Source organism: Streptomyces sp. NPDC026062 (assembly GCF_055568375.1).
The window spans coordinates 1-57,671 of sequence record NZ_JBVHOQ010000045.1; the positions used below are offsets into that span (position 1 = coordinate 1).

Sequence of the window (57,671 nt, forward strand, 5' to 3'; positions counted from 1 at the left end):
GCGGCGTCTATGCCTCGGCGCCCGCGGCGCCGCGGGGCCCCAAACCACACCTATTCCAACCTAGGGGGGGGGCGTGCTCCACGTCCCCCCCGCCCCGGGGGGGGGGGGGGGGGCGGGCCCCCCCCCCCCCCCCGCGGACGTCGATCGACGGGCTGTCAGACGGATGCCGAGTCCATGACGAGCACCGGCTCACCGGCCTTCTTCGGCGCGCCCCCCTTGTCGGCGCTCTTCTTCCGCTGTCGCAGTCGTCGCTCCAGCCAGCTCGCGAACGTGGTGAGGGCGAAGTTCACCGCGATGTAGATCACGGCGATGATCGTGAAGCACGCGATGGTGTTCGCGCCGTAGTTCGCGGCCATCGGCCGGACGGACGCCAGCAGTTCGGGGAACGTCATCACCGCGCCACCGAGGGCGGTGTCCTTCACGATGACCACGAGCTGGCTGACGATCGCGGGGAGCATGACGGTGACCGCCTGCGGCAGCAGCACGAAGACCATGGTCTGGCCCTTGCGCATGCCGATGGCCTTGGCCGCGTCGGTCTGTCCCCGGGGAAGGGACTCGATGCCGGCGCGCACGATCTCGGCGAGCACCGAGGCGTTGTAGAGCACCAGGCCGGTGACCACCGCGTACAGCGGGCGGGTGTCGGTGCTGATGTTCGTGTACTCCGAGTACACCGCATTCGCGATGATCATCAGGATCAGCACCGGAATGGCGCGGAAGAACTCCACGACCACACCGGACGGCGCCCGCATCCACCGGTGGTCCGAGAGCCGGCCGATTCCGAACAGGGCACCCAGCGGCAGCGCGATGATCAGCGCGAAGAACGCCGCCTTGAGCGTGTTCTGGAGTCCGGGCCAGATGTACGTCTCCCACGGCTGGGAGCTGGTGAAGAAGGGCTTCCACTTGATCCAGTCGAGCTGGTGCTTGGAGGCGAGACCGTCGTACACCCACCACACCACGGCTGCCGCGCCCAGCACGAACAGGACGGTGTAGAGGATGTTCCGCCGCTTGGCACGCGGCCCCTGGGCGTCGTAGAGGACCGAGCTCATCGCTTCACCGCCACCTTCTTGCTCACCCAGCCGAGGATGAGGCCGGTCGGGAGGGTCAGAACGATGAACCCGAACGCGAAGACGCACGAGATCAGGAGCAGCTGCGCCTCGTTCTCGATCATGCCCTTCATCAGGTACGAGGCCTCCGCCACCCCGATCGCGGAAGCGACGGTGGTGTTCTTCGTCAGCGCGATCAGCACGTTGGAGAGCGGGTTGACCACCGAGCGGAACGCCTGCGGCAGGATGATCAGCCGCAGTACCTGGGTGAAGCTCAGGCCGAGGGCGCGTGCGGCTTCGGCCTGGCCGACCGGCACCGTGTTGATGCCGGACCGCAGGGCCTCGCACACGAAGGCGGCGGTGTAGGCGCTCAGGGCGAGCACCGCGAGCCGGAAGTTGATGCTCGTGAAGCCGTCGCCGCCGAGCTTGACGCTGAGTGTCGAGAACAGGCCCAGCGACGAGAAGAGAATGATCACGGTCAACGGAATGTTCCGGATCACGTTCACATAGCCGGTCGCGAAACCGCGCATCAGGGGGACCGGACTGACCTTCATGCCGGCCAGGAGTGTTCCCCATATGAGGGAGCCGAGGGCGGAGTAGACGGTGAGCTGCACCGTCACCCAGAAGGCCCCCAACAGGTCGTAACCATCAAGAAAGTCGAACACGATCTCCCGCGCTTCCGCGTGTAGGAGGGCACGGCGCGCCGCCCTCAGTGGCGGCGCGCCCGGTCAACCCTGCTTCACTTGACGACGTTGCCGATCTTCGGGGCGTCCTCGTTCTTGTAGCCCGCCGGACCGAAGTTGGCGTCCACGGCCTTCTTCCACGAACCGTCCGAGACCATCTTGGTGAGAGCGTCGTTGATCTTCTTCTTCAGGTCGGCGTCTCCCTTCTTCAGGCCGATGCCGTAGTTCTCGTTGGTCATCTTGAAACCGGCCAGCTTGAACTTGCCCTTGTTGGCGTCCTGCGAGGCGTAGCCGGCCAGGATGCTGTCATCGGTGGTCAGCGCGTCGACAGCCTTGTTCTCCAGGCCGGTCAGGCACTCCGAGTAGCCGCCGTACTCCTGGAGCTCGGCCTTCGGGGCCAGCTTGTCGTGGACGTTCTGCGCCGAGGTCGAGCCGGTGACGGAACAGAGGTTCTTGTTGTTCAGGTCCTCGGGCGACTTGATGGAGTTGTCGTCCGCGCGGATCAGGATGTCCTGGTGGGCGAGGAGGTACGGGCCCGCGAAGTCGACCTTGGCCAGCCGCTCGTCGTTGATCGAGTACGAGGCGGCGATGAACTTCACGTCACCGCGCTCGATCGACGTCTCACGGTCGGCGCTCTTGGTCTCCTTGAAGTTGATGTCCTTGGCGTCGTAGCCCAGTTCCTTGGCCACGTACGTGGCGACATCGACGTCGAAACCGGTGTACTTGCCGTCCGGGGTCTTCAGGCCGATACCCGGCTGGTCGATCTTGATACCGATCGTGATCTTCTTGCCGCCGCCCGAACCGGACGCGTCGTCCTTGTCGTCGGAACCACAGGCGGTGGCGGTCAGGGCGAGGGCGAGCACGGCGGCCGAGGCGGCGGTGACCTTACGAAGCTGCATGGTGATATTCCCTAGAGTTGACGCGATGTGAGTGATCGGCCGGTCCGGTGACCGGCGTCGAAGGCTCCATCAGTGGTGAAGGATCTTCGACAGGAAGTCCTTGGCCCGGTCACTGCGCGGGTTGCTGAAGAACTGGTCGGGCGTGGCCTCTTCGACGATCTTCCCGTCCGCCATGAAGACGACGCGGTTGGCCGCGGAGCGGGCGAATCCCATCTCGTGCGTGACGACGACCATGGTCATGCCGTCGCGGGCGAGCTGCTGCATGACTTCCAGCACCTCGTTGATCATCTCCGGGTCGAGCGCGGAGGTCGGCTCGTCGAAGAGCATGACCTTCGGGTCCATCGCCAACGCCCGTGCGATCGCGACACGTTGCTGCTGGCCGCCGGAGAGCTGGGAGGGGTACTTGTCGGCCTGGGTCCCGACCCCCACCCGGTCGAGCAGTGAACGCGCCTTGTCCTCGGCGGCCTTCTTGTCCGCCTTGCGGACCTTGAGCTGGCCGAGCGTCACGTTCTCCAGCACCGTCTTGTGCGCGAAGAGATTGAACGACTGGAAGACCATGCCGACATCGGCACGCAGCCTCGCCAGCTCCTTGCCCTCCGCGGGCAGCGGCTTTCCGTCGATCGAGATCGCGCCCGAGTCGATCGTCTCCAAGCGGTTGATCGTGCGGCACAGCGTGGACTTCCCGGACCCCGAGGGCCCGATGACGACCACGACCTCGCCACGGGCGATCGTCAGGTCGATGTCCTGGAGCACATGCAGCGCGCCGAAGTGCTTGTTGACGTTGCTCAGCACGACCAGGTCGTCGCCGGCCGCGGGCGCGGCGTCCTCGACACCCTTGGTCACTGAAACTCCGCTCATCGGCTTCTTGCTCCGTCCTCCTCGGTTGGGAAGGACCTTAGTGACGCAGTGCGACCAGCGTCATTACATCTGAGCGGAAATTGAGCATAACGATCCGGCTGCAACCGGACACTCCGTGTGAACGGGACGCCCTGCCGGACCCCCGGGGCGTACCGGGTGCATAACGGAAACCTCGATGCAACGGAAGGGGCCTTGACTGGTCCACCCGTCATCGGAGTGGATGCCCTGGTACACCCTGACGTGAAACGCCCCGGTACGGGGAAGTAACCGGAGGTGTACGTGACCGTACAGACATCGCACATCGGGAGAGGGGGGCCATGAGACTGCTGCTCGTCGAGGACGACAACCACGTCGCCGCCGCACTGTCCGCGATCCTCGCCCGGCACGGCTTCAAGGTGGTGCACGCCCGCAGCGGCGAGGAGGCCCTCCAGGCGCTCCTTCCCACCGAAACGGAACCCTTCGGCGTCGTGCTCCTCGACCTCGGTCTGCCCGACCAGGACGGATACGAGGTCTGCGGGAAGATCCGCAAGCGCAGCTCCGTGCCCGTGATCATGGTGACGGCACGGGCCGACGTCCGCTCACGGATCCATGGACTCAACCTCGGCGCCGACGACTACGTGACCAAGCCGTACGACACCGGCGAACTCCTCGCCCGTATCCATGCCGTCAGCAGGCGCAAGTCCGGCACCGAGGACACCGCTCCCACGTCCGTCGCGGCCCTGCGCCTGGGGCATGTGCACATCGAGCTGCCGACCCGCCGGGTCAGCGTCGACGGAAGCGAAGTCCAGCTCACCCGCAAGGAGTTCGACCTTCTCGCCCTCCTCGCCCAGCGCCCCGGTGTGGTGTTCCGCCGGGAACAGATCATCAGCGAGGTGTGGCGTACGAGCTGGGAGGGGACGGGACGCACGCTGGAGGTGCACGTCGCCTCCCTGCGCTCCAAGCTGCGGCTGCCCGCCCTGATCGAGACCGTGCGCGGGGTCGGGTACCGCCTCGTCGCCCCGTCCGCGTAGAAGGCGTACGTTCCCCTTGCGCACCAGGCTGCTTCCGCTGCTCATCGTCCTCATGGCGGGCGTCCTGCTCGCGCTCGGCTTCCCGCTGGCCGTCAGCGTGGCGGCGGCCCGGCAGCAGGGCGTCGTGATCGACCGCATCGACGACACGGCGCGCTTCGCGGCACTCGCCCAGTTCATCACCGAACGCACCAGCGGCCACGACGAGCGGCGCCGTACGCTGCAGGGCGAGCTGGAGACGTACGACGCCGTCTACGGCATCCGGGCCGGGGTCTTCTACCGTGACGACTCCGCGATGGCCAAGGCGCCGGGCTCCTGGCGGCTGCCCGTCGAGGGCGAGGGCCGAGAGGCCTTCAACGAGGCGCTCCTCGGACGCCGCAGCCACGATCCGCCCCAGGTCTGGCCCTGGCAGGACGGCCGTGTGGTCGTCGCCTCGCCCGTCGTGCGGGACGGTGATGTGATCGCCGTCGTCGTCATCGACTCGCCCACCGACCAGATGCGGGCCGCCACGCTCCGCGGCTGGCTGCTGATCGCCGCGGGTGAGGTGATCGCGATGCTGGTGGCCGTCGGTGCCGCGAACCGGCTCACCGGCTGGGTGCTGCTCCCCGTACGGACGCTGGACGCCGTCGCCCACGACATCGCCAGCGGCCGGATGCGCTCCCGGGTCGCGGCGTCGGGCGGCCCGCCGGAACTCAGGCGCCTGGCCCGTTCGTTCAACGAGATGGCCGACAACGTCGAGGACGTGCTGGAGCAGCAGCGCGCCTTTGTCGCGGACGCCTCGCACCAGTTGCGCAATCCGCTGGCGGCGCTGCTGCTGCGGATCGAGCTGCTCGCCCTCGAACTCCCCGAGGGAAACGAGGAGATCGCCTCCGTGCGTACCGAGGGCAAACGCCTCGGCCAGGTGCTCGACGACCTCCTCGACCTGGCGCTGGCCGAGCACGCCGGTACCGAACTGCAGCTCACGGACATCGGAGCCCTCAGCGCCGAACGGGTCGCCTCCTGGCGGCCGGTGGCGGAAGAGAAGGGCGTACGGCTGCGTGCGGCCGGCATGGGGGCCGTCACCGCCTGGGCGGATCCCATCGCCCTGTCCAGCGCGCTCGACGCCATCATCGACAACGCCCTCAAGTTCACCCCCGCGGGCGAGGAGGTCCGGGTCACCGTCGCCGCCAAGAGCTCCTGCGTGACCGTGGTGGTGGCGGACGGCGGACCGGGGCTCACCGAGCAGGAGCTGGAGCGCGTCGGAGACCGGTTCTGGCGCAGTTCCCAGCATCAGAACATACGGGGCTCCGGCCTCGGCCTCTCCATCTCCAAGGCACTCCTCGCCGCGAGCGCCGGCTCCCTCGCCTGCGAGCGCAACGAACCGCACGGGCTGCGCGTGACGGTCTCGGTGCCGCGCAACGGGCCGCAGGGCTGAGGCGGCTGAGCGGGGATCCGACGGGGTGGGCAGGCGGAGCGGGGTTTCGCCGGGCTGAGCAGGCTGCCGCCGGGCTGAAGCGGGCTTCCGCCGGTGTGGGACGGCTCAGGGGGCCTAGGGCTTGACCGAGCGGTAGTAGCGCTTGGCCCCCTCGTGCAGCGGCAGCGGATCCGTGTAGATCGCGGTCCGGAGATCCACCAGCTGCGCGGCGTGCACCTCCCGCCCGATCCGGTCCCGGCTGTCGATCACCGTCCTGGTGAACGCCTCCGTCAACACCGGGTCCGTGCGGTCCGTGGTCACCAGCACGTTGGCGACCGCCACCGTGGGCACGGCCTGGCCCTGCTGCGCGCTGCGGTAGGCGTCCGCGGGCATCACGGCCGAACGGTAGTAGCGCGTGGCCCCACCCGCCCCCTGGAGCTCCCTGATGAGCGGGTCCTCCAAGGGGATGAGCCGGATCGAGAACCGGTCCGCGAGATCCGCCACCGCGGTCGTCGGCAGCCCGCCCGACCAGAAGAACGCATCGAGCCGGCCCTCCTCCAGCAGCTTCGGCATCGTGTCGATCCCGGCCGGCACGGCCGTCACATCGTCGACGGGGTTCAGGCCGGCGGCCGTCATCAGCCGGTCGGCGACCAGCCGCACACCCGAACCGGGCTGCCCGACCGCGACCCTCTTGCCGCGCAGATCCGCGACCTTGCGGATGTCCGAGCTCCGGTTCACGACCAGCTGGATGTAGTCGTCGTACAGCCGGACACAGCCGCGCAGCCGGTCGGCACCCTGCTTGTGTCCGCGGATGTAGGCGGCGAGGGCATCGGTGGTGGCGATGGTGAAATCGGCCTTGCCCGTCGCGACCCGGGCGATGTTCTGCTGCGAGCCCTCGCTCGTCTGCAGCCGTATCGACACCTTGGGGAGGTCCTTGGCGAGCGCACCCTTGAGCCGCTCTCCGTAGCGCTCGTAGACGCCGCTGCGCACCCCGGTACTGAACGTCAGGGTCCCGGTCGGCGCCGGGGAGCCGATGGGGAGCAGCCACCAGAGCAGCAGTCCGAGCACGACGACGAGGGCGGCGCCCGTCCGAAGGGGGCGACGCCGGGCGATTCGGGACAGTCCTGCCGGGAGCATGGCGGCGATCCTGCCAGGTGGTTCCCCGCCCTGGCCAGGGGCGCCGGCGGATCCGCCCGCCGGGGGAGGGGCGCCGGTGCGCGGTCCGGAAGCCGCCCGCGGCGGGAGGTGTCCGGGCAGCGCCTACCCTTGTCGCATGAGCAGCGGCAACCGGAGCGAAGCAGTGGACGTCAGAAAAAGCTATGAGGTGCGCACCTACGGGTGCCAGATGAACGTCCACGACTCCGAGCGGCTGTCGGGGCTGCTGGAGGACGCCGGCTATGTGCGGGCGCCCGAGGGCTGCGACGGTGACGCCGATGTCGTCGTCTTCAACACCTGCGCGGTGCGGGAGAACGCCGACAACAAGCTCTACGGCAACCTCGGCCGGCTCGCCCCGATGAAGACGAAGCGTCCCGGGATGCAGATCGCGGTCGGCGGCTGCCTCGCGCAGAAGGACCGCGACACCATCGTCGAGCGCGCGCCCTGGGTCGATGTCGTCTTCGGCACGCACAACATCGGCAAGCTGCCCGTGCTCCTGGAGCGCGCCCGCGTCCAGGAGGAGGCGCAGATCGAGATCGCCGAGTCCCTGGAGGCGTTCCCCTCGACGCTGCCCACCCGCCGTGAGTCCGCGTACGCCGCCTGGGTCTCGATCTCCGTCGGCTGCAACAACACCTGCACCTTCTGCATCGTCCCGGCGCTGCGCGGCAAGGAGAAGGACCGGCGTACCGGCGACATCCTGGCCGAGATCGAGGCCCTGGTCGCCGAGGGCGTCTCCGAGATCACGCTGCTCGGCCAGAACGTCAACGCGTACGGCTCCGACATCGGCGACCGGGAGGCCTTCTCCAAGCTGCTGCGGGCCTGCGGGAGGATCGATGGCCTGGAGCGGGTCCGCTTCACCTCGCCGCACCCGCGTGACTTCACGGACGACGTGATCGCGGCCATGGCCGAGACGCCGAACGTGATGCCGCAGCTGCACATGCCGATGCAGTCGGGCTCGGACACGATCCTGAAGGCGATGCGGCGCTCGTACCGGCAGGAACGCTTCCTCGGCATCATCGACAAGGTGCGGGCCGCGATGCCGGACGCCGCGATCTCCACCGACATCATCGTCGGCTTCCCCGGTGAGACCGAGGAGGACTTCGAGCAGACCATGCACGCGGTCCGCGAGGCGCGTTTCGCCAACGCCTTCACCTTCCAGTACTCCAAGCGCCCCGGTACCCCGGCCGCCGACATGGACGGGCAGATCCCCAAGGAGGTCGTCCAGGAGCGGTACATGCGCCTGTCCGCCCTCCAGGAACAGATCTCCTGGGACGAGAACAAGAAGCAGGTCGGCCGCACCCTGGACGTCATGGTCGCGGAGGGCGAGGGCCGCAAGGACGGCGCGACCCACCGTCTGTCCGGCCGCGCGCCCGACAACCGCCTGGTCCACTTCACCAAGCCGGACGAGGACGTACGGCCCGGCGACGTGGTGACCGTCGAGATCAGCTACGCGGCCCCGCACCACCTCCTCGCCGAGGGCGCGCCCCTCGGGGTCCGGCGGACCCGGTCGGGGGACGCCTGGGAGAAGCGCACCGCCGCTGCTGCCGCCAAGCCGGCAGGCGTCATGCTGGGCCTGCCCGGGATCGGCGCCCCGGCACCGCTGCCCGCGGCCTCGGCGCCGGGCTGCGGCTGCGACTGACGGACGTACCGCCTGGCTGACGGGCGTACCGCTCCCGGAGCGGACGTGCCCGGACAGTACGCTGCCCAGCATGCTTGTAGCCGCCGCTGTCTGCCCCTGTCCGCCCCTGCTGGTCCCCGCTGTCGCCGCCGGTGCCGCGCCCGAGCTCGATGGAGCGAGGGCCGCGTGCACCGACGCCCTGGGCGTGCTCGCGGCCTCCCGGCCCGATCTGCTGGTCGTGGTCGGGCCGGCGGACCTCGCGGGCAGGGGCCCTCATCCCGAGGGCGCCGCCGGTGGCTTCCAGGAGTTCGGCGTGGACCTCGACGTACGGCTGGGGCGGGACCTGGGCGCGGTCGTCGAGCGCCCGCTCCCGCCGTCGCTCGCGGTCGGTGCGTGGCTGCTGGCGCGCACCGGATGGGCGGGCACCCCGGTCGAGGCGCTCGGGGTGGGTGAGCAGCTGGAGACCGGCCGCTGCACGGAGGCGGGGCGCGGGCTGGCCGCGCGCGCGGACCGGGTCGCGCTGCTGGTGATGGGCGACGGCAGTGCCTGCCGCACCCTGAAGGCGCCCGGCTACCTCGACGAGCGCGCCGCGGGCTTCGACGCGACGGCCTCGCGCGCGCTGGGGACGGCGGACACGGGCGCGCTGATCGCGCTGGACGAGGCGTCGGCGTACGAACTCAAGGCCGCGGGCCGCGCGCCCTGGCAGGTGCTGGCGGGGGCGGCCGAGGGTGCCGGGATGGACGGCAGGCTGCTGTACGACGACGCACCGTACGGCGTCGGCTACATGGTCGCTGCCTGGTCCTGACCCCCTCGCACAGCCGGAAGGCGGGACGGCCGCGGAACGAGAGCGTTCCGCGGCCGTCCCGCGTTCCGCGGCCCGGTGTCAGGAAGCGGGCGGCGGCGGAGTGCTGCCCGGTGCGGGCGGAGTGCCGCCCCCGTCCTTCTGGGCGAGCCGGTCCACGGCACCCTTGGCCTTCTGCGTGCCGGACACGATCTTGTCGCTGTACTTGCCCTTGGTCTTCGCGTCCACTGTCCGCGCGGCTTTGTCGAGCCCCTGGTCGATCTTGTCCCCGTGCTGCTGCGCAAGGTCGCTCACCTTGTCCTTCGCCGGGCTCAGCTTCGCCTTCAAATTGTCCATGAAGCCCATCGGACACCTTCTCTGCTGGGGGCTGCGTGCGCGTGTTCTCTCCGGTCCCCGTACCCGCCCTGCGCTTCCGTACTCTCCGGCCACGGCATCGGCGCTGTGAGAGGACAGGCGGCGGAACCATGAGAAACCACCCGTATGTGGACACCATTTTACTCGGAGGTGCGCGCCGAGGGGCCGGCCGCACGGCGCGCACCTCGCCCATTCGGGAACGGCCCCGAGGTTTGCGAGACTGGGGCGGTGAGAAGTCCAGTTCCCGCACCGCGGGTCATCGCCGTCGTCGGTCCCACCGCAGCCGGAAAGTCCGACCTGGGGGTGTTCCTCGCCCAGCAGCTCGGGGGCGAGGTGGTCAATGCCGACTCCATGCAGCTCTACCGGGGGATGGACATCGGCACCGCCAAGCTGACGCTCGACGAGCGCGGGTCCGTCCCTCACCGGCTGCTGGACATCTGGGACGTCACCGAGACCGCCAGCGTCGCGGAGTACCAGCGCCTGGCCCGCACCGAGATCGACCGGCTGCTCGCCGAGGGGCGTACGCCCGTCCTGGTGGGCGGTTCCGGTCTGTATGTGAAGGGCGCGATCGACGCCCTGGAGTTCCCCGGGACGGACCCGGAGGTCCGCGCCACGCTGGAGGCGGAGCTGGCCGAGCAGGGCTCCGGAGCCCTGCATGAGCGGCTGTCCGCGGCCGACCCCGAGGCGGGCCGCGCCATCCTTCCGAGCAACGGCCGGCGCATCGTGCGGGCCCTGGAGGTCATCGAGATCACCGGCAAGCCCTTCACCGCCAACCTTCCGGGCGACGACGCGGTCTACGACGCCGTCCAGATCGGTGTCGACGTGGCGCGCCCGGAGCTGGACGAGCGCATCGCGGTACGGGTCGACCGGATGTGGGAGGCCGGACTCGTGGACGAGGTGCGCGCGCTGGAGGCACTGGGACTGCGGGAGGGGCGCACCGCCTCCCGGGCACTCGGCTATCAGCAGGTGCTCACAGCCCTGGCGGGGGAGTGCACGGAGGAGGAGGCGCGCATCGAGACCGTGCGCGCCACCAAACGCTTCGCGCGCCGCCAGGACTCCTGGTTCCGCCGCGACCCGCGCGTCCACTGGCTCAGCGGTGCCGCGGAGGACCGCGGACAGCTCCCGGGGCTGGCGCTGGCGTTGGTGGAACAAGCGGTGACGGCCTGACGCTCGGGCCGGGAGATCGCTGACGTACAGGAACCGTCTCTGCCGGGTGGTGCCTCATGAGTGGCTGCGGGACGGTTCCGGTGCGGGCTGCGACGTCCGGTCCTGTCGGGGAAGCAGGAGCGGTGTGGTCAGGATGAGCAGTCCCGCGAACGCGAGCGCGGTGCGTGGGCCGGTGACGTCGGCGAGCAGCCCGGCGAGCGCGGTGAGGGCGGCGACGGACGCCTGCTGGCCGATCGACCAGGCCGACAGGGTGCGGGCGACCAGATGCCTGGGAGTGTTCTCGAGCCGGTAGGTGGCGAGGACCGGGCTGTACAGGCTCATGTTGATGATGATGGCCAGCTCGACGGCCATCACGGTGACGAGGCCGACGGTGCCGGGGCGGACGAAGGCCAGGCCGATCAGCCAGACGGCGCGCAGGGTGCCGACGGTCCGGAACACCCGGTGCCGGCCGAAGCGGGCCACGACCCGTCGGGCCAGCCGGGAGCCGATGAGTCCGCCCAGGCAGGGGACGGCGAAGACGAGGGCGTACTGCCAGGGCGGGTACCCGAGCCGGCCGAGCAGAAGCACGGCGAGCAGTGGCTCGGTGGCCATGACCAGACCTGCGACGAGCAATTGGTTGAGGTAGAGCGGCCGCAGACCGGGGTGGCCCATGATGTGCCGCCAGCCGTCGAGCAGCGCGCCCGCCCGGACCGGGTTCTCGCCGGACGGTCGCGGTGTTTCCTCCCGGCCTCGGATCGCGGTGATGCCCAGGGCGGACAGCAGGTAGCTGAGCGCGTCGGCCACCACGGTGGTGACTGGTCCGAACAGGCCGATCGCCGCCCCGCCCAGCGGTGGTCCCACCGCGATGGAGCTCCAGTTCGTGGATTCGAACCGCGCGTTGGCGACCAGTAGGTCGTCCGGTCGGACAAGGTCCTTGAGACAGGCGCCGCCGGCCGCGTTGAAGGCGATCCTGGCTGCGGCGACCACGGCCGAGACCACGAGCAGCTGGACGAATCCGAGCCATCCGAAGGCGTAGGCGACAGGGATCGTCGCCATGGCGGCGAACCGGGCCAGGTCCATCATGATCATGACCGGGCGCTTGCGCCGGAACTCGACCCACGGCGCGAGCGGCACCGCGATCAGCGAACCCACCGCAGGCCCCACCGCCGACAACGCCGACACCTCGGCGGGGCCGGCATGCAACACCGTCACGGCGATCAGCGGCAACGCCCCGAACCCCAGCCCGGACCCGTACGCGCTCACCGCATACGACGCCCACAGCCAGCCGAACCGCCGGCCCAGCCGTCTCCTGCCCACCATGCCCGACGCACCCCCTTGAGATCCCGCCCGAACAAACCGACGTTGACCGGTGAGAGGTAATCGGGAAGGACAACAGCAGGTCAAACAACTGACATGCCAGCCATTCACAACCATCGGTTGTTCACTAAGGTGGATCGGCGTGGACCTCGAAGCAGTACGTACCTTCGTCGCGGTCGTGGAAGCGGGCCAGTTCCAGAAAGCCGCCGCCGACCTGTCGGTCACCCAGCAGGCCGTCTCCAAACGTATCGCCGCGCTGGAGCGCACCCTCGGCGTGCGGCTGTTCACGCGTGCCGCACGCGGCGCCGAGCTCACCATCGACGGGCAGGCATTCCTGCCCCACGCCCGTGAGCTGCTGCGCGTCGCCGAGCGTGCGGGCGCGTCCGTGCGCCCCGGCTGCCGGCCGCTTCGCGTCGACGTGATCGCCTCGCGCAGCGCGCAGTCGGGCCTGATGCGTGACTTCCACCGTGTGCACCCCGACATCGACCTCGACGTGATGATGCTGGTCGACATCGAGACGGCTGTCACCGCCATCCGCTCCGGTGCCATCGACGCGTCCTTCCGCGCCGTCGCCGCGCCCGGCCGTCCCCTTCCCGAGGACTTTGTCTCCGTCCGGGTGCTCGACGAGCCGCTCCACCTTCTCACCGGCCCCGCCCACGCACTGGCGGGCGCCCGGTCCGTGACCCTCGCCCAGCTCACCGGGCACCGGATCTGGATGCCAGGCATCGCCCCCGGTACCGAGTGGGGCGCCTACTACGACGACCTCGTCGCCGAGTTCGGCCTCACCATCGAGGTGACCGGCCCCAACTTCGGCTCCGATGCCCTCCTCGACACCATCTCCGACACCCCGGCCCTGGCCACCTTCATGGGCGGGCACAGCCGCCTGATCTGGCCCGCCGGCCACGGCCTGCGCCGCATCACGGTCACCGACCCGACGCCCGTCTACCCGCATTCGCTCCTCTGGCACCGCGACAACCCCCACCCGGCGCTTGCCACTCTCCGTACCCACCTCGCCGCCACAACGGCCGGTCACGGCGCCACCGGGACCTGGGTACCGGGATGGGTGATTCCGCGCTGACCGCCCACGTCCAGGCGCAGGGCCCGGCGCAGGCGGTCAGGGGCGATCCGCAAGGTCACCGGTGGGCTGGTTTCCTCGGGGTACCGGCGACAGCTGGCAGCCGCACAGGAGAGCCCACCGGTGTGCCGCCGCCGGCAGTCCGATTACGCCACGAATGCAGGCCGGGGCAGCCCTGACCTGCCCCTTGCCCTACGAAGCCGTCCGCACCTGTTCGTGGTTGTCGTAGGGCCGCGTGATGATCTCCATGCCGTGACCGGCCGGATCCATGAAGTAGAGGCCGCGCCCGCCGTGGTTGTGGTTGATCTCCTGAGGCTGCTTCCGCTGCGGATCGGCGTAGTACGCGATCCCGCCCTCCTGGATCCGCGCGAAGGCCGCGTCGAACTCCTCGTCGGAAACGAGGAACGCGTAATGCTGCGTGACGATCGACTCCGCCGGGATGGCGGCGAAGTCCAGAGTGACCCCGTTGCTGGTGGCGACCGGAATGAACGGGCCCCACTCGGTCCCGGCCTCGAGCCCCAGGATGTGCGCCAGGAATTCGGCCGACTCCCGGTTGTCCCGGGCATGGATGATGGTGTGATTCAACTCGACTGACATGTGTGGAATGCCTCCGTAAGGCAGTCTCACGGGCGCCTCCATGCCTCACCCGACCGGTGACCGACACGCGATGCCGTGCCCACGATGCTATGCAACACCGCGCAGGGCGTCGAGGGCCGCCCTCGACGGCCGCCCGGCGTCCACGCGTCGTCCGGACTCGGCTCATGCTTCGTCCCGGTGGGTGAGGTGGCCGTCGGTGAGCCGCCAGTAGTGCTGATGGGGAGTCAGTCGCCATGTCTCGTCGGCAGTGATCGCCTGTGTGATCCATGCGCGGAGTTGCGGGAGGGCATGCGCGCGCAGAACAGCGCGGGTGGCCGCACGTCGAGCGGCGTCGACCGGGTGGATGTCTATGTGGATGCCGACCATGTCCGGGTGGATGCCGCCGCCGTGGTTGCGGGGGTCCGGAGCGACCCACGCCGCTCCTACGACGATGGTCCCGCTGTCATGCCCGGTGAGGAACCGCAGCTCCTTGACGCGGGTCATGTGGGGGCCGAGACACTCGTTGATGTCGGTGGTGGTCAGTGGCCAGGCGCGGTGCCGGGGCAGTCTTCGATTGCGTGCGGACATGGCAAGCACCATGGCAGACGCCACCGGCGGCTCCCGCGGGTGTTCGGTCCTCCGGCGTGGTCGTGGGAGCGGCCGAGGTGGGGGCCGCTCCCGGAGCCACGACAGACACGGACTCTTCGTCGTCCTGTTCGACGCCCCGATGTTCCTCGCGCCGCCTCATATCTGTTCCGGCCTCGCGGTACTGGCCGCCCGCCGGGCCGGGTGCGCGACACGGGTGCGGAGTACCGGCTCCCGGCCCCTGCGCATACGGTGCTGTCGTGAATTCTGCCGAGACAGCACCGGCCGCGGCTCGGTCCCGGGCCCGGCTCGCGGCCTCCGGTGCCGCCCTTCTTGTTCTTTCGCCGTTTGCCGCCCGGTTGATGGCCCTGGCGGGCATGGTGCCCACCGGTGCCTCGGTGGCCCTTGCGCTGACGGCGGGACCGGCCGGATTCCTGCTGCTCCAGGTGCTGTGCGAGGAAACGGGACTGGTTCAGTGCTCGATGTCGCGTGTGACGGCCCGCACGCTGACCGGAGTCCGGGTGCTGGACCTCACGGACATCAGGGACGTCAGGCTGCTCACCGCCTTCACCCGTGGCGGGAGGGCTTCCCATGCCGTAGTGGTGCGTGACGGCAACGGCGTGCGCGTCGGTCTCACCTCGGTCAGAGGCCGGCGTGCGTTGGTGCGCGCATTGCGGCGGACCGGTGCCGACCGGCAGAGCGAACCGCGCGTCAGTGCGGCTGCCCGTGCGCACCTCGGCCTGGGGGACCGAGGACATCGCACGGTTCACACGGTGATCGCCCTTGCTCTGCAAGTCGTCCTTCTCGCGCTCTACGTGGTGCTTGTTCTCGGACTCGCGGGGCTGCGGTGAAGCAGAGCGGTTCCTTGACCCGAGGACCCGTTTCCCGAGGACGCGTTTCCCGAGGACGCGTTTCCCGCGGAACGCGAGAACGGCTCCGGACGGTCGTTCGACGCGGTTTCCCGGGCGGGGGAGCCGGACTTCCTCGGACTGCCGCCCCGGGTGCGGCGGAAGCGGATCGGGGGACGTACGGGCGGCTCGGAGCCCGGTGGCACGCGCGGTGTTCGAAGGAGCCGTTCCCACCCCGCGCAAGCTTGTTCGACACGATGGAGAGGGTCCTTCCGCGGGCCGCTCGTCACCGGTCAATCCGGCGCTGACCTGCGGCTATGGCTGGTCTCCTGCTGACTCGCCGACCAGCAGCAGGCGTCTGACCTGCATAAACCCCAAAGCGGGGCTATAACAGCCTGATCACGTGATTGCATCGGGAAGCCCTGCCCGGCAATTCGGCGACCCGCGACGTGCCATCATCGAGCATCGATCGACCAGTCCGAGTTGGGAGGGCGCGTGGCGATGGAGGCCGGCCCTCGCGACACAGAACAAGACGCACCGGACACGCAGCACGAGGCAGGACATCTGAGCCCCGACGGGCCCGATGAACTCGCCGTGACTCCCGAGGTCGAGGTCGAGCTGCGCCCCGCCCGCCGGCTGCGTATCTGGCAGCTCGCGCCGATCGTCATGCTCGCCGCGCTGGGATCGCTGATGTTCGCCTTCCCGCTCGCCTTCGAGGTGGGAGACGGCGGCCCGGTGGTCGCGATGCTGGGGTTGCTGATCAGCTGCTGTGCCGCGGGCTGGGGCATGATGGCCGCCCGCCGCGTCGGGTACACCTGGCCGGGACTGCCGTCCCGGGGCTCCGGGGAACGGGCCGACTGGCGGGTGATCGCGCTGTACGTGGCTGTGGGTGCCGCCCTGGTCGCGCTGGCCGTCTGGCGCGTGGCACGACTGCAGAACTGAGGACCGGGCCGCGCGACGGCGCGGCCGGCGATCCCCGTCCGGCTCACCCCGAGGCGGGCCGATTCCCCGGGCTGTCGGTACGGGCTCGTACAGTTGTCCTGTGACCACCTCGCAGATCGCCTTCCTCAAGGGCCACGGCACCGAGAACGACTTCGTGATCGTTCCCGACCCCGACAACGCCCTCGACCTGCCCGCGTCCCTCGTTGCCGGGCTGTGCGACCGCCGCGCCGGCATCGGCGGTGACGGACTGCTGCACGTCGTACGGTCCGCCGCGCACCCCGAGGCGCAGGCCATGGCCGACGAGGCCGAGTGGTTCATGGACTACCGCAACGCCGACGGATCCGTCGCCGAGATGTGCGGCAACGGCGTACGGGTCTTCGCCCGCTACCTCCAGCGCGTCGGCGCCGTGGAGGAGGGTGACCTCGCCGTCGCCACCCGCGGCGGCGTGAAGAAGGTGCACCTCGCCAAGAACGGCGACGTGACCGTCTCGATGGGCCGCGCCCTGCTTTCCGCCGACGGCGTCACCGTCACCGTCGCGGACCGCAGCTGGGACACCCGCAACGTGAACATGGGCAATCCGCACGCGATCGCGTTCGTCGACGACCTGGCCCACGCCGGGGACCTGTTCGTCGAGCCGTCGTTCGCGCCCGCCGCCGTCTACCCCGACGGGGTCAACATCGAGTTCGTCGTGGACCGAGGGCCCCGGCACGTCGCGATGCGGGTCCACGAACGGGGCTCGGGCGAGACCCGCTCCTGCGGCACCGGTGCCTGCGCCGTGGCCGTCGCCTCGGCCCGCCGGGACGCGGCGGACCCCGCGGTGACCGGGGCCCCGGTCACGTACACCGTCGATCTGCCGGGCGGCACCCTGGTGATCACCGAGCATCCGGACGGTGAGATCGAGATGACCGGGGCGGCGGTGATCGTCGCCGAGGGCATGATCGATCCGGCCTTGCTCGCAACGCTCACGTCCTGAGGGCTGTCCCGCCAGGAACTGCGGGACAGCCCTCAGGCCGTCGCTCGAATGGGTGATCCGTTTCACGCTGGGCGAGAGCGGGACTCCGCCACGTGGTGGGGTCGGTAGCATCAAGCACCGGACCGAAGGCGCGACCGCGCTTTCCCACCGCCGGTCGACGCTGCCGGAGGTGCCCCATGAGTGCAGAGGCCACCAACCCAGGTGCTCCCATTCGCAGGCGGGGCCGTCCCCGGATCGATCTCCGTCGGCTTGGCCGGGTCGCCCTGCTCGGCCCGGTCTCCCGGGACCGGCTGCCGGACGCCATCGGCCATGTCGCCGAAGCGCACCGGGCCCACCATCCCGATGCCGATCTCACCGTGCTGCACCGGGCCTACGTCCTCGCGGAGAGCTCGCACCGCGGCCAGATGCGCAAGAGCGGCGAGCCCTACATCACGCACCCGCTCGCGGTCACCCTCATCCTCGCCGAGCTCGGTGCCGAGACCACCACCCTGACCGCCTCTCTCCTCCACGACACCGTCGAGGACACCGAGGTGACTCTCGACCAGGTGCGGGAGCAGTTCGGCGAGGAGGTCTGCTACCTCGTCGACGGCGTGACCAAGCTGGAGAAGGTCGACTACGGGGCCGCCGCCGAGCCGGAGACCTTCCGCAAGATGCTCGTCGCCACCGGCGACGACGTCCGGGTCATGTCGATCAAGCTCGCCGACCGGCTGCACAACATGCGCACACTCGGCGTGATGCGTCCCGAGAAGCAGGCCAGGATCGCCAAGGTCACCCGCGACGTACTGATCCCGCTCGCCGAACGGCTCGGTGTCCAGGCGCTCAAGACCGAGCTGGAAGATCTCGTCTTCGCCATCCTTCACCCCGAGGAGTACGCACACACCCGCGCCTTGATCGCCGACGCGACGGCGAAGACCGCGGCGGACCCGCTCACCGCCATCGCGGGCAACGTCGCCGGGGTGCTGCGGGAGGCCGACATCACCGCCGAAGTGGCCGTCAGACCGCGCCACTTCGTCTCCGTGCACCGCGTCCGGATCAAACGCGGCGAACTGCGCGGCAGCGACTTCGGGCGTCTGCTGGTACTCGTCGGTGAGGACGCCGACTGCTACGCGGTCCTCGGCGAACTCCACACCTGTTTCACCCCGGTGATCTCCGAGTTCAAGGACTTCATCGCCTCGCCCAAGTTCAACCTGTACCAGTCGCTGCACACCGCGGTGGTGGGTCCGGACGGCGAGGTCGCCGAAGTCCTCATCCGTACCCACCGCATGCACAAGGTCGCCGAGGCCGGCGTCATCGCGCTCGGCAATCCCTACGCCGCGGACGGCACGGCACCGAGCACCGAGCCCGCCGACGGCGAACGGGCCGACCCGACCCGTCCCGGCTGGCTCTCCCGGCTCCTCCAGTGGCAGCAGTCCGCTCCCGACCCCGACACCTTCTGGACCACCCTGCGCGCCGATCTCGCCCAGGACCGCGAGATCACCGTCTTCCGCACCGACGGTGCCACGCTCGGCCTGCCCATGGGCGCCACCTGCGTCGACGCCGCCTACGCGCAGTACGGCGACGCCGCGCACAGCTGTATCGGAGCCCGGGTCAACGGCCGGCTGGCCACCCTCGGCACCGTGCTCGGCGACGGCGACACCGTCCAGCCGCTCCTCGCCGAGGACGCCGCGTCCGGACCCTCGCCCGACTGGCTCGACCACGTACGGACGCCCACCGCCCGCATCGCCATCACCGGCTGGCTCGAAGCCCATCCACAGGCACCGGAACCCGCCGCCGGAAGCCGGTATGACAGCCGCAGGCCCGGCTCGCCGCCGGCCCGGCCCCCCCGGCCCGGATCGCCCGGTGCGGACAGCCGCACGGTGAGCGCGCTGGTCGAGCGGCCCGACACCACCGTGCGGCTCGCGGGCTGCTGCACCCCCGTGCCCCCCGACGATGTCACCGGATTCACGGTGCGTGGCGGAGCCGTCACCGTCCACCGGCTGGAGTGTCCTGTCGTGGCCAATATGGAGGCCGTGGGCCGGGAGCCGGTCGCCGTGCGCTGGGGCGACGCGGCCGAATGCCGGGTGACCCTGGTCGCGGAGTCCTTCGGCCGGCCCCGGCTGCTCGCCGATCTCACCGAGGCGATCGCGGGCGCGGACGCGGCCATCATCTCCGCCACCGTCGAACCCCCCAGCGAACAGCGCGTGCGCCACACATACACCCTGCAGCTCCCCGATGCCGCCGGACTGCCCGCGCTGATGCGCGCCATGCGTGACGTACCGGGGGTGTACGACGTGAGCCGTGCCCAGCACCCGGCCGCGGCACTCTGACCGGGCGACGGCACCGCCGACGGCGGCGGACCTCGTTCGGGTGGCGCGGCGCGCGCCGTCCCATCACGGCGGGGCGGCGCTGGTAGCCGTAGTCCATGCCGTTCCTCTCCCGCCGTCTTCGGGCCACCCTGCTGGCCACCGCATCGGCCACCCTCGTCGCCGCAACCCTGCCCGCACCGGTGCCCCTCGGCATCGGGGACCCGCTCTTCCCGAATCTCGGCAACCCCGGATACGACGTACTCGCCTACGACATCGGCCTCAGCTACGAGGGCCGCAACAGTGAACCGCTGGACGCCGTCACCACGATCGACGCGCGGACGACCGAGCCGCTGGACCGGATCAACCTCGATTTCACCCGTGGCACCGTGCGGTCGGTCGAAGTCAACGGTCTGAGCGCCGAGTTCGCGACCCGCGACGAGGACCTGATCATCGAGCCACCGGGCAGCCTGCCGGCAGGAGTGCCCCTGCGCGTCACCGTCCACCACACCAGTGACCCCTCGGGCGAACAGGACAGCGGCGGCTGGGTGCGGACCGCCGACGGGCTCGTGATGGCCAATCAGGCCGATGCCGGGCACCGGGTCTTCCCCAGCAACGACCACCCCGCCGACAAGGCGTACTTCACCTTCCGCGTCACCGCCCCCAAGGATCTGACGGTGGTGGCCAACGGTCTGCGCACCGGGCTGATCAGGCACGGTGACCGCACCACCTGGACCTACCGCACCGATCACCCCATGGCCACCGAACTGGCCCAGGTCGGCATCGGGCGGTCCACCGTCGTCGAGCGCACCGGTCCGCACGGACTGCCCGTGCGCGACGTCGTCCCGGCCGCCGACCGGGAGAGGCTCGAACCCTGGCTGCGGAAGACCCCTGGCCAGCTGGAATGGATGGAGCGGCAGGTCGGCCGCTACCCGTTCGAGAACTACGGCCTGCTGGTCGCCGACACCGAGACCGGGTTCGAGCTGGAGACCCAGACGCTCTCCCTCTTCGAGCTCCGGCTCTTCACCGACAGCGGATTTCCCTCGTGGTATGTCGACTCGGTCATGGTCCACGAGCTCGCCCACCAGTGGTTCGGCGACAGCGTCTCCCCGCGTGCCTGGTCCGATCTCTGGCTCAACGAGGGGCACGCGAGCTGGTACGAGGCCCGCTACGCCGAGGAGCACGCCGGCAAGCCGCTGGAGCGCCGGATGCGCGACGCCTACAGCCGGTCGGACGGCTGGCGTGCCGGGGGCGGTCCGCCGGCCCGGCCCGCCCCGCCGGCACCGGGCGAGAAGATCAGCCTGTTCCGGCCGGTGGTGTACGACGGAAGCGCACTGGTCCTCTACGCGCTCCGCCAGGAAATCGGCAACGGCGCCTTCGACCGCCTGGAGAGGCTCTGGGTGCGCAAGCACCGCGACTCCAACGCCGCCACGGCCGACTTCACCGCCCTGGCGTCCCGGGTGGCCGGACGCGACCTGACCGCGTTCTTCGACGGCTGGCTGTACGGGAAGAAGACGCCGCCCATGCCGGGGCATCCCGACTGGCGCAGCGCGACACCGGCGCGGCAACGGTAAACCCGCGTGACGGGCCGGTCCCGCCATGCCACTATCGACGAGTCGCGGCAGCGTCCGGACCGGAGAATTCCCCCTCGGGAATCATCCCGGGAGGTCACACGTTGTGACAGTTGTAACGGACTTCTATCGACGTAAGGATCCAATGACCTCCTCTTCTTCCCTTCCCCAGGACGCGCAGAACGCGCAGAGTGCCACGGAGAACGTCACCGAGAGCCTCACCGAAAGCCTTCGGGCGGACGCCCTGATGGAAGAGGACGTCGCCTGGAGCCACGAGATCGACGGAGCGCGGGACGGTGAACAGCTGGACCGCTCCGACCGTGCCGCGCTGCGGCGTGTGGCCGGACTCTCCACCGAGCTCGAGGACGTCACCGAGGTCGAGTACCGCCAGCTGCGCCTGGAGCGCGTCGTACTGGTCGGTGTCTGGACCTCGGGCACGGTGCACGACGCGGAGATCTCCCTCGCAGAGCTTGCGGCACTCGCCGAGACGGCCGGAGCCCAGGTGCTCGACGCCGTCTTCCAGCGCCGCGACAAGCCCGACCCGGCCACCTACATCGGTTCCGGCAAGGCGCTCGAACTGCGCGACATCGTGCTCGAAACAGGGGCCGATACCGTGGTGTGCGACGGTGAGCTCAGCCCCGGCCAGCTGATCCATCTCGAAGACGTCGTCAAGGTCAAGGTGGTCGACCGGACCGCCCTGATTCTCGACATCTTCGCCCAGCACGCCAAGTCCCGTGAGGGCAAGGCGCAGGTCTCGCTGGCACAGATGCAGTACATGCTGCCGCGGCTGCGCGGCTGGGGTCAGTCGCTCTCCCGTCAGATGGGCGGCGGCGGTTCCAGCGGCGGTGGCGGTATGGCGACCCGTGGTCCCGGTGAGACCAAGATCGAGACCGACCGGCGACGGATCCGCGAGAAGATGGCGAAGATGCGCCGGGAGATCGCGGAGATGAAGACCGGCCGCGAGATCAAGCGCCAGGAACGCAAGCGCAACAAGGTGCCTTCGGTCGCCATCGCGGGATACACCAACGCGGGCAAGTCCTCGCTGCTCAACCGGCTGACCGGTGCGGGTGTGCTGGTGGAGAACGCCCTGTTCGCCACCCTGGACCCGACCGTGCGCCGGGCCGAGACGCCGAGCGGACGGATCTACACGCTCGCCGACACCGTCGGGTTCGTACGTCATCTGCCGCACCACCTGGTCGAGGCCTTCCGCTCCACCATGGAGGAGGTCGGCGAGTCCGATCTCATCCTGCACGTGGTGGACGGCGCGCACCCGGTGCCGGAGGAGCAGCTGGCGGCGGTGCGCGAGGTCATCCGCGAGGTGGGCGCGGTGAACGTGCCCGAGATCGTGGTGATCAACAAGGCGGACGCGGCCGACCCGCTGGTCCTTCAGCGACTGCTGCGCAACGAGAAGCACGCGATCGCGGTGTCGGCACGGACCGGTGCCGGTATCGACGAGCTGCTCGCGCTCATCGACAGTGAGCTGCCGAGGCCGTCGGTCGAGATCGAGGCGCTCGTGCCGTACACCCAGGGCGGACTCGTCTCCCGGGTGCATGCCGAGGGCGAGGTGATCTCCGAGGAGCACACGTCGGAGGGCACGCTGCTCAAGGCGCGGGTGCACGAGGAGCTTGCTTCGGACCTCGCCGCGTTCGTACCCGCGGCGCACTGACCGCAGCACAGACGGAAGGTCCGCTCCCTCGCGGTGAGGGAGCGGACCTTCCGTCTGTTGTGACGAGGCTCGGGCTGCTACTCGCTGCCGAACTTCTCGCTCATCATCGTGAAGATCTGCTCGGCACCGTCGCCCAGGCGCGGTCCGGCCAGCCAGCCGGCCGTCGCCGGTCCGATGGAGGTGTTGGAGGCCAGCGCGAGCTTGCCGTCGTCACCCTCGATGAACCAGCCACCGCCGGAGGAACCACCGGTCATCGTGCAGCCGATGCGGTACATCGACGGTGTGGCGGGGCTGATGGAGAGCCGGCCGGGACGGTCGACGCACTTGTGCATGATCAGACCGTCGTACGGCGGGGCGGCGGGGTATCCCCAGGCGCCCATCGCGCTGATCCGCGCGGTCTCGGGGGCGTCGAAGTCGACCGGCAGGGCGTTGCCCACGGTCTCCTCCAGGGACTTGGTGCCGCGCTCCGGCTTCACATGCAGGACCGCGTAGTCGTACGGGGCGCCCTCACCGCCGGTGGGGCCGCCGTCGGCCAGCCACTCGCCGGAGGTGCTGACCCAGTCCGCCCAGTAGGCGCCGTAGGGGGCGACCTCCTGCGGCTGCGCGTTCTTCAGCGCCGCGGCGTTCTTGCCCTTGTCGTTGTAGGCGGGCACGAAGACGATGTTGCGGTACCAGCCGCCCGCCGCGCCGGCGTGGACGCAGTGGCCTGCCGTCCACACCAGGTTGGACCTGCCCGGGTTCTTCGGGTCCTTGACGACCGTGCCCGAGCAGACCATGGAGCCCTTGGGGGAGTCGAAGAACACCTTCCCGACCGGGGCCGCGTAGTTGTGGTACGGCGTCTTCTCGCGCTCTGCCGTGACCGGAGCAGGTTCCGGGTCGCTGACGCCCTGGGCCCCGGAGAGGTCGCCGGCCGACATCGTCTTGGCCGGGTCCTTGGCCTCCTTCATCCGGTCGGGCTTCCACAGCCCGTCGATGACCGGGTTGACGAAGTCCTTGGCCTCACGCAGCCACTTGTCCTTGTCCCAGTTCTTCCACTCGCCGCCCTTCCACTTGTCCAGGTCGACACCGTGCTTCTTCAGGGTGTCGGCCAGGTCGGCGGGTATGCCGCCGCCGGAGGCCTCGTCACTGGCGGACGCGGTGGCGGCAGGCTTGTCGGACGCGGTGTCCTCGCTCGGCCCGCAGGCTGTCGCCGTCAGCGCGAGGGCGGCGACGAGGCCGGTCGCGGCGAACAGCGGACGTATTGATCGCATGAAAAAGACTCCCCCTGAAAACGTACTAATGGCATGAACGCGTCATGCCGTATGCCGGACTGGCCGGCTGTCGGTGATGCGCGGGGACCACCCTAGGGTGTCCCTGAGGGCGGTCGTCGCCACCGGGCCGTGCGGCCCGCGGCCCGCGGAGCCGCAGCGGCCCGGCCAGGGGCCTTCGGGCGGAGGACATCCCGCCCGAAAGCCCCTGGGGCGGCGTCGAGCGCGGTCCGGGAGCGGCGATCCCGCTCCTACTGCCCCGCGTACTTCTTGCTGACCGCGTCGTAGACGCCCTTGGCTTCCTTGCCGAGACGGGGTCCGGCCAGCCAGCCGGCCGTCACCGGTCCGATGGAGGTGTTGGAGACCAGCGCGGGCTTGCCGTCCTGCCCCGCCGCGACCCAGCCACCGCCGGAGGAACCGCCGGTCATCGTGCAGCCGATGCGGTACATCGTCGGGTCGTCCTTGGTGAGCGAGAGCCGGCCCGGCTTGTCCTTGCACTGGAAGAGCTTCTGGCCGTCGTACGGCGGAGCGGCCGGGAAGCCGGTCGCCGTCATGTCCGCGATCTCGGGCACCGCCGGTGCGTTGAACTCGACGGGAAGCGCCGAACCGACCGTCTCCTCAAGGGACTTGCCCGTAGAGCCCTTCTCCGGCGTCACGTGCAGCACGGCGAAGTCGTACGGGGCACCCAGCCCACCGACCGAGGCGCCCTGGTCGATCCACTGCTCGGAGGTCTCCGCCCACGAGCCCCACCACACGCCGTACGGGGCGACCTTCTCCTTGGGCGGGTTGTTCCGGAGTTCATCGGTCGTCAGACCGCTGTCGTTGTACGACGGCACGAAGGCGATGTTGCGGTACCAGCCGCCCTTCTTGCCCGCGTGCACGCAGTGGCCCGCGGTCCACACCATGTTGGACTTGCCGGGGTGCGCGGGGTCCTTCACCACGGTCGCCGAGCAGACCATCGAGCCCTCGGGGCCGTCGAAGAACAGCTTCCCCGATTCGGCGGCGTTGTCGTGGTACGGCGTCCGCACACCAACGGCGCGGACCGGGGCGGGTGTCGGGTCCGTCACGCCCGCGTCGCCGGATATGTCGTTGTCGACCGGCTGCTCGGGCGCCTTGTCGGCGTCGCGCATCCGGTCCGGGTCCCAGAGGCCCTCGATGATGGGGTTGATGTAGTCCTTGGCCTCACGCAGCCACTTGTCCTTGTCCCAGTTCTTCCACTCGCCGCCCTTCCACTGGTCGAGGTCGATCCCGTGTTCCTTCAGCCGGTCCTTCAGGTCATCCGGAATGGAAACCTTGCCGTCCGACGTCTGGCCTGCGGAACTGCTGCTCGGCCCGGCGCTCGCATCGTCCTCGCTCGGCCCGCAGGCCGTCGCGGTGAGGGCGAGAGCGGCGGTGACCGCCGCGGCGGCAAGCACGGGGGAGGGGAAGCGGCGAGCGCTTCCCCCGCGGCGTGCGGTGAAGCCTGGTCGAATGATGCGCATCTGGTGATCCCCCTGGGACTTCGTCACTCAAAGCTTCTGTAAGGAACTTCTGTACCAACGCACTTCCGGACGGCACCCGGGCCGGCCCCAACGGGCGGCAACGCGTGTGCCTTTCCGGGCATGCCGCCGCGGCCGGAGATGTTCCGGAGCCGCGGCAAGGTCCCCCACTATGCCGGTGCAGTTGTGGACGGCGTGCGGCAGGGGCCTGGTTCCGGCCCGCAAGGATCTCCGGACTTACCCGTGATCCTCCGCGCCCGGCGTCGTTGGTACATACGGGGGACACGGAGACAGGGTTCACCCCCGCAGTCCGTCCTTGCGGAATCGTGCTGACGTGCAACGCAACTGTTACAGCGGGAGGATCAACAGCCGTGGCCGTGACCGAACCAGCTCCGGCACCACCACTCGCGCCGCACGAATCGCCGCACGAAGCGCCGTACGAAGGCATCCTGCGTCGCCAGTCGCTGCGTGAATCGGCCGCCCGGACCTACGCCCGTTCGCTGCCGATCGTGCCGGTACGGGCACGCGGACTGACCATCGAGGGAGCGGACGGGCGGCGTTACCTCGACTGTCTGTCAGGAGCCGGGACACTGGCCCTCGGACACAACCATCCGGTCGTCCTGGAGGCGATCAAGAAGGTCATCGACTCGGGTGCACCCCTGCATGTGCTCGATCTGGCCACTCCGGTCAAGGACGCGTTCACCACGGAGCTGTTCTCCACCCTGCCGAGGGAGTTCGCGGACAACGCGCGGATCCAGTTCTGCGGGCCGGCCGGCACCGACGCGGTCGAGGCGGCGTTCACCCTCGTCCGCGCCGCCACCGGCCGCAGCGGTCTGCTCGCCTTCACCGGCGCGTACCACGGCATGACCGCGGGCGCCCTCGCCGCTTCGGGGGGTGCCGAGGACGTACGGGTGACCCGGCTTCCGTTCCCGCAGGACTACCGCTGCCCCTTCGGCACCGGCGGCGAGCACGGCGCGGAGCTGTCCGCGCGCTGGACCGAGAGCGTGCTGGACGACCCCAAGAGCGGAACACCCGCACCGGCCGGCATGATCCTCGAACCCGTCCAGGGCGAAGGCGGCGTCAACCCCGCCCCCGACGGCTGGATGCGCCGGATGCGGGAGATCACCACGGCCCGGTCCGTCCCCCTGATCGCCGACGAGGTACAGACCGGAGTCGGCCGGACCGGTGCTTTCTGGGCCGTCGGGCACAGTGGCATCGTCCCCGACGTGATGGTGCTGTCCAAGGCCATCGGAGGTTCCCTCCCCCTCGCCGTGATCGTCTACCGCTCCGAACTCGACACCTGGCAGCCGGGTGCCCACGCCGGCACCTTCCGGGGCAACCAGCTCGCCATGGCCGCCGGCACCGCCACCCTCGCTCACGTGCGGGAGAACCGGCTCGCTGACCGGGCCGCCGTCCTCGGCGCCCGGATGCTGGCGAGCCTGCGATCACTGGCCTCCCATCACCCGTGCGTCGGCGACGTCCGCGGACGGGGCCTGATGATCGGCGTGGAACTCGTCGACCCAGAGGCCGCCCCGGTGGGCGCGGCGGGCGAGGCACCGCCGGATCCCGTCCTTGCCAGGGCCGTCCAGCAGGAGTGCCTGCGCCGGGGGCTCATCGTTGAACTCGGTGGCCGCCATTCCACAGTCGTACGCCTGCTCCCACCCCTCACCATCACCGACGAACAGGCGACGGCGGTCGTCGACCGCCTGGCCGACGCCCTGGCAGCCGCCGAAAGCTCACCGCACCGACGGACCGCGACCGGGTCGATCCGCTGACCCCGGAAACCATCACAGGAAAGACCGCCGTGAACCCCACCCCCACGCCCGAGGCCGACGGCCCTCCCTCCAGCCACCACAGGGGAGAGTCCGGAACATCCGGCCAACTCGCTGTCGAGGCATCGACTGTGCCGCGCCAGAAGGAGATGCCGCACAGTCCGTGGCACCTCCACCGGACGGTGATCCCCTGCCCCGCACCGGTACCCGACCCGTTGGATCACCCCGATCCGCTCCGGGCCGCCGACGCGGCGGGCATCGAGAACCTGCTGCGTTGCTGGGTCCGTGAATGTGATCTGCCGAGCCCGGAGGGGGAGACCCTTCGCGTCCCGCTCCCCGCGAGCGGTACCGCCCTGCTCGTCCCCGTCCGCCACTGGTCCGCCACTGGCTGGCACCGTTTCGGGCCGCCCCGCCTGGAACAGGTCCCCGAGGACGCGCCCACTGCCGACGCCGTCACGGTCGCAGCCCTCCTGGGCCGCGAGGCCGGACATCACGAGGGCGCGGACATGGTGGCCAGGGTGGCCGACTCGGTGCGGCGGACCGCCGGATTCATCGAAGGACAACGGCGCCGTCCCGCCGCGCCCGCCGAGGCGGACCTCTTCCTCACCGCCGAACAGTCGCTCCTCCTGGGCCACCCGCTCCACCCCTCGCCGAAGAGCCGGGAAGGCCTCTCGGACTCGGAGTCCCTCCTCTACTCACCCGAGTCGCACGGCTCCTTCCCGCTCCACTGGATGGCCGTCGACCGGTCCGTACTGGCCACCGACTCCGCATGGACCGACCACGGCCGTCCGGTCCCGGCCGAGGAACTGGTGGCCCGCCACGCCGAGGGCCTGCGTCTCCCGGCACACACGACACCGATCCCGCTCCACCCCTGGCAGGCCCGCGAACTGGCGATGCGCCCCGAAGTCGCCGCGCTCGCCGACTCCGGCCTGCTGCACGACCTCGGTCCGCACGGCGCGCGCTGGCACCCCACCTCCTCGGTGCGCACCGTGCAACGTCCCGGCGTCGACCTCATGCTGAAGCTCTCCCTCGGCGTACGCATCACCAACTCCCGCCGGGAGAACCTCCGCAAGGAACTCCACCGGGGAGTGGAGGTCCACCGGCTGCTGCGGAGCGGACTCGCCCGCCAGTGGCACGCGGTCCATCCCGGATTCGACATCGTCCGGGACCCCGCCTGGCTCGCGGTGGACAGCCCTGAGGGCGAGCACATCCCGGGCCTCGACGTCATGCTGCGCCACAACCCCTTCCACCGGTACGACGACGCGGTCTGCATCGCCGGGCTCACCGCGCCGAGGCCCTGGCCCGACCGGGCCGGCATGCGGTCCCGTCTGGCCGACATCGTGTGCCGCCTCGCCGCTGCCACCGGCCGGACCACGACGGCCGTCGCAGCCGAGTGGTTCCTGCGCTACCTGGACCGGGTGGTGCGGCCGGTGCTCTGGCTCGACGGCAAGGCGGGGGTCGCCCTCGAAGCCCATCAGCAGAACACCCTGGTCCTGCTCGACGCCGAGGGCTGGCCGACCGGTGGCCGCTACCGGGACAATCAGGGCTACTACTTCAGGGAGTCCCATCGCGCCGCCCTCGACCGCAGGCTCCCCGGCATCGGAACGGACAGCGACACCTTCGTCCCCGACGCCGTCACCGACGAGCGCCTCGCGTACTACCTCGGCATCAACAACGTGTTCGGACTGATCGGGGCGTTCGGCGCCCAGCGGCTGGCCGACGAGCAGGTCCTCCTGGCCGGCTTCCGGCGCTTCCTGGGATCGGCCACCGCACTGGGCTCCCCGCTTCCCGCACAGCTGCTGGAATCCCCGCGTCTGCGCTGCAAGGCCAACATGCTGACCCGCCTGCGCGGCCTCGACGAACTGGTCGGGCCGGTGGACACCCAGTCCGTCTACGTCACCATCACCAATCCCCTGTGCGGCTGAGGAACCCACCCCGTCCCGGCCGGCACGGCGACCGTTGAACCCGTCCCGGCCGGGACGCCGTCCCTCACCCCCGTCCCGGCCGGGACGCCGACCGACGAGAGAGGAGAGCGGCACCGTGGCTTCCGCCGATGCGCCCACCGACCCCGGGCCCCGTCCCGCTTCCCGGGCCGGGCCGGGCACCGAGGACAGGCTCGGTCTCCCACTCACCGCCGAACTGCTCACCCTTCTGGGGGAGAAGACCCCCGTGCCCCGGCACGGGCGGCAGGACGCCGGTCTGCTCGGCCGGCCGGAGGAGTGGAAGCCGGTCACCACCCGGGCCGGAGTGTTCCAGCTGGTCCCCGTGCGTCTGGAGCGCGATCTCCCCTTGATCAGCCGCTGGATGAACGACCCCGCCGTCGCGGCCTTCTGGGAACTCGCCGGAGCCGAGACCGTCACCGCCGCCCATCTGATGCCCCAACTCGAAGGCGACGGACGGAGCATCCCCTGTCTGGGGGTGCTCGCGGGCATTCCGATGAGCTACTGGGAGATCTACCGGGCCGACCTCGACCCCCTGGCCCATCACTACCGGGTCCGGCCGTACGACACCGGGCTCCACCTCCTCATCGCCGGCGCGGACCGGCGGGGCCACGGCATCGGAACCACCCTCCTCCGGGCCGTCTCCGATCTCGTCCTCGACAACCACCCGCACTGCACCCGCGTCGTCGCGGAGCCCGATCTCCGTAACACCCCGTCCGTCTCCGCGTTCCTGAGCGCCGGTTTCCTCTTCTCCGCCGAGGTAGAACTCCCGGACAAGCGGGCCGCGTTGATGGTCCGCGACCGAGCACACCGTGACCAGATGTGAACGATCCGCTGCCCCGCCCACACCGCTCGACCCCCGTCGGTTCCCACCCGAGGAGTCCCTGTGCCGAAATATCCCCTGAGCCGTGATGCGATCCAGTCGCCCGCGCTGTTCAGCCCCCCGGAGCTGAACCGGGAGGTCTGGGACCGGGCCGCCGCCCGGTTGCTGGCCAAGATGCTCGGCGAATTCGCCTACGAGGAAGTCATCCAGCCCGTTCGACGGTCCACCGGTGGTGATACGTACACCCTCGGTCTCGACGACGGCGGCAGCCTGAGCTTCACCGCCCGGCGGGGGGTCTACGGCAGCTGGCGCGTCGCCCCCGACTCGATCCGTGAGGCGAGCATCGCGGCGACGGAGGCGGACGCGGCCGCCCGTGGCGTGAGCGGTACGTCGATGGAGGCGGACGCGGCGGCCCGTGGCGTGAGCGGTACGTCGGCGGAGGCGGAGGTGACCGCCCATGGCATGAGCATCGCGGTGGCCGACGAGGACGCGACCGCCGGTACCGGCGGCCGGGCAGGCACGCGGGCATCGGCCGAGGACCGGATCGAGGGCAGCGTCCCCTTCGGTGATCCTCTGCTGTTCCTCGCCCGCGCCCGTCGTCTGCTCGGGCTGGACGGTGCCACGCTCGGCCATCTCGTCCGCGAGCTCACCACCACGCTCACCGCCGACGCCCGCCTCGACCACGGTGCACTACGCGCCGCGGAGCTGGCCGATCTCGACTACGCCGAACTCGAGGGCCACCAGACGGGCCATCCCTGGATCGTCGCCAACAAAGGGCGGCTCGGCTTCTCCGCAGCCGACGCGGCCCGATTCACTCCCGAGGCCCGCACACCGGTCACGCTGCCGTGGATCGCCGTCTCCTCCCGGATCGCCGCCTACCGGGGCGTGGGTGCGCTCGCCGACGCCGGACAGCTCTACGCCCAGGAGCTGGACTCATCCGTCCGCGCGTCCTTCGCCGCCACTCTGCGCGGCCGGGGTCTGGACCCGGACGGCTACTACTGTCTGCCGGTCCATCCCTGGCAGTGGGACGAGTGGATCGTTCCCCTGTTCGCCCCCGCCATCGCCGCCGCCGACATCGTCCCCCTGCACACCGACCCGGACCTGCGTCTGCCGCAGCAGTCCATCCGCACCTTCGCCAACCTCGCACGGCCCGACCGGCACACGGTCAAGCTCCCGCTGTCCATCCTCAACACGCTGGTCTGGCGGGGCCTGCCGAGCGAGCGCACCCTTGCTGCACCCGCCGTCACCAGCTGGGTGCACGGGATACGGGACCACGATCCCTTCCTGCGCGACACCTGCCGCGTCATCCTCCTCGGCGAGGTCGCCTCGGTCACGGTCGAGCATCCGCTCTACGACCACCTTCCGGAGACGCCGTACCAGTTCAAGGAGATTCTCGGAGCGATCTGGCGCGAGCCGCTCCTGCCGCGCCTCGCGCCCGGCGAGCGGGCCCGTACGCTCGCCTCGCTGCTGCACACCGATCCGGAGGGCCGGGCCTTCACCGCCGAGCTGGTCTCCCGCTCCGGGCTGACGCCCACCGCATGGCTCACCCGGCTCTTCGCCGCCCTGCTCCCGCCGTTGCTCCACTTCCTCTACCGCTACGGCACGGTGTTCTCCCCGCACGGCGAGAACGCGATCGTCGTCTTCGACGACCACGACATCCCGGTGCGGCTGGCGATCAAGGACTTCGTCGACGACGTGAACATCAGCGCCCAGCCACTGCCCGAGCACGACACGATGCCCGAGGACGTGCGTCGCGTCCTGCTCACCGAGGAACCCGCCTTCCTCACCCAGTTCATCCACTCCGGTCTCTTCACCGGCGTCTTCCGCTTCCTGTCACCGCTCTGCGAGGAACAGCTCGGCGTCCCGGAGAGCGAATTCTGGTCACTCGTCCGGGCGGAGATCCTGCGCTACCACGCACACTTTCCCGAACTGAAGGAACGGTTCGAGATGTTCGACATGCTGACGCCCCGCATCGAACGCCTCTGCCTGAACCGCAACCGCCTGCACCTGGACGGCTACCGCGACCGGCCCGCGCGTCCGCACGCCGCGGTCCACGGCACGGTGGCCAATCCGCTCCACCCCTCGCCCTGAGTCCGGGAGTGACTGTTGATGTCAGCGGCGCCCCGTAGGCTGGTCGGGCTATGACGAAGCCATCCCTCCCCGAGCTCCTGCACGCCGCCGTGACCGCCGTCGGCGGTACGGAGCGACCCGGCCAGGCCGCCATGGCCGGCGCTGTCGCCGAGGCGGTCGACGACAATTCCCACCTGCTCGTCCAGGCGGGCACCGGCACGGGCAAATCGCTCGGCTATCTGGTGCCCGCCCTGGCTCACGGCGAGCGCGTCGTGGTGGCCACGGCGACGCTGGCGCTCCAGCGCCAGCTCGTGGAGCGCGACCTTCCGCGTACGGTCGACGCCCTGCATCCGCTGCTGCGCCGCCGCCCGCAGTTCGCCATGCTCAAGGGCAGGTCGAACTACCTCTGTCTGCACCGCCTCCACGAAGGTGTGCCGCAGGAGGAGGAAGAGGGGCTCTTCGACCAGTTCGAGGCGGCGGCCCCGTCGAGCAAGCTCGGTCAGGACCTGCTGCGCATGCGGGACTGGGCGGACGAGACGGAGACCGGCGACCGGGACGACCTCACCCCCGGTGTCTCGGACCGGGCCTGGGCGCAGATCTCCGTCTCCTCCCGCGAGTGCCTGGGCGCCACCAAATGCGCCTACGGGGCCGAGTGCTTCGCCGAGCAGGCCCGGGAACGGGCCAAGCTCGCCGACGTGGTGGTGACGAACCACGCGCTCCTGGCCATCGACGCCATCGAGGGCGCCCCGGTGCTCCCGCAGCACGAGGTGCTGATCGTCGACGAGGCGCACGAGCTGGTCTCCCGGGTCACCGGAGTGGCCACCGGTGAGCTCACCCCCGGCCAGGTCAACCGCGCGGTACGCCGCGCGGCGAAGCTGGTCAACGAGAAGGCCGCCGACGCCCTGCAGACGGCTTCTGAGGGATTCGAGCGGGTCATGGAGCTGGCGCTGCCCGGCAGGCTGGAGGAAGTGCCCGAGGACCTCGGGTATGCCCTGATGGCGCTGCGCGACGCCGCTCGTACGGTGATCACCGCGCTCGGTTCCACCCGTGACAAGTCCGTCCAGGACGAGGACGCGGTCCGCAAACAGGCGATGGCTTCGATCGAGTCGATCCACGGCGTGGCCGAGCGCATCACGCAGGGCTCCGAGTACGACGTCGTCTGGTACGAGCGCCACGACCGCTTCGGCGCCTCCGTGCGGGTCGCACCGCTCTCCGTCTCCGGGCTGCTGCGCGAGAAGCTCTTCGCCGACCGCTCCGTGGTCCTCACCTCGGCCACGCTCAAACTCGGCGGGGACTTCAACGGGGTGGGTGCGTCCCTGGGGCTCTCCCCGGAGGGCACCGCGGGCGATGATGTCCCGCAGTGGAAGGGGCTCGACGTCGGTTCGCCCTTCGACTACCCGAAGCAGGGGATCCTCTACGTCGCCCGGCATCTGGCGACCCCCGGGCGCGAAGGCTCCCGCACCGACATGCTGGACGAGCTCGCCGAGCTGGTGGAGGCCGCAGGCGGGCGCACGCTGGGACTGTTCTCCTCCATGCGAGCAGCCCAGGCCGCAGCCGAGGAGCTGCGGAGCCGGCTGGAGAAGCCGATCCTGCTCCAGGGCGAGGAGACGCTGGGGGAGCTGATCAAGAATTTCGCGGCCGACCCGGAGACCTGCCTCTTCGGCACGCTCTCGCTCTGGCAGGGCGTTGACGTCCCCGGTGCGAGCTGCCAGTTGGTGATCATGGACCGGATTCCGTTTCCACGGCCCGACGATCCATTGATGAGCGCACGGCAGAAGGCCGTCGAGGAGGCCGGGGGGAACGGCTTCATGGCCGTGGCCGCCACGCATGCGGCACTGCTGATGGCCCAGGGAGCCGGTCGTCTCGTCCGCGCCATTGGGGACAAGGGGGTCGTCGCGGTGCTCGACCCACGCCTGGCCAATGCCCGGTACGGCAGCTATCTGCGGGCCTCGCTGCCCGACTTCTGGTACACGACCGACCCGAACCAGGCCCGTCGCTCGCTCGCGGCGATCGACGCTGCGGCCAAGGCCGAAGCGAAGTAGTCCCGGGGCGGTCCGTAGGAAACGTCCAGGGCCCCCGGAATCCGTACCGCGGATACCAGGGGCCCTGTCGGACCGGGGGGCCTGTCACACCCTGCGGAGCACCGCCACGACCTTGCCGAGGATCGTCGCCTCGTCGCCGGGGATCGGCTGGTACGCGGAGTTGTGCGGGAGCAGCCACACATGGCCGTCCTCGCGCTTGAACCGCTTGACCGTGGCCTCGCCGTCCAGCATGGCGGCCACGATGTCGCCGTTCTCCGCCACGGGCTGGCGTCGCACGGTGACCCAGTCCCCGTCACAGATCGCCGCTTCGATCATCGAGTCGCCGACGACCTTCAGCACGAAGAGCTCTCCGTCCCCGACCAGCTGACGGGGGAGGGGGAACACGTCCTCGACCGATTCCTCGGCGAGGATCGGCCCGCCGGCCGCGATCCGGCCGACCAGCGGGACGTACGATGCCGCGGGCTTGCCGGTGGTGTCCGTGGGCTGTGTGCTGGGCTGGTCGGAGCCGCGCACCTCGTACGCCCGCGGGCGATGGGGGTCGCGGCGCAGGAATCCCTTGCGCTCCAGAGCCATCAGCTGATGCGCGACGGAGGACGTGCTGGAGAGGCCCACCGCCTGACCGATCTCCCGCATCGACGGAGGGTATCCGCGCCGTTGCACGGAGTCCCGGATGACCTCGATCACTCGCCGCTGCCGGTCCGTGAGCCCCGAGCTGTCCGCCCGGATTCCGGGAGGTCGTCCGGGCAGCGAGCGCGCTGGTCGCGCGGGCTCCTGCCCCTCCGTGTTCGTGACTGAGTCATTCATGGCATGCACCGGCTCGAGTCGGCTCTGCGAGCGGTCCTGGGCAGTGATGATGGCACTGTCTGCGCTGGTGGTCACGTCGGCCCCTCTCGAATGGTCTCCCTAGCTGGACAACGGTAGTAGCTTTCGAAAGGTTGCGCCAAACACACGTTCGAGTGAAAAACGAATAAAAGTCTCCCGGGTGCTCGGGTGCGGGTGTATGAGCGAAGTCGGGAGAGATGTTCCGTCGCCGGGCCGGGCTGTCGTGTCGCGTGTCACCGGACGACCGGCATTTCGGACCATGACGGTAGCGTCCGCCCCTTCGGCGGTGGTGTGCGGGGTCGCCCTGTGCGCGCCCCCGCGGCCTTCCGCGCGGCTTCGCGGGGGCTGCCCCCGCACTCGGCGCCTCCGGCCGCTTCCCGTACCCTCGTGGTCGGCCGTACGCTGCCTTCCGGCCGCCCGCGGCGCACGACACGCGCTAGGGCCAAATGCGCGGCCAAACCCAAGATCTAGTGGTTGGATTGCTTCAGCCGCCCAGAGGTTGTGGTCCCCGTCCATCGGGGGTGTGGCTATCGCCTATGCTTGAGACCGCTTCGAAGGCCCCTCGCCGGGCCTGAAGAGGCTATTCAGTCGTGCTGTGAAGGAGGGTTGGGAGCCATGCACTGCCCCTTCTGCAGGCACCCCGACAGCCGGGTCGTCGACAGTCGCACCACCGACGACGGGACCTCGATCCGCCGACGTCGCCAGTGCCCCGACTGTTCCCGCCGTTTCACCACGGTGGAGACCTGTTCGCTCATGGTGGTCAAGCGCAGCGGTGTCACCGAGCCCTTCAGCCGTACCAAGGTCATCTCCGGCGTGCGCAAGGCGTGCCAGGGAAGGCCGGTCACCGAGGACGCCCTCGCCAAGCTCGGTCAGCGGGTCGAGGAGGCGGTGCGCGCCACCGGCAGTGCCGAGCTGACCACTCACGACGTGGGGCTTGCCATCCTCGGGCCGCTGCAGGAACTCGACCTCGTCGCGTATCTGCGGTTCGCGTCCGTCTACCGGGCTTTCGACAGCCTCGAGGACTTCGAGGCCGCCATCGTGGAACTCCGCGAGCGACGGCCTCACGTACAAGCTTGCGGGACCGGTGAGACCGTTGAGGTTCCCGTTCCCGCCGTCGCCGCCGACTGAGCGGCACTCGCCGGACCCGCTGATCCGAGGATCTGCCGTGGGTCGGCACGTAGACCTGCTCCGGATGCTGTGCGTGGCGTCCGAAGCATCAGACACACACTGTGCCCGGGGAAGTTCTCGGCACTTCAGGGCGTTTTTGCCCACATATGGGAGGCGGCATGACAGAGACGGCGAGCGGCCCGGCACGAGGTTCCCGCAAGGGGACCAAGTCGACTGCGACCAAGCAGGGCCTGCGTATCGAGCGCATCCACACCACCCCCGGCGTGCATCCGTACGACGAGGTGGCGTGGGAGCGCCGTGACGTCGTCATGACCAACTGGCGCGACGGCTCGATCAACTTCGAGCAGCGTGGCGTCGAGTTCCCCGACTTCTGGTCGGTGAACGCGGTCAACATCGTCACCAGCAAGTACTTCCGCGGGGCCGTCGGCACCCCCCAGCGCGAGACCGGTCTGCGGCAGCTGATCGACCGGATCGTGAAGACGTACCGGAAGGCCGGCGAGGACTACAGCTACTTCGCCTCTCCCGCGGACGCCGAGATCTTCGAGCACGAGCTGGCGTACGCCCTCCTGCACCAGATCTTCAGCTTCAACTCGCCGGTCTGGTTCAACGTCGGCACGCCGCAGCCGCAGCAGGTCTCCGCCTGCTTCATCCTGGCCGTCGACGACTCCATGGAGTCGATCCTCGACTGGTACAAGGAAGAGGGGATGATCTTCAAGGGCGGCTCCGGTGCCGGTCTGAACCTTTCCCGCATCCGCTCCTCCAAGGAGCTCCTCTCCTCCGGCGGCAACGCCTCCGGCCCGGTCTCCTTCATGCGGGGCGCCGACGCGTCCGCCGGAACGATCAAGTCCGGTGGCGCCACCCGTCGCGCGGCCAAGATGGTCATCCTCGACGTCGATCACCCCGACATCGAGAACTTCATCGAGACCAAGGTGAAGGAGGAGGAGAAGATCCGCGCCCTGCGTGACGCGGGCTTCGACATGGACCTGGGCGGCGACGACATCACGTCCGTCCAGTACCAGAACGCCAACAACTCGGTCCGGGTGAACGACGAGTTCATGAAGGCCGTCGAGTCCGGCGGCAAGTTCGGGCTGCGCGCCCGGATGACCGGCGACGTCATCGAAGAGGTCGAGGCAAAGTCCCTCTTCCGCAAGATGGCCGAGGCCGCCTGGGCCTGTGCCGACCCGGGTATCCAGTACGACGACACCATCAACGCCTGGCACACCTGCCCGGAGTCCGGCCGGATCAACGGCTCGAACCCGTGCAGCGAGTACATGCACCTGGACAACACCTCGTGCAACCTCGCCTCGCTGAACCTGATGAAGTTCCTCAAGGACGACGGCCTGGGCAACCAGTCCTTCGAGTCCGAGCGCTTCGCCAAGGTCGTCGAGCTCGTCATCACCGCGATGGACATCTCCATCTGCTTCGCCGACTTCCCGACCCAGAAGATCGGCGAGAACACCCGCGCCTTCCGTCAGCTGGGCATCGGTTACGCCAACCTCGGCGCCCTGCTGATGGCGACCGGCCACGCGTACGACAGTGACGGCGGACGCGCTCTCGCCGGTGCCATCACCTCGCTGATGACCGGCACCTCGTACAAGCGCTCCGCCGAACTGGCCGCTGTCGTCGGCCCGTACGACGGCTACGCCCGCAACGCCGAGCCGCACCAGCGCGTCATGCAGCAGCACGCCGACGCCAACGCCGTCGCCCTGCACGCCGACGACCTGGACAACCCGATCTGGGCCGCCGCGACGGAGGCCTGGCAGGACGTGATCCGCCTCGGCGCGAAGAACGGCTTCCGCAACGCGCAGGCCTCGGTCATCGCGCCCACCGGAACCATCGGTCTCGCGATGTCCTGCGACACCACCGGCCTGGAGCCCGACCTCGCCCTGGTCAAGTTCAAGAAGCTGGTCGGCGGCGGCTCGATGCAGATCGTCAACGGCACCGTGCCGCAGGCCCTGCGCCGGCTGGGTTACCACGAGGAGCAGATCGAGGCGGTCGTCGCCCACATCGCCGAGAACGGCAACGTGATCGACGCCCCCGGTCTGAAGACCGAGCACTACGAGGTCTTCGACTGCGCGATGGGTGAGCGTTCCATCTCGGCGATGGGCCACGTGCGGATGATGGCGGCCATCCAGCCGTGGATCTCCGGCGCACTCTCCAAGACCGTGAACCTGCCGGAGACGGCCACCGTCGAGGACGTCGAAGAGGTCTACTTCGAGGCGTGGAAGATGGGCGTCAAGGCGCTCGCGATCTACCGCGACAACTGCAAGGTCGGCCAGCCCCTCTCCGCGAAGACCAAGGAGAAGGAGAAGGAGGCGGTCACGGCCAAGGCCGAGGACACCATCCGTACCGCGGTCGAGAAGGTCGTCGAGTACCGCCCGGTCCGCAAGCGTCTGCCCAAGGGCCGCCCCGGCATCACCACCTCGTTCACGGTGGGCGGCGCCGAGGGCTACATGACGGCCAACTCCTACCCGGACGACGGTCTCGGCGAGGTCTTCCTGAAGATGTCCAAGCAGGGCTCGACCCTCGCGGGCATGATGGACGCCTTCTCCATCGCCGTCTCGGTGGGTCTGCAGTACGGCGTTCCGCTGGAGACGTACGTTTCCAAGTTCACCAACATGCGCTTCGAGCCGGCCGGTATGACGGACGACCCGGACGTGCGGATGGCGCAGTCGATCGTCGACTACATCTTCCGCCGCCTGGCGCTGGACTTCCTGCCCTTCGAGACCCGCTCGGCCCTCGGTATCCACTCCGCCGAGGAGCGTCAGCGCCACCTCGACACCGGTTCCTACGAGCCGTCGTTCGAGGAGGAGCAGCTGGAGGCCGAGAACCAGGCCCAGTCCGCCCCGGTGCGGCAGCCGGAGCCGCTGAAGGCCGTGGCCCCGGTGCAGGAGGCCGGCACACCGGCCCCGAAGACGGCGCACACCTCGGCCGAACTGGTCGAGATGCAGCTCGGCATCAGCGCCGACGCCCCACTCTGCTTCTCCTGCGGTACGAAGATGCAGCGCGCCGGCTCCTGCTACATCTGCGAGGGCTGCGGCTCGACCAGCGGTTGCAGCTGATCCGACCCGTCGGCCCGTGAAGGGCCACGGCTTAGCCGAAGGGGCGGGCCGGACTCCAGCCATGGAGTCCGGCCCGCCCCTTCGGCGTCGGCCGGCGGCCCGCCCCTCACGCCGCGGGCGGGCGGCTTCCCATCGCCGCGGCGAACGCGTCGGCGTCGCCGTCGAATCCCCGTACGGTGTCGTGGAACTGCCAGACCCCCGAGGTGTCCCGTACGAACTCGGCGACGACGGCCGCCGTCGCCGCGCCGACCGACGAGAAGTCGTCCTCGGCGAGAGTGGTGTACCCCTCGCGGATCTGCACGCCGGTGTTCTCTATCTCGCCGAACGTCTTGCGGCCGTCGCGCTGCTGGATGGCGACACCGACGACGACCCGCGAGTACGCCTCCGAGAGCCGGTCCAGCTCAAGCGTCATGACCTCGTCGTACCCCAGGCCCTGCCCGGTCCTGCTGTCGCGGTTGAGCGTGATGGTGCCGTCGGGTGCGCGGCTGTCGAAGTGGACGAGATACGCGGGGTCGCCGTACGCCTCCTCGACCGGGTAGGTCGCCGCGATGATGTCGAGGTCGTTCGCGGGCTCACCCTGAGGACTGGGATCCCATTTGACCCTGACCTCGACTTTCTCGATGTCCTTGTTGGGAGTACTCATCGGACTTCGCTCCTTCACGCGGGGCCGTCGCTCCGGTTCTGTCACCCGATCATCTCCGTAACTGTCCGTGAAACCAACTGCCTTGGGTGTGAGGGGCGTATTCGGGCCACGGGGCGCGGCGCCCTCGACGGGGGATGCGGCGCGGTGGGCGCTGCCGGATTCCTCCCGGAACTCCGCTGTCGCACCGCTGACCTGGCGCAGCAGGCGGGTCTGCTCGACGCGGGCCGAAACAGAGGCAGTTGAGGGTGATCGCTATGTGACCGTCTCTGACCGGTTCTGACGCACTCCGTCCGAGCGTGACCCACACCACGTCCGTGGCCCGTACGATGGCGCAGTGCTGGTCAAGTGGATTCGCTGCAGTGTGGTGGACCGTCGCGGCTTCGAGCGAGGGCAGCAGAAGTGGGCGGGACTGCTGGGTGAGCCGGGGTTCAGGGGGCAGGGCGGAGGCTGGAGCCGCAGCCGGCCGGAGGTGGCCCATGTCTTCGCCTTCTGGGAGAACCGCGTCTTCTACGACTCGTTCATGGCGCGCGGGCACGACGCCCTGGCAGCCGCGCAGTCCGGCACCTTCAATGACATACAGGTCAAACTGTTCGAGTACCGGTTCGACGTGAAGACCGGATTCGAGCCCCGTTTCACCGACGCCGACGTGGTCAGGGTGGCGCACAGCAGGGTGCACGAGGACCGTGTCGAGCACTTCGCGCTGATGCAGCAGCTGGTGTGGAACCCGGCGATGGCCGGATCGCCCGGCATGCTGCGCGGCGTCTTCGGGGAGGCGCCAGGTCACGAGTTCCTGGTTCTGTCGATGTGGCAGTCCAGCGCCGAGCGCGGCAAGTACCGGCCGGGGAGCGTCGAGCGCCTCTCCCAGCGGGCGCAGACCGAGGACGACGTGGCCTCCCTGGCCGGAGACGTGGTGGAACTCGAACCGTCCTGGACCGTGTGACCGGCAGGGAACCCACCGGCGACACGCACCACCGGCCGCCGGACAACCGCCCCGGGCCGCGTGGATCCTTTCCGGGGCCGTCCCATGATCCCCGCTCGCCCCGTGCGCGGCCCCGGACGCGGTCCATGCCCGGACGGTCGGCCATCCGGCTGCCGGACGTCTCTTCTGCGATCCGGCCACCCGGCGAGGTGCCGCAGCCGTCCTCGCGCACCCGGCGGAGATCACGGGACAGCGCTTAGGGTCGGTACATGGCAAGACCGCAACGCATCGTCCTCCTCCGGCACGGCGAGTCCGAGGGCAACGCGGACGACACCGTGTACGAGCGCGAGCCCGACCACGCGCTGAGGCTCACCACGACCGGCCTGCGGCAGTCCAGGGAGGCCGGGGTGCGGCTGCGCGAGCTCTTCGACGGGGAGCGGGTGAGTGTGTATGTCTCCCCGTATCGCCGTACGCATGAGACGTTCCGGTCGCTCGGGCTGGATCTCGGACGTGTCCGGGTGCGCGAGGAGCCCCGGCTGCGCGAGCAGGACTGGGGGAACTGGCAGGAGCGGGACGACGTCCGCCTCCAGAAGGCCTACCGGGACGCCTACGGGCACTTCTTCTACCGTTTCGCGCAGGGCGAGTCCGGTGCGGATGTGTACGACCGGGTGGGCGCGTTCCTGGAGAGCCTGTACCGGAGCTTCGAGGACCCCGACCATCCGCAGAACGTCCTGCTGGTCACGCACGGACTGACGATGCGGCTGTTCTGCATGCGCTGGTTCCACTGGTCCGTGGCCGAATTCGAATCGCTGTCCAATCCCGGCAACGGGGAATCCCGGACGCTGGTGCTCGGCAAGGACGGCCGCTACACGCTGGACAGGCCGTTCGAGCGCTGGCGTACCCCTGAGCCGTACGGCATCACCGGATAGAGTGGAAGCGATGACCGAATCCGCTTCCGACCAGAGCTTCGAACGTGCCCTTGCCAGCCTGCGTGGCCTCTCCGTGGGAGACGCCCTGGGCTCCCAGTTCTTTGTACCCGCCAACTACCCGCTCCTGAAGGACCGCGCCCTGCCCCCCGGGCCCTGGCAGTGGACCGACGACACCGAGATGGCCGCCTCGGTGCTGGCCGTGCTGCGGAAGCACGGCCGCATCGACCAGGACGCCCTCGCCCACTCCTTCGCGGTGCACCACGACTTCGACCGGGGATACGGCCCCGCGGTCAACCGGCTGCTCAGGCTGGTCCGGGAGGGGGGCGACTGGCGTGAGCTGGCCTCCTCGCTCTTCCAGGGCCAGGGCTCGTGGGGCAACGGCTCGTCGATGCGCATCGCGCCGCTCGGTGCCTGGTACGCGGACGATCCCGAGCAGGCCACGCATCAGGCCGAGATCTCCTCGTACACCACGCACCAGCACCGGGAAGCCGTCGTCGGCGCGATGGCGGTAGCGGCGGCCGCGGCGCTGGCCGCATCGCCCACCGGACCGCCGACGCCGACGGAACTCCTGGACGGCGTGATCGCGCTGGTGCCACGCAGCGCGGTCGGCGCCGGACTGCGCAGGGCCCGCGACATGCTGGACTACAAGGACGCCGGCACGGTTGCCGCGGTCCTCGGCAACGGGCGCCGTACGAGTGCGCACGACACCGTCCCCTTCGCCCTCTGGTCCGCGGCACGCAGCCTCGGCGACTTCGAGCAGGCCTTCTGGGTGACCGCGCAGGCGGGCGGCGATGTCGACACGACGTGCGCGATCGTCGGCGGAGTGGTCGCGGCAGGCGCGGCGGGTGCGCCGCCGACGCAGTGGACGGCCCGGACCGAAGAGCTGCCCGCCTGGATGGCTCGGTAAGCGGCCTTCGGCCTCCGAACTGTCACGGAACTGCCACAGCGTTACTCCGTACAGGTGATACCCGTGACGGGGGGTTACTCTTTCGGCCACGCAGCCCGCGGTGATCATCATGACGGGTGCGCACCGAATGAGACGCCGGGGGGCGACGCGGGCCAGGGCTCGCGTGAGCGGACCTCGGTGGGGAGGGGTCCCGTGTCAGATCACAAGTCAGAGCCGCCCCGGCCGGAGCTGCCGGAGCTGCCGGAGCGGCAGGGAGCCTCGGGGGCGGCCGAGCCGCCCGCGGCGCCGTCGGGGGCGTCCGGGCAGACGGGAGCATCCGGGCAACCGGAAGTGTCCGAGCCGGCGGGGACGTCCGCGCCGGGTGGAACTGCCGGGCCCGGAGGCACGCCCGGGGAGGCCCGGCCGCCGTCGGCCGGGAGTTCAGGGACGGCCCGGTCCGAGGGCGGGGCCGAGGTGTCACCGGTCGGCGCGGGCCCGCAGAAGACCGTGGCACGCCCCGTCCCGCAGCCGCGCTCCACCGCGTCGCGGGACGTGGACCCGGGGCTGCCTCAGCCTCCAAGGATCCCCGCGTACGCGCAGCAGACGCGGCCGCCGCAGCCCAGTCCGTGGGGGCGGACCAAACAGCCCCCCTCGGAGTTTTCGCGGATCCGCCCGGTCAAGCCGGGCGCCATTCCGGCCGCCACACTCTGGGCCGTCCTGGCGACCGGGTTGCTCAGCGCTCTGCTGCTGGGCGAGGGCATCGGCGCCAACCTGCTTCTCGTGGCGCTTCCCGCCGCGCTCGCGGCGTACTTCGCGGCCCGTGCGACGGCCCGCCGGCTACGCCCCTGGACCGCTGTCTGGGCGGTCGGCGGACTGGCCCTGCTGGTCGTCCCCGCGCTCCGTGACGCGGGCTGGCCGAGTTTCCTCGCCATCGTCTCCGCCTTCGCGCTCGGCTCGCTCGCGCTGCACGGCAGCCGCAGCTGGCTCGGGATATTTCTCGGCTCGCTCGGCCTGCTCACATCCGTCGCCGAATCAGTGGGCTGGGGTGCCCGTGGTGTGCGTGAACGGATGACCGGCTCCCGGGGCCGCTGGGGTGTGGCCTTCCGGTCCACGGTCGTGGCGGTTGTCCTGCTCATCGTGTTCGGGGCGCTCTTCGCGAGTGCCGACGCCGCGTTCGCCGATGTACTGGGCAGCTTGATTCCCGATGTGTCCGTGGGCGACGGCCCATGGCGGTTCTTCCTCGGCGCGCTGGGTCTCGTCGGCGCGCTCGCGGCCGCGTACACCGCGGCGGCCCCCGTGCGCTGGGACGGGCTGAAGGTACGTCCGGGCAAGGCGCGCGGGCGGCTGGAATGGGCCCTGCCGCTGGTCGTCCTGAACCTGCTCTTCGCCGCCTTCCTCGCCATTCAGCTCACGGTGCTGCTCGGCGGGTACGACAAGGTGATGGCCGAGACCGATCTCAGCTACTCCGAGTACGCCCGCCAGGGATTCTGGCAGCTGCTCTGGGCCACGCTGCTCACCCTCCTGGTCATCGCGCTCGCGCTGCGCTGGGCGCCGCGGGGCGGAGCCCGCGACCGTACGCTCGTACGCGGGGTGCTCGGCACGCTGTGTCTGCTCACGCTCGTCGTCGTCGCCTCCGCCCTGCGGCGCATGGACCTCTACGTCGATGCGTACGGCCTGACAAGGCTGCGGATTTCTGTGGCGGCGGTCGAGCTGTGGCTGGGGGTGGTGCTCGTGCTGATCATGGCAGCCGGTGTCTTCGGCGCGAAGCTGCTGCCGCGAGCCGTCGCCGCGAGCGCGGCCGTCGGAGTTCTGGCCTTCGGACTGATCTCGCCCGACGGCCTGATCGCGGAACAGAACGTCGAGCGGTACCGCAGCGATCACTCGATCGACATCGAGTACCTCAGCGGTCTCTCGGCCGACGCCGTGCCCGCGCTCGACACCTTGAACGAGCCGCTGCGTTCGTGCGCCCTGGAGAAGATCCAGCGGAGGCTGCTCAGGGAATCGGACGAGCCCTGGTATGCGACGAGTTGGGGCGAGGCGAGGGCCCGGGACATCCTCGGGGACTGGGATCCCGGATACCGTACGCGCGACTGCCGGGGGCTGAGTGCGGGGGAGAACGGAAGCGAACGCGGAGACGTGGACGACTCCTACGATCCGTACGACCCGTACTGACCGGCCAAGTGCACCGCACCGGGCGCGGGCCGTCCCCTCGGGGGCGGCCCGCTTCCGTGACGCGTACGGCCACCCCCGGTGCCGCTTCCGGCTTCCGCGGTGCTGCTTCCGGGGCGTACCGTGCCCTGTCCGCGTGGCTGCCGTGCGGACTAGGCGACCGGTCCTCCCGCAGACGCCTTTCCGCTCAGCGCCTCCAGATCGCTCTTGCGCACCCGGATCACCAACAGCGCCGTCAGCAGGGCGAGACCCGCCATCGCCACCGCGGCGAGGAACGCGGTCGAGATGCCCTGGGAGAGCACCGCGTGGCCCCAGCTCCCGGGCAGCTCCTGGGTCTTGACGAACTCCGCCTTCTGCTCGGGCGAGGCCTGCGCCAGGAACTGCGGAACCTGCTTCTCGGCCTCGGTGCGGCTTGCCGTACCGAAGACCGTGACCAGGATGGAGAGTCCCAGCGAACCACCGACCTGCTGGCTCGCGTTGAGGAGGCTGGAGGCTGCCCCGGCCTCGTGCTGGGCGACTCCGGAGACCGCCGTCAGCGTGAGGGTCACGAAGTTCAGCCCCATGCCGCAGCCGAACACGAGCATCGGGCCCAGGACCCCGGACAGGTACGAGCTGTCGGGCGAGATGAACGTGAGCCAGAGCAGCCCCACACCGGTGAGCGCCGAGCCCGTGACCATGAACGGCTTCGGCCCGAGCACCGGAAGGAACCGCTGTGAGAGCCCCGCTCCCACGATGATCGCGACAGTCACGGGCAGGAACGCCAGGCCCGACTCGATGGGGCTGTACGCCAGTACGTTCTGCACGAACAGGACGATGAAGAAGAACATGCCGAACATGGCCGCGGCCAGGCTGAGCATGATCACGTAGGTGCCGGAACGGTTGCGGTCGGCGAACATCCGCAGCGGAGTGATCGGCTCCCTGGCACGCATCTCGATGAGGACGAACGAGGCGAGCAGGATCACCGCGGCGCCGAACGACCCCAGGGTCAGGGAGTCCCGCCAGCCCTCCTCGGAAGCCCTGATGAACCCGTACACGAGCGAGGCCATGCCGAGGGTCGAGGTCAGGGCCCCGGAGATGTCGAAGCGGCCGGGATGCCTCTCGGACTCGTTGATGTACATCGGTGCCAGGACCGCGATCAGCACACCGATCGGCACGTTGACGAAGAAGACCCAGCGCCAATCGAGCCATTCGGTGAGCAGCCCGCCGGCCAGCAGGCCGATCGCCCCGCCGCCCGCGGACACCGCGGCGAAGACGCCGAACGCGCGGTTGCGCTCGGGGCCTTCCGGGAACGTGGTGGTGATCAGGGCGAGTGACGTCGGTGAGGCGATGGCGCCACCTATGCCCTGAAGCGCGCGGGCGGCGAGCAACTGCCAGGGCTCCTGGGCGAATCCGCCCAGCAGCGAGGCCAGCGTGAAGACCAGGATGCCCGTCATGAAGACGCGGCGGCGGCCCAGAATGTCCCCCGCCCGCCCCCCGAGCAGCAGCAGACCACCGAAGGTGAGCGTATAGGCGCTGAGGACCCAGGAGAGATCGGTGGTCGAGAAGCTGAGCGCATCCTGGATGTGCGGGAGCGCGATGTTGACGATCGTGGAGTCGAGCACAACCATCAACTGACAGGCGGCGATGACGGCCAAGGCGATCCCTGGGCGGCCTTGCCGGCGTGCGGCGCCCGGTGCGCTCTGTGCTTCTAACTGAGAGGTTGTCACTATGAGTCCCCCGCAAGTGAATTAGTGAACGGGTCCGTTCACTGTCACGTCAACGTTAGTGAGTCCCCTTCAGTGAACGCAAGCGTTCACTGAATCCTTCGTTGCCGTGCGGAGTCCGGATCCCCCTGTCCGGTCCGGGGCCTGCTCAGCCCCGGAACGATTCGTCGCGACGCCCGTCCGGCCGCGGTCCGTCCGGTTCCGAGTGCCGTCCGGTCCCGAGTGCCGGCCGGTGCGGGCGTGCCGACCTGTTCCGATGGAGAGAAGCTCATGGATACTTCGAGATCGGCCGCCGCCGCCCGGCAGCCGGTGGTGTCGCTGCGCCGCCGCGGGCCCGTGCTCGAACGCGCGATTCTCGATGCCGCGCTGGAGCGGCTGAGTACGGTCGGCTGGAGCGGGCTGACGATGGAGGGCGTCGCGGCCGGTGCCCAGACCGGGAAGGCCGCGATCTACCGCCGGTGGCCCTCCAAGGAGGACCTGGTCGCGGACGCGCTGCGCAGCGCCTTGCCTGCCGTCGGTGATGCGCCGGACCACGGGAACATCCGCGAGGACCTCTATCAGCTGTGCTGCGGATTCCGTGACTCCATGCTCTCCAAGTCGGGCTCCGCGCTGCGCGCGGTCCTTCACGAATGTGATGCGGACACGGCCGAACGCTTCCAGTCGGTGATTCTCAGTGGTGTGGTCGGGCCGACGACCGATCTCATTCGAGAAGTGGTGAGCAGGGGGGTCGACCGCGGTGAGGTGCGGGCCGACGCGCTGCGCGGGCTGGCCTTCGATGTCATCCCCGCGATGATGATGTACCGGAGCAAGGTGTGCGGAAGCGAATGGACCGATGGGGACATCGCCGACCTGATCGATCAGGTCGCGGTGCCGTTCTTCCGCGCCGCTCCCCACTGAGGCCCCCGCGTCGCGCCCCGCTCGACACCCCGGTACGACGGGCCGCCCCTGCTCCTGGCCCCGCCCCCGTCTCCGTTCCTGTTCCCGGCTGTTCCTGTTCCTGTTCCTGTTCCCGTCTCCGTTCCCGTCCGGCGGCCTGGTGAGGCACGGGGGCTGTCCTCTTCCGGCGGTCAGGCGGTCCGGCGAGGGAACGGTCCGTCCCCGTTCGGCGGCCCGGCGAAGGACGGGGACAGCTCAGGTACGCCCCGGGGTGTTCCGGACGCTTCCATCGGCGTACGCTTGCTGGCGCCATGCCGTACGAACCACCCACGCACACCGTCGAGCGCTCACTGCGCGCCACCACCGGTGCCAAGACCGTCGCCGGTGTCGATGAGGTCGGACGCGGAGCGTGGGCCGGGCCGGTCACCGTGTGTGCCGCGGTCACCGGCCTCCGCAAACCTCCCGCCGGGCTCACCGACTCCAAGCTGATCAGCCCGAAGCGCCGCGCGGAGCTCGCGCCGCTGCTGGAACGCTGGGTCACGGCGTACGGTCTCGGCGACGCCTCACCACAGGAGATCGACGCGCTCGGCATGACCGCCGCGCTGCGGCTCGCCGCCGTGCGGGCCCTGGAAGCGCTGCCGGTGCGACCGGACGCGGTGATTCTGGACGGCAAGCACGACTACCTGGGCCTGCCCTGGAAGGTGCGTACGGTCATCAAGGGCGACCAGTCCTGCATCGCGGTCGCGGCGGCATCGGTGATCGCGAAGGTGCGGAGGGACGCCGTGATGGCCGAACTCGGCGCGGATACCGGTGAGTACGCCGACTTCGCCTTCGACGCCAACGCCGGCTACCCGTCCCCTGTGCACAGGGCCGCGCTGGAGGAGCTGGGCCCCACGGCCCACCACCGCCTCTCGTGGTCCTACCTCGACGCGCTGCCCAGGTGGCAGCACCTCAAGAAGGTCCGCTTCTCCGCCGAGGCGGCCGCACTGGAAAGCGGGGGCCAGCTCGGCTTCGACTTCTGATCGCGCACATGTGCCTACCCGCTGACGCCTCGCGCGTCGCCGTTTGATAGACAACCACTCATGCCTCTCATCCCCGAGGAGCCTCAGATTCACGAGAGCGCCCAGGGTCCCCGCGCCACGTCGGCCACCGGCCGCACTGCGTCGACCCCTCGTCCCGTACCCGGTCCGCGTTCAGCGGCCATGCCGCGCCCCGGTCGCCCGGGTCCCGGCCCCGCGAGGCCCGCGCCCCCGGCGCCGCGCCCGCACCCCACCTCCGGCCGGCCCCAGGCGGCACGGCTGGAGAATCGTTCCGCACCTCAGCTCCAGGTGATCCCCGCCGCGGCCGACGGCGCGCTCGCCGCCGCCGACGAGGCGGTGGACCTGCTGCTCGACTCCGGCCGGGCACCCGGCGACATCCTGGTGCTCACCACTGGTGAGCAGCACCCGTGGGCGACGCACGAGCTCTCCTTCGGCGAAGCCGCCTACTGGGCACAGTACGAAGCGGGCGACGACGTGTTCTTCGCCGGTGCCGCGGCAGCGGACCGGGTGACGTCCCGGCCGGTGGTGATCATCGCGGTCAACGGCGCTGACGACGAAGCCGCCGCGAGTGTTCTGTCCGAGTCGCGGAATCGCGCCGAAGCACTGCTGATCGTCTGCGGTGACCCGCAGCGGATCAACGCCGTGCTCGGCGCGGGTGTCTGAGCCGGAGCGGAAGGGCGTGTGCGCCCGGTGCGGATCTCCGGATCGCGGTGCATCGACGCCGCGCCGGACGTGTGCGCCGCAGCAGTGGAACGATGAGGCGCTCGGCCCGGACGATCGAGGCCGAGCGCCGACTGCCTGCGAGGGCCCGGCCGCTGGTGAAACCGCGGGCTGCCTGGGAGGGTCCCGGCGGCTGGTGAGGCCCCGGCTGCAGTTGACGGCGGCGGTGGGGCCACCGCGGCCCGGTTCGCCGAGCCGTGGTTCGGGTCAGTGCGCCGTGGCGCGGGTCGGCGATTCGCGGGTGCGGGTCAGCGAGCCGCGCTGCGGTGCAGGGCCTGGACCGCGCCACCGCCCGTGCGTTGCGGACCGGGGTCCGGAGCCCGTGTGGTGTCGGCGAGAGCGGACGGTTGCGACATGGAGTGGGGGCGTCGGCCACCACGGCCTTCTCCGAGCACCTGCCAGCCGCCGCGGGTGAGCGTGATGTAGGCGCCACACCGCAGCCCGTGCAGGGTGCAGGCGTCCCGTAGCCCCCACATCCAGGCCCCGTCCTCCTCGGTCCAACGCTCGTCCCCCTCGCGGCAGTAGAGCAGTACCGCGGTACGGACGGGGGTGCGGCGCCGGAGATCGTGCGGGATGACCCGTCGCAGGTGCGACAGCAGGGCGTTACGGAATTCCCAGCCGTCCGCCGTCACCGAGCGACGGGCGAACGAGGCGCTGGCCGCCAGGCGTTCCTCGTGGTCGAGCACGGCGACGACGGCGGTTTGCGGGGTCGGCCGGTGCCTGGCGTGCAGACCGCTGACCACCTCACGCGGGCTGCGCAGCAGCGGTATGCCCGCCGCTGCCCATTCGGCCGGTTCGAGCATTCTGCCAAGGCGGTTGGCGGAGTCGGCGGCCGACGACATAGAAGTGGCTGCGGACGGAGCGAATCCGAAGGTCACGGTCCTCCCTTCGCATACGCGCCCACGATGCGGGCAGGGTCGAGTGAGGGCGCGCCGCGGCACAGCCCTTCCGGGCCCGCGAAGAGACCGTGCGGGGGCGAGTCCAATTCTTCCTGGCGTATCGGCGGGCGGCAACGAGCAATTGGCGCAGCTGACGGTAATCAGCCGGAATGACACGGATATCCCTGCCCGGTCCAGTACCGGATGACGCCACCCTTCACGCCTGGACAGCGAGGACCAGCGGAAACACGCCGTCCGCCCCGGCCCGCCGCAGGAGCCGGGCAGCCACCGCGAGAGTCCAGCCGGTGTCCGAGAGATCGTCCACGAGCAGAACGGGCCCGTCTGCCGCCGCCAGAGCCTCGGCCAGGTCGGGTCCCACGACAAGCCGCTCGTGCAGGGCCCGGACCCGCTGGGCGCTGTTGGTCTGGGAGATCCGGGCACCTTCGGTGCCCGGCGCATGGCCGACGCTGCCCAGCAGGGGCATCCGTCCGATTTCAGCGATACGGCTGCCGAGGGACTGGATGAGCCGGGGCCTGCCGTACGAGGCCACGGTGACGACGCCGACCGGCCGGGGGACGGCGTCCACCGCGCCGGGCGCCCAGCCCCCCGGGCCCCTGGCCCAGTCGGCCAGCACGGTCACCACGGCCTCGGCCACATCGTCCGGCACGGGAGCGTCGGGCGCCTGGGCCGCGAGCATGGGGCGCAGCCTGTTGCCCCAGCCGATATCGGAGAGGCGTCCCAGTGCCCGGCCGGTGTCTGACAGCTCACCTGCCGGGATCCGGCCCTTGAGGTCGACACCCACCGCGGCGAGGCCGGTCGGCCACATCTTGCGCGGTTCGACCTCGACACCGGGCCGGCCGAGCTCACCCCGCGCGGTGTCCAGTGCGGCGGCGGAGACGGCCTCGTCGAAACGGGCTCCCGCACAGTTGTCACAACGTCCGCAAGCGGTCGCTTCCTCGTCGTCCAACTGGCGGCGGAGGAACTCCATCCGGCAGCCGTCCGTCGCCGCGTAGTCGCGCATGGCCTGCTGCTCTGCCGCCCGTTGGCGTGCCACCCAGGCGTACCGCCCGGAGTCGTAGACCCAGGGCTCGCCCGTGGCGACCCAGCCGCCCTTGACCCGGCGGACCGCTCCGTCGACGTCGAGGACCTTGAGCATGGTCTCCAGACGGGTGCGCCGCAGGTCTACTAGCGGTTCCAGAGCGGGCAGCGAAAGAGGGCGGCCCGCCTGGGCGAGCGCGTCGATCGTGCGCCTGACCTGTTCCTCCGGAGGGAAGGCAACCGACGTGAAGTACTGCCAGATCGCCTCGTCCTCCTTGCCCGGGAGCAGCAGCACCTCGGCGTGCTCCACGCCGCGGCCCGCGCGTCCCACCTGCTGGTAGTAGGCGATGGGGGAGGAGGGCGAGCCCAGGTGGACGACGAATCCCAGGTCCGGCTTGTCGAAGCCCATACCCAGCGCGGAAGTCGCCACCAGGGCCTTGACGCGGTTGGCGAGCAGATCGTCCTCGGCCTGCTGCCTGTCGGCGTTCTCCGTACGGCCGGTGTACGAGGCGACTGTGTGCCCGCACTGGCGGAGATACGCGGTGACCTCTTCGGCCGCCGCGACTGTCAGGGTGTAGATGATCCCTGAACCGGGGAGCTCTTTGAGGTGGTCGCCGAGCCAGGCCAGCCGGTGCGCCGCATTGGGCAGTTGCAGGACGCCGAGGCTGAGGCTCTCCCGGTCCAGTGGCCCGCGCAGGACGAGAGCGTCCGTCCCCGCGCCGGTCCCCAGCTGTTCCGCGACGTCGGCTGTCACACGGGCATTGGCGGTGGCGGTGGTCGCGAGTACGGGCACGCCTGCGGGCAGATCGGCGAGCATGGTCCGAAGCCGACGGTAGTCGGGCCGAAAGTCGTGGCCCCAGTCGGAGATGCAGTGCGCCTCGTCGACGACGAGCAGCCCGGTCGCGGCGGCGAGCCTGGGCAGGACCTGATCCCGGAAATCGGGATTGTTGAGCCGCTCGGGACTGACCAGCAGCACATCCACTTCGCCGGCGGCCACTTCGGCCTGCACGGTGTCCCACTCCTCGGTGTTGGACGAATTGATCGTCCGCGCGCTGATGCCGGCCCTGGCCGCGGCCGCGACCTGGTTGCGCATCAGCGCCAGCAGGGGCGAGACGATCACGGTGGGCCCGCTGCCCTGCGCGCGCAGGAGCGAGGTGGCGACGAAGTACACGGCGGACTTTCCCCAGCCGGTCCGCTGAACGACCAGAGCTCTGCGCTTGTCGGCGACGAGCGCCTCGATGGCCCGCCACTGGTCCTCGCGCAGCCGGGCAGCGCCGGAGGCGTCCCCGACAAGTCGTGCCAGGACGGAATCGGCCGAAGCCCTGAGCTCTGTGCGGTCTGCGTTGGTCATTCCCCCATGCAACCCGATGGGTACGACAAACCGCGAACGACCGCGCGTTGCCTGTGGATAAGTTATCCACAGGGGGTCGCGGAATTTTTCCATTCGGGGGACGGTCATCCCATGAACAAGCACCACGAATCCACCGGCCCGTCCGACGAGCAGCAGATCACCTTGCGAGGGCCCGCGGAGCTGGCCGACGCCCTTCCGTATCTCATGGGGTTCCATCCGAACGACAGCGTGGTCATGGTCGCCCTGCATGGTGGCCGGGGCCGCTTCGGCGGGCGCCTGAGGCTCGGTATTCCGCAGTCCGCGCAGGAGTGGCCGGCCGTCGCCGAACAGCTTGCCGAGTGCCTGGTCAAGGGCAGTGAGCGGCGTGGCGGGCGACCTGACGCGATCGTCGTCTTCCTCTGCCAGGACCCTGTCGAAGGGGAGTCCGGCAACCAGACCATGGAGCGGCTGCGGCCTTTCGCCCAGCGGTTGAGGATCGCGTGCGGGGCGCTTGATGTGCCCGTGCTCGAGGCTCTCTGCATCTCCGGCAACAGGTTCTGGTCCTACGTCTGCCCCGATGCCCGCTGCTGCCCGGCCGAGGGAAATCCGCTGGCGATGCCCGGCACCTCGGTGATGGCGGCGGCAGCCACGTACGCCGGTGTCCAGGTGCGGGGGTCGCTGCGCGAGATGGAGGCCAGGCTGACGCCCCAGTCGGGCGTGGTGGGCCGGGAACAGCAGCTTGCCCTGGACGCGGCCGGGGCAGCGCTGGTGCCGAAACTCCTCGATGAGAAGAGCCGCAGGGAGGTCAGTGAAACCACCCTGAAACTGGCCCGGCGGCTCATGGAGCGCCTCCGACGGGCCCCGGCGGCAACGCCTTCGCTGTCCGACCTCAACGACGACCGGTTGATCAGTCATGAAGAGGCGGCCGCCGCGATTCTGGGCCTCCAGGACCGGGAGACGCGGGACAGGGCCGCGGAGTGGATGGAAGGGCCCGAGGCGGATTCCGCGCTGAGGCTGTGGCGGGTTCTGGCGCGCCGTTGTGTCGTGCCGTTCGAGGAGCATGCGGCGGCTCCGCTCACGCTGGCGGGCTGGGTCTCGTGGTCGACCGGTGACGAACCGGCGGCGAGGGTGGCGCTGGGTCTCGCCCTGCGGCTGGACCCCGGTTACACCTTCGCCCAGCTGCTCCACGAGGCCTGCAACCAGGGCCTCGATCCGGAGACGCTGCGACGCTGCCTGCGCGGCGAACGCGGCACCCGGACGGTGCGGCGCGGTCACGGTGCGGGGCGGGTCGCGGGGGCCCGTTCGGCGCGGGCACGGACGGCCGGGCAGCGCCGGCCGCGGACCGGCTCCGCTCTGCCGAACACGGTGCCCGGCCGGCGCCGGGCCGGACAGTCGCGCACCCAGAGCCGTCGGGGGACCCGGACCGGGCGATGAGCGCGGTGCGGTGCCGTTTCCCGGCACCGCACCGCCGGTGCCATCGGGCGCGGTGAACGATGAAGAGCATCACGAAGGGAGTGTTTATCGTCAGGCAGACGACTATGATCACGACATGCCGCCCTACGACCCGTCGACCTTCCCGCCCTTCGCTGTCACCGTCGACCTGGTCGTGCTCACGGTGCGCCGTCACGCGCTCTGTGCCCTGGTGGTACGCCGAGGAGAGACGCCGTTCCAGGGCAGATGGGCGCTGCCCGGCGGTTTCGTCAGAGCCGATGAGGACCTCGGCGCCGCCGCAGCGCGTGAACTCGTCGAGGAGACCGGGCTGTGTGCACACGACCCTTCGACCCCCGCGGTCGGCAACGGAGCTCATCTCGAACAGCTCGCCACATACGGGGACCCCGCGCGCGATCCTCGTATGAGGGTCGTCAGCGTCGCCCATCTCGCGCTGGCCCCTGATCTGCCCGCTCCTCGGGCGGGCGGTGATGCGAACAGCGCGCGCTGGGCACCTGTCGAGGACCTGCTTGGGCCGGAGGGGGCCTATGGGCGGGACGGCGAGCGCCAGGCCCCTCTGGCTTTCGACCACGCCAGGATCCTCGCCGACGGCGTGGAGCGGGCGCGTTCCAAGATCGAGTACTCCTCGCTGGCCACCGCGTTCTGCCCGCCGGCCTTCACCGTCGGCGAACTCCGCCGGGTGTACGAGGCGGTGTGGGGTGTGGTCCTCGACCCGAGGAACTTCCACCGCAAGGTGACGGGCACGCCAGGCTTCCTGGTGCCCTCCGGTGGTACGACCACCAGGCAGGGGGGACGCCCAGCCCAGTTGTTCAGGCCGGGGTCGGCCACGGTTCTGAATCCGCCGATGCTGCGGCCCGAGGTCTGACCGGTGAGGACTGATGTCCGAGGTGTGACTCCGGGGTAGCTCTCTCCGCGCGGAGAGCTGGGGAAGGGTGCGAGAGGTGAGGGGGCGTGCGGGTTCGCCCAGTCCGGGCAGGCCCGGGGGCCGGGTGGGCTCGCTGGGACGTCAGGATCCAGATCTGCGCAAAAAGTCCGATATGTCGGGTTATTGTGCTGCCGTACGTTCTGCCGTCGAGCGGCCTCACCTCCTGCGAGAGAAGCGATGCTCCAGGCCATCGGACTCACCAGCACCCGTCACCGCGGAGCTCCCCCCGCCGTGGACGACCTCACCTTCGAAGCGGAATCCGGCCGTGTCACCGCACTGCTGGGCCCACCGGGTTCTGGCAAGACCTCGGCCCTGCGGCTGATGCTCGAACTCGAGCACGGACGTGGCATCACCTACTTCCGGGGCAGGCCGTTGCATCGCGTGGCGCACCCGGCGCGCGAGGTGGGGGTCCTGCTCGGGGAAGTGCCGGGGCACCCCGCCCGTACCGCCCGAGGGCAGCTCCGCATGCTCTGTGCCGCTGCCGGAGTGCCTGTGTCCAGGGCCGACGCCCTGCTCGACACTGTCGGTCTCGCCGGTCTCGGGGACCAGCGCATCGGCACGCTCTCCCTGGGTATGGACCGCAGACTGGCGCTCGCGTCCGCGCTGCTCGGCGACCCGCACACGCTGATCCTCGACGAGCCCGCCGAAGGACTCGCGGCGCGGGAGGCCGCCTGGCTGCACGGGATGCTGAGGGCCCACGCCGAGCGGGGCGGCACGGTTCTGTACACGACGCGGGACCCCAAGGAGGCCGCTCGGTCGGCCGGTCATATGGTGACGATCGACGCCGGCCGTCTTGTCGCCGATCAGGACGCCGCGGACTTCTCCCGCACCCGGCTGCGTCCTCGCGTCGCGGTACGTACCCCGCACGCCGCCCGTCTCGCCGCGATCGTCAGCCGCGAGGCGCGTGCCGCCCGGCGGTCCGTCCAAGTCGTTGCCGAGGTGAGCGGCAGCCGCCTGTCCGTATACGGAAGCAGCTGTGCGGAGGTCGGGGACGCGGCGTTCCGCCACGGCCTCCCCCTTCATCAGCTCGCGGACGAGGTTGGTGACACCTGGCCCGGAGGCGGCTCCGGCCCTGTTCGCCCCGTCGCCACATCCGGGCCCCGCCGGGACGGTCCAGGCCCCGCCGAGCAAGCCGCCGCCCCCATCGCCGCTGGTCCCGCCACTGTTGCCCCCATGACTGCTGCCGCTCCCGCCGCTGCCACGCGCCCTGCCGCCGCTCCCGCGACTGACGCTGCCCCGGCGTCCCCCGTCGCTCCCGCGTCTCCCGCGTCTCCCGCCGCCCCCGCGGCCCCCGCCGCCCCCGCGGCCGAAGCCGCTCCCGCGACCGCCACTGTCCCTGCTGGCAGACCCGAGTCCGTCGCCCTCGCCACCGCTGCCCCCATGGCCGCCGCTCACGCCGCTGTCCCTGCTGCCAAGCCCACGCCCACGCCCACGGCCAGCGCCGTCACCGCTTCTCCCGGCGTTTCCGGGCGCGGCGCGCGCCCGGCCGCGAACTCCGGCGCGGTGCGGCTGCCGCCGCCGATCAGGCGGCGGCCGGCCCGCGGCCCGCTGCGCCCGGTGCGTTATGAACTGCGTCGCCTCTTCGGCGTCAGAACCACGACCCTGATCATTGCCGTCGCCCTTGCCGCTTCGGCCGCGGTGTCCCTGCTGCTCGCCCGCAACGGACGTACTCCGCTGCCGGACGTACTGGCCGCCTGGCCTTCGCTGTTGCCGTTGCCTCCGGCCGCGCTCGGTGCCGGGCTGCTCGGCGCTCTCTCCTTCGGCGACGAGTTCCGCTATCCCGCGCTGGCCGCCGGCCGTGGCACGGTCCCTCGCCGGCTCGGGCTGCTCTTCGCCAAGATGGCCGTGTCGGCGGGTGTCGCGCTGTTGCTGGCGCTGCTTGTCGTGCTGGTCTCGGCCGAGTCCCTCCGCCTCGTGTACGGCGGGGCCTTGGTCCGGGTCCCTCCGAACGCGATGTCGCTGGCCGTCAGTTGGTCGGGTCTGACGGTCGGCTGCGCCTGGGCCGGATTGCTGGCCGCCGGGATCTTCCGTGTGACGGCGGCAGGCGTAGCCGCCGTGCTCGCCGTTCCTGTGCTGATGGTTCCGCTCATCCAGGCGATGCCGGAGATGCCGACCACCCGTTCGATGAGCGGACTTCCGGGCCGACTCGGAGAACTCGCCTGGCTGCGGTGGCCGCATGGGGCTGACCGGTGGGCGCCGGCCGTGATGCGGGTCGTGGCGCACCCCGTGGGAACCGCGCTGGCCCTGTCGTTGTCGGTCCTTGTCTGCGCGTATGTGTTCACGAGCCTCCGCGGCAGAGTGCGTTGGTGATCGCGGAGCGGGTGACGGATGAGCGGTGAACCGTAACGCCATTGAAAATGCCCCTTTTATACCACTAAGGCGTCAATTGCGGGGTCAGTGACGATCACCCTTTCGTGTGCTTTTCACCAAAGACCTCAAGGGGTGGCTGAGCCGCGCCGACAAAGGATGCGTGAGTACCGTTGCGCACACCACGATGACCGCCGCCCGCACCGCCGACACCGGCATCGCCGGTCCGGGCGAACTCGACTCCTACAACTACGCGGAGGCGCCGACCGGCGAGCGTGCCGCCGTCCGGCCCTGGGACGGCCCCGATGCCGAGCTCGGCCGCATGGGCCGGCGGGGGTCGGCCAGCCGGGGCCGAGGCCTGCACGGCCAACTTGTTCAGCAGCTGGGTCAGATGATCGTTTCCGGTGATCTCGGTGCCGACCGGCCCCTGGTTCCGGAGGAGATCGGTCAGCGATTCGAGGTGTCCCGCACCGTTGTCCGGGAATCGCTGCGCGTGCTGGAGGCCAAGGGGCTGGTCAGTGCCCGGCCCAATGTGGGTACCCGGGTCCGGCCGGTCAGTGACTGGAATCTGCTCGATCCCGACATCATCGAATGGCGAGCGTTCGGGCCGCAGCGCGACGACCAGCGTCGCGAGCTGGGTGAGCTCCGGTGGACGATCGAACCGCTGGCCGCCAGGCTTGCT

The 57,671-nt window shown here is 70.2% G+C and carries 46 protein-coding genes (1 of these 46 running past the window's edge); 30 read left to right on the top strand and 16 right to left on the bottom strand.

What is annotated here, in order from left to right; genetic code table 11:
• Positions 1-155 precede the first annotated feature (155 nt).
• The 4 genes from ACZ4LX_RS31290 to ACZ4LX_RS31305 form a co-directional block, all read right to left on the bottom strand.
• A complete protein-coding gene (locus tag ACZ4LX_RS31290) occupies positions 156-1,046 on the bottom strand; it encodes an amino acid ABC transporter permease (RefSeq protein ID WP_467641593.1) in 891 nt (296 codons plus the stop codon).
• A complete protein-coding gene (locus tag ACZ4LX_RS31295) occupies positions 1,043-1,708 on the bottom strand; it encodes an amino acid ABC transporter permease (RefSeq protein WP_467641590.1) in 666 nt (221 codons plus the stop codon). Before ACZ4LX_RS31295 ends, ACZ4LX_RS31290 begins: the two co-directional genes overlap by 4 nt.
• A gap of 74 nt (positions 1,709-1,782) precedes the next feature.
• Complete coding sequence (locus ACZ4LX_RS31300; protein WP_467641587.1) at positions 1,783-2,625, bottom strand: glutamate ABC transporter substrate-binding protein; 843 nt, start codon at positions 2,623-2,625, stop codon at positions 1,783-1,785.
• 69 nt (positions 2,626-2,694) lie between these two features.
• Positions 2,695-3,483, bottom strand: coding sequence for an amino acid ABC transporter ATP-binding protein (locus tag ACZ4LX_RS31305; protein ID WP_467641585.1), 789 nt, complete (start codon positions 3,481-3,483; stop codon positions 2,695-2,697).
• A 317-nt stretch (positions 3,484-3,800) separates the two neighbouring features.
• Here ACZ4LX_RS31305 and ACZ4LX_RS31310 point away from each other — a divergent pair, with 317 nt between their 5' ends.
• Positions 3,801-4,493, top strand: coding sequence for a response regulator transcription factor (locus tag ACZ4LX_RS31310; protein WP_467641582.1), 693 nt, complete (start codon positions 3,801-3,803; stop codon positions 4,491-4,493).
• Between the two features lie 16 nt (positions 4,494-4,509).
• Positions 4,510-5,904: a sensor histidine kinase gene (locus ACZ4LX_RS31315; protein ID WP_467641578.1), complete on the top strand. Its 1,395-nt coding sequence runs from the start codon at positions 4,510-4,512 to the stop codon at positions 5,902-5,904.
• 114 nt (positions 5,905-6,018) lie between these two features.
• Here the strand turns inward: ACZ4LX_RS31315 and ACZ4LX_RS31320 are convergent, their stop codons facing one another.
• Entirely contained in the window at positions 6,019-7,020 is a 1,002-nt protein-coding gene (locus ACZ4LX_RS31320) for a TAXI family TRAP transporter solute-binding subunit (protein WP_467641575.1), read from the bottom strand.
• A 136-nt stretch (positions 7,021-7,156) separates the two neighbouring features.
• Between ACZ4LX_RS31320 and miaB the strand changes: the two genes are divergently transcribed.
• Positions 7,157-8,677, top strand: a complete 1,521-nt coding sequence (miaB, locus tag ACZ4LX_RS31325) for a tRNA (N6-isopentenyl adenosine(37)-C2)-methylthiotransferase MiaB (protein WP_467641572.1) — start codon at positions 7,157-7,159, stop codon at positions 8,675-8,677.
• Positions 8,678-8,747: 70 nt separating this feature from the next.
• On the top strand, positions 8,748-9,461 hold the full coding sequence (locus ACZ4LX_RS31330; protein ID WP_467641569.1) for a class III extradiol dioxygenase subunit B-like domain-containing protein: 714 nt from the start codon (positions 8,748-8,750) through the stop codon (positions 9,459-9,461).
• A 78-nt stretch (positions 9,462-9,539) separates the two neighbouring features.
• On the opposite strand, the gene ACZ4LX_RS31335 is transcribed toward ACZ4LX_RS31330, so the two are convergent.
• Positions 9,540-9,803 (bottom strand): antitoxin, encoded by a 264-nt coding sequence (locus tag ACZ4LX_RS31335; protein ID WP_326739259.1) that lies wholly within the window; start codon positions 9,801-9,803, stop codon positions 9,540-9,542.
• Between the two features lie 237 nt (positions 9,804-10,040).
• Between ACZ4LX_RS31335 and miaA the strand changes: the two genes are divergently transcribed.
• Entirely contained in the window at positions 10,041-10,979 is a 939-nt protein-coding gene (miaA, locus tag ACZ4LX_RS31340; RefSeq protein ID WP_467641566.1) for a tRNA (adenosine(37)-N6)-dimethylallyltransferase MiaA, read from the top strand.
• 54 nt (positions 10,980-11,033) lie between these two features.
• Here the strand turns inward: miaA and ACZ4LX_RS31345 are convergent, their stop codons facing one another.
• Positions 11,034-12,278, bottom strand: coding sequence for an MFS transporter (locus ACZ4LX_RS31345; RefSeq protein ID WP_467641563.1), 1,245 nt, complete (start codon positions 12,276-12,278; stop codon positions 11,034-11,036).
• 139 nt (positions 12,279-12,417) lie between these two features.
• On the opposite strand from ACZ4LX_RS31345, the gene ACZ4LX_RS31350 reads away from it, so the two are divergent.
• A complete protein-coding gene (locus ACZ4LX_RS31350) occupies positions 12,418-13,353 on the top strand; it encodes a LysR family transcriptional regulator (protein WP_467641560.1) in 936 nt (311 codons plus the stop codon).
• A gap of 189 nt (positions 13,354-13,542) precedes the next feature.
• Here ACZ4LX_RS31350 and ACZ4LX_RS31355 read toward each other — a convergent pair whose 3' ends face one another.
• Together ACZ4LX_RS31355 and ACZ4LX_RS31360 are read right to left on the bottom strand one after the other, a co-directional pair.
• A complete protein-coding gene (locus tag ACZ4LX_RS31355) occupies positions 13,543-13,947 on the bottom strand; it encodes a VOC family protein (protein ID WP_467641557.1) in 405 nt (134 codons plus the stop codon).
• Between the two features lie 162 nt (positions 13,948-14,109).
• Positions 14,110-14,514 (bottom strand): hypothetical protein, encoded by a 405-nt coding sequence (locus ACZ4LX_RS31360; RefSeq protein ID WP_467641554.1) that lies wholly within the window; start codon positions 14,512-14,514, stop codon positions 14,110-14,112.
• Between the two features lie 257 nt (positions 14,515-14,771).
• Between ACZ4LX_RS31360 and ACZ4LX_RS31365 the strand changes: the two genes are divergently transcribed.
• The 6 genes from ACZ4LX_RS31365 (at position 14,772) to hflX (ending at position 22,793) form a co-directional block, all read left to right on the top strand.
• Complete coding sequence (locus ACZ4LX_RS31365) at positions 14,772-15,362, top strand: hypothetical protein (RefSeq protein WP_467641551.1); 591 nt, start codon at positions 14,772-14,774, stop codon at positions 15,360-15,362.
• A 498-nt stretch (positions 15,363-15,860) separates the two neighbouring features.
• Complete coding sequence (locus ACZ4LX_RS31370) at positions 15,861-16,301, top strand: hypothetical protein (protein ID WP_467641698.1); 441 nt, start codon at positions 15,861-15,863, stop codon at positions 16,299-16,301.
• Between the two features lie 100 nt (positions 16,302-16,401).
• A complete protein-coding gene (gene dapF, locus ACZ4LX_RS31375; RefSeq protein WP_467641548.1) occupies positions 16,402-17,274 on the top strand; it encodes a diaminopimelate epimerase in 873 nt (290 codons plus the stop codon).
• A gap of 176 nt (positions 17,275-17,450) precedes the next feature.
• Positions 17,451-19,580 (top strand): RelA/SpoT family protein, encoded by a 2,130-nt coding sequence (locus ACZ4LX_RS31380; protein WP_467641545.1) that lies wholly within the window; start codon positions 17,451-17,453, stop codon positions 19,578-19,580.
• A 95-nt stretch (positions 19,581-19,675) separates the two neighbouring features.
• Entirely contained in the window at positions 19,676-21,130 is a 1,455-nt protein-coding gene (locus ACZ4LX_RS31385; protein ID WP_467641542.1) for a M1 family metallopeptidase, read from the top strand.
• A gap of 142 nt (positions 21,131-21,272) precedes the next feature.
• Positions 21,273-22,793, top strand: coding sequence for a GTPase HflX (gene hflX, locus ACZ4LX_RS31390; RefSeq protein WP_467641539.1), 1,521 nt, complete (start codon positions 21,273-21,275; stop codon positions 22,791-22,793).
• A 77-nt stretch (positions 22,794-22,870) separates the two neighbouring features.
• Here the strand turns inward: hflX and ACZ4LX_RS31395 are convergent, their stop codons facing one another.
• Both ACZ4LX_RS31395 and ACZ4LX_RS31400 read right to left on the bottom strand, forming a co-directional pair.
• A complete protein-coding gene (locus tag ACZ4LX_RS31395; protein WP_467641536.1) occupies positions 22,871-24,043 on the bottom strand; it encodes a trypsin-like serine peptidase in 1,173 nt (390 codons plus the stop codon).
• A gap of 248 nt (positions 24,044-24,291) precedes the next feature.
• Positions 24,292-25,521, bottom strand: coding sequence for a trypsin-like serine peptidase (locus tag ACZ4LX_RS31400; RefSeq protein ID WP_467641533.1), 1,230 nt, complete (start codon positions 25,519-25,521; stop codon positions 24,292-24,294).
• Between the two features lie 368 nt (positions 25,522-25,889).
• Here ACZ4LX_RS31400 and ACZ4LX_RS31405 point away from each other — a divergent pair, with 368 nt between their 5' ends.
• The 5 genes from ACZ4LX_RS31405 (at position 25,890) to ACZ4LX_RS31425 (ending at position 34,165) form a co-directional block, all read left to right on the top strand.
• The gene (locus tag ACZ4LX_RS31405; protein ID WP_467641530.1) at positions 25,890-27,293 is read left to right on the top strand and encodes a diaminobutyrate--2-oxoglutarate transaminase family protein; all 1,404 of its coding nucleotides are present in this window, start codon (positions 25,890-25,892) and stop codon (positions 27,291-27,293) included.
• A gap of 29 nt (positions 27,294-27,322) precedes the next feature.
• Entirely contained in the window at positions 27,323-29,215 is a 1,893-nt protein-coding gene (locus ACZ4LX_RS31410) for an IucA/IucC family protein (RefSeq protein WP_467641527.1), read from the top strand.
• Positions 29,216-29,330: 115 nt separating this feature from the next.
• A complete protein-coding gene (locus ACZ4LX_RS31415; protein ID WP_467641524.1) occupies positions 29,331-30,056 on the top strand; it encodes a GNAT family N-acetyltransferase in 726 nt (241 codons plus the stop codon).
• 60 nt (positions 30,057-30,116) lie between these two features.
• Positions 30,117-32,144, top strand: a complete 2,028-nt coding sequence (locus tag ACZ4LX_RS31420) for an IucA/IucC family protein (protein ID WP_467641521.1) — start codon at positions 30,117-30,119, stop codon at positions 32,142-32,144.
• A gap of 50 nt (positions 32,145-32,194) precedes the next feature.
• Entirely contained in the window at positions 32,195-34,165 is a 1,971-nt protein-coding gene (locus ACZ4LX_RS31425) for an ATP-dependent DNA helicase (RefSeq protein ID WP_467641519.1), read from the top strand.
• Positions 34,166-34,249: 84 nt separating this feature from the next.
• Here ACZ4LX_RS31425 and lexA read toward each other — a convergent pair whose 3' ends face one another.
• Entirely contained in the window at positions 34,250-35,044 is a 795-nt protein-coding gene (lexA, locus tag ACZ4LX_RS31430; RefSeq protein ID WP_467641516.1) for a transcriptional repressor LexA, read from the bottom strand.
• Between the two features lie 558 nt (positions 35,045-35,602).
• On the opposite strand from lexA, the gene nrdR reads away from it, so the two are divergent.
• Together nrdR and ACZ4LX_RS31440 are read left to right on the top strand one after the other, a co-directional pair.
• Positions 35,603-36,115, top strand: a complete 513-nt coding sequence (gene nrdR, locus ACZ4LX_RS31435) for a transcriptional regulator NrdR (protein ID WP_467641513.1) — start codon at positions 35,603-35,605, stop codon at positions 36,113-36,115.
• A 158-nt stretch (positions 36,116-36,273) separates the two neighbouring features.
• Complete coding sequence (locus ACZ4LX_RS31440) at positions 36,274-39,177, top strand: vitamin B12-dependent ribonucleotide reductase (protein ID WP_467641511.1); 2,904 nt, start codon at positions 36,274-36,276, stop codon at positions 39,175-39,177.
• Positions 39,178-39,283: 106 nt separating this feature from the next.
• Here the strand turns inward: ACZ4LX_RS31440 and ACZ4LX_RS31445 are convergent, their stop codons facing one another.
• Positions 39,284-39,820, bottom strand: a complete 537-nt coding sequence (locus ACZ4LX_RS31445) for a TerD family protein (RefSeq protein ID WP_467641508.1) — start codon at positions 39,818-39,820, stop codon at positions 39,284-39,286.
• Between the two features lie 334 nt (positions 39,821-40,154).
• On the opposite strand from ACZ4LX_RS31445, the gene ACZ4LX_RS31450 reads away from it, so the two are divergent.
• From ACZ4LX_RS31450 to ACZ4LX_RS31465, 4 genes are all read left to right on the top strand, one after another.
• Complete coding sequence (locus ACZ4LX_RS31450; RefSeq protein ID WP_467641505.1) at positions 40,155-40,760, top strand: YdbC family protein; 606 nt, start codon at positions 40,155-40,157, stop codon at positions 40,758-40,760.
• 248 nt (positions 40,761-41,008) lie between these two features.
• Entirely contained in the window at positions 41,009-41,668 is a 660-nt protein-coding gene (locus ACZ4LX_RS31455) for a histidine phosphatase family protein (protein WP_467641502.1), read from the top strand.
• A 10-nt stretch (positions 41,669-41,678) separates the two neighbouring features.
• Entirely contained in the window at positions 41,679-42,575 is an 897-nt protein-coding gene (locus ACZ4LX_RS31460; protein ID WP_467641499.1) for an ADP-ribosylglycohydrolase family protein, read from the top strand.
• Positions 42,576-43,220: 645 nt separating this feature from the next.
• Positions 43,221-44,726, top strand: a complete 1,506-nt coding sequence (locus ACZ4LX_RS31465) for a DUF4153 domain-containing protein (RefSeq protein ID WP_467641697.1) — start codon at positions 43,221-43,223, stop codon at positions 44,724-44,726.
• A gap of 149 nt (positions 44,727-44,875) precedes the next feature.
• Here ACZ4LX_RS31465 and ACZ4LX_RS31470 read toward each other — a convergent pair whose 3' ends face one another.
• The gene (locus ACZ4LX_RS31470; RefSeq protein ID WP_467641496.1) at positions 44,876-46,429 is read right to left on the bottom strand and encodes an MFS transporter; all 1,554 of its coding nucleotides are present in this window, start codon (positions 46,427-46,429) and stop codon (positions 44,876-44,878) included.
• Positions 46,430-46,696: 267 nt separating this feature from the next.
• Here ACZ4LX_RS31470 and ACZ4LX_RS31475 point away from each other — a divergent pair, with 267 nt between their 5' ends.
• From ACZ4LX_RS31475 to ACZ4LX_RS31485, 3 genes are all read left to right on the top strand, one after another.
• On the top strand, positions 46,697-47,323 hold the full coding sequence (locus tag ACZ4LX_RS31475; protein WP_467641494.1) for a TetR/AcrR family transcriptional regulator: 627 nt from the start codon (positions 46,697-46,699) through the stop codon (positions 47,321-47,323).
• Positions 47,324-47,613: 290 nt separating this feature from the next.
• Positions 47,614-48,324: a ribonuclease HII gene (locus ACZ4LX_RS31480; protein WP_467641491.1), complete on the top strand. Its 711-nt coding sequence runs from the start codon at positions 47,614-47,616 to the stop codon at positions 48,322-48,324.
• Between the two features lie 60 nt (positions 48,325-48,384).
• Positions 48,385-49,005, top strand: coding sequence for a hypothetical protein (locus ACZ4LX_RS31485; RefSeq protein WP_467641488.1), 621 nt, complete (start codon positions 48,385-48,387; stop codon positions 49,003-49,005).
• Between the two features lie 305 nt (positions 49,006-49,310).
• Here ACZ4LX_RS31485 and ACZ4LX_RS31490 read toward each other — a convergent pair whose 3' ends face one another.
• Both ACZ4LX_RS31490 and ACZ4LX_RS31495 read right to left on the bottom strand, forming a co-directional pair.
• Positions 49,311-49,940, bottom strand: coding sequence for a hypothetical protein (locus ACZ4LX_RS31490; protein ID WP_467641486.1), 630 nt, complete (start codon positions 49,938-49,940; stop codon positions 49,311-49,313).
• A gap of 217 nt (positions 49,941-50,157) precedes the next feature.
• The gene (locus tag ACZ4LX_RS31495) at positions 50,158-52,329 is read right to left on the bottom strand and encodes a RecQ family ATP-dependent DNA helicase (RefSeq protein ID WP_467641483.1); all 2,172 of its coding nucleotides are present in this window, start codon (positions 52,327-52,329) and stop codon (positions 50,158-50,160) included.
• Positions 52,330-52,440: 111 nt separating this feature from the next.
• Here ACZ4LX_RS31495 and ACZ4LX_RS31500 point away from each other — a divergent pair, with 111 nt between their 5' ends.
• The 4 genes from ACZ4LX_RS31500 to ACZ4LX_RS31515 all read left to right on the top strand — a co-directional run.
• On the top strand, positions 52,441-53,742 hold the full coding sequence (locus ACZ4LX_RS31500; protein ID WP_467641480.1) for a DUF4192 domain-containing protein: 1,302 nt from the start codon (positions 52,441-52,443) through the stop codon (positions 53,740-53,742).
• A gap of 115 nt (positions 53,743-53,857) precedes the next feature.
• Complete coding sequence (locus tag ACZ4LX_RS31505; RefSeq protein ID WP_467641477.1) at positions 53,858-54,622, top strand: NUDIX hydrolase; 765 nt, start codon at positions 53,858-53,860, stop codon at positions 54,620-54,622.
• Positions 54,623-54,859: 237 nt separating this feature from the next.
• Positions 54,860-56,992 (top strand): ABC transporter ATP-binding protein, encoded by a 2,133-nt coding sequence (locus tag ACZ4LX_RS31510; protein WP_467641474.1) that lies wholly within the window; start codon positions 54,860-54,862, stop codon positions 56,990-56,992.
• A 184-nt stretch (positions 56,993-57,176) separates the two neighbouring features.
• Positions 57,177-57,671, top strand: partial view of a FadR/GntR family transcriptional regulator gene (locus ACZ4LX_RS31515; RefSeq protein WP_467641694.1) — the 5' portion only. 360 nt of this gene lie beyond the right edge of the window; only the first 495 of its 855 coding nucleotides appear in the window; the start codon lies at positions 57,177-57,179; its stop codon lies off the right edge, out of view.

What these genes read in the sequence shown, in the direction of transcription:
- ACZ4LX_RS31290 (WP_467641593.1), bottom strand. Translation starts at nt 1,046, where the DNA reads ATGAGCTCGGTCCTCTACGACGCCCAGGGGCCGCGTGCCAAGCGGCGG.
- ACZ4LX_RS31300 (WP_467641587.1), bottom strand. Translation starts at nt 2,625, where the DNA reads ATGCAGCTTCGTAAGGTCACCGCCGCCTCGGCCGCCGTGCTCGCCCTC.
- ACZ4LX_RS31305 (WP_467641585.1), bottom strand. Translation starts at nt 3,483, where the DNA reads ATGAGCGGAGTTTCAGTGACCAAGGGTGTCGAGGACGCCGCGCCCGCG.
- ACZ4LX_RS31310 (WP_467641582.1), top strand. Translation starts at nt 3,801, where the DNA reads ATGAGACTGCTGCTCGTCGAGGACGACAACCACGTCGCCGCCGCACTG.
- ACZ4LX_RS31320 (WP_467641575.1), bottom strand. Translation starts at nt 7,020, where the DNA reads ATGCTCCCGGCAGGACTGTCCCGAATCGCCCGGCGTCGCCCCCTTCGG.
- miaB (WP_467641572.1), top strand. Translation starts at nt 7,157, where the DNA reads ATGAGCAGCGGCAACCGGAGCGAAGCAGTGGACGTCAGAAAAAGCTAT.
- ACZ4LX_RS31330 (WP_467641569.1), top strand. Translation starts at nt 8,748, where the DNA reads ATGCTTGTAGCCGCCGCTGTCTGCCCCTGTCCGCCCCTGCTGGTCCCC.
- ACZ4LX_RS31335 (WP_326739259.1), bottom strand. Translation starts at nt 9,803, where the DNA reads ATGGGCTTCATGGACAATTTGAAGGCGAAGCTGAGCCCGGCGAAGGAC.
- ACZ4LX_RS31345 (WP_467641563.1), bottom strand. Translation starts at nt 12,278, where the DNA reads ATGGTGGGCAGGAGACGGCTGGGCCGGCGGTTCGGCTGGCTGTGGGCG.
- ACZ4LX_RS31355 (WP_467641557.1), bottom strand. Translation starts at nt 13,947, where the DNA reads ATGTCAGTCGAGTTGAATCACACCATCATCCATGCCCGGGACAACCGG.
- ACZ4LX_RS31360 (WP_467641554.1), bottom strand. Translation starts at nt 14,514, where the DNA reads ATGTCCGCACGCAATCGAAGACTGCCCCGGCACCGCGCCTGGCCACTG.
- ACZ4LX_RS31370 (WP_467641698.1), top strand. Translation starts at nt 15,861, where the DNA reads ATGGAGGCCGGCCCTCGCGACACAGAACAAGACGCACCGGACACGCAG.
- ACZ4LX_RS31380 (WP_467641545.1), top strand. Translation starts at nt 17,451, where the DNA reads ATGAGTGCAGAGGCCACCAACCCAGGTGCTCCCATTCGCAGGCGGGGC.
- ACZ4LX_RS31385 (WP_467641542.1), top strand. Translation starts at nt 19,676, where the DNA reads ATGCCGTTCCTCTCCCGCCGTCTTCGGGCCACCCTGCTGGCCACCGCA.
- hflX (WP_467641539.1), top strand. Translation starts at nt 21,273, where the DNA reads ATGACCTCCTCTTCTTCCCTTCCCCAGGACGCGCAGAACGCGCAGAGT.
- ACZ4LX_RS31395 (WP_467641536.1), bottom strand. Translation starts at nt 24,043, where the DNA reads ATGCGATCAATACGTCCGCTGTTCGCCGCGACCGGCCTCGTCGCCGCC.
- ACZ4LX_RS31400 (WP_467641533.1), bottom strand. Translation starts at nt 25,521, where the DNA reads ATGCGCATCATTCGACCAGGCTTCACCGCACGCCGCGGGGGAAGCGCT.
- ACZ4LX_RS31425 (WP_467641519.1), top strand. Translation starts at nt 32,195, where the DNA reads ATGACGAAGCCATCCCTCCCCGAGCTCCTGCACGCCGCCGTGACCGCC.
- nrdR (WP_467641513.1), top strand. Translation starts at nt 35,603, where the DNA reads ATGCACTGCCCCTTCTGCAGGCACCCCGACAGCCGGGTCGTCGACAGT.
- ACZ4LX_RS31440 (WP_467641511.1), top strand. Translation starts at nt 36,274, where the DNA reads ATGACAGAGACGGCGAGCGGCCCGGCACGAGGTTCCCGCAAGGGGACC.
- ACZ4LX_RS31445 (WP_467641508.1), bottom strand. Translation starts at nt 39,820, where the DNA reads ATGAGTACTCCCAACAAGGACATCGAGAAAGTCGAGGTCAGGGTCAAA.
- ACZ4LX_RS31455 (WP_467641502.1), top strand. Translation starts at nt 41,009, where the DNA reads ATGGCAAGACCGCAACGCATCGTCCTCCTCCGGCACGGCGAGTCCGAG.
- ACZ4LX_RS31460 (WP_467641499.1), top strand. Translation starts at nt 41,679, where the DNA reads ATGACCGAATCCGCTTCCGACCAGAGCTTCGAACGTGCCCTTGCCAGC.
- ACZ4LX_RS31475 (WP_467641494.1), top strand. Translation starts at nt 46,697, where the DNA reads ATGGATACTTCGAGATCGGCCGCCGCCGCCCGGCAGCCGGTGGTGTCG.
- ACZ4LX_RS31480 (WP_467641491.1), top strand. Translation starts at nt 47,614, where the DNA reads ATGCCGTACGAACCACCCACGCACACCGTCGAGCGCTCACTGCGCGCC.
- ACZ4LX_RS31485 (WP_467641488.1), top strand. Translation starts at nt 48,385, where the DNA reads ATGCCTCTCATCCCCGAGGAGCCTCAGATTCACGAGAGCGCCCAGGGT.
- ACZ4LX_RS31495 (WP_467641483.1), bottom strand. Translation starts at nt 52,329, where the DNA reads ATGACCAACGCAGACCGCACAGAGCTCAGGGCTTCGGCCGATTCCGTC.
- ACZ4LX_RS31500 (WP_467641480.1), top strand. Translation starts at nt 52,441, where the DNA reads ATGAACAAGCACCACGAATCCACCGGCCCGTCCGACGAGCAGCAGATC.
- ACZ4LX_RS31505 (WP_467641477.1), top strand. Translation starts at nt 53,858, where the DNA reads ATGCCGCCCTACGACCCGTCGACCTTCCCGCCCTTCGCTGTCACCGTC.
- ACZ4LX_RS31510 (WP_467641474.1), top strand. Translation starts at nt 54,860, where the DNA reads ATGCTCCAGGCCATCGGACTCACCAGCACCCGTCACCGCGGAGCTCCC.